Here is a 57,671-nt window from a genome sequence, read left to right on the forward strand (position 1 = left end):
ACTGCTCGCTTTCGCCGCTGTCATCGATTGGATGCAGCCGCTCAAGAGGTTTTAAAACACTGCCTAGCAAAAAGATGGCGAAACGCCAAGCTGGAAGGCCGGTGGCCAGCCTCGTGGATAATTCGCCCCCTGCGTCTTCAGCCATTTGGAAGATGACTTTTCACGTCTTCCACCGCCTGGGCCAGGGTGACGGTGCGCCCCAGGTTGAAAAGGCTGTGCACGTGGTCCGCCACTGACTGGGTGAGCACCGCCGGCGAGTTCCGATTCGCCAGAACGGTCGCCATGCAGGCGTGCAGATCAGGACGCGCCTCCGCCGTGAGATACGGAAATCGTTCCTTCGTGGAGAAGATCAGATGGATGTGGAGGTTGGCGAGGGATTGGGGCATGGCTTCGGGAGCTTCAGGAGTTAGGCCGCCCTTTCAAGGCTCCGAGCTTTTTCACGCTGTTCAAGGTCAACCCGCAGCAAGCTTCTTGAGCACCGGCAGGCTGAACGCCCATACGATGCCGTTATCTCCCGACACCTCAACGCACGGGCCTCCCACATCCAGCGCTGTCCTCGTCAACCCCAGATGTGCGCCCCCTGCATCTTTCAGCAGGCGACCAGCCACGACAACGAGTCAGAGGCGCGACTTGCGTGCGCTATGTCACGCGCTTCCTGGCCTCGAATCACGCAGAGCGCAAGCAGCCGGGTTTACAGCTTGGTAGTCGCATAGAACAATCCACAGCGGGCATTGAGCCAATGCCAACCGAACAAAAAATAAAAGCACCGTAACAAGCTCCTTGGAGCAGAGGCCCAGTGAGCATGCGTCCTTACCCTCCGAACGTGTCAGCACAAGGTCCTTCCACCATCCCGTGCTCGTTCCCAGCAACCGCTCAGGGAGGCTTGAAGGATTTTTCACCAACCTCCGGCACACGAACTGGGTTAGGCACGCGACTTGTCCGGCTAGGTCGCGTGTTCCATGATCTCCAGTCGCGCAGAGCGCAAGCTGTGAGGAAAGCATCAAATTCCCTCGGATTCGCCAAGGAGCGCTGAAAAGCTTGCCATTCCCGATGGGCTGCGAAAGACTCGCGCCCGCATGAGCCAGCCAGCCTCTCCCGAAATCAAGCACCTGCGCGATCTCTCGCCGCACCAATGGAAATCCGGCATCGCCGCGTGGCTGGGCTGGTTGTTCGACGGGCTGGACATGCACCTCTACACGCTGGTGTGGACGGTGTTCGTGGCGCAGCTCATGGATCTGCCGCAAGACGCTCCTGACGTGGGTGTGAAGGGCTCGATCATTCAGGCGGCCTTCCTGGTCGGCTGGGCGGTGGGTGGCGGCTTTTTCGGCCGCATTGGCGATCTCCTGGGCCGCAGCAAGGCGCTGATGCTCACCATCCTCACCTACGCGCTCTTCACCGGCCTGTCCTTCTTCGCCACGGAGTGGTGGCACCTGATGCTGTGCCGTTTCCTATCCGCCCTCGGCATTGGCGGCGAGTGGGCCGTGGGGGCGTCGCTGCTGTCTGAAACGTGGCCGAAAAAGTGGCGTCCGTGGATCGCGGCGGTGCTGCAAAGCGCCGTGAACTTCGGCGTACTGCTCGCGGTGCTAGCGCACTGGATTCTGTCCGGCCAGGAGCCGCGATATCTCTTCCTCGTCGGCATTCTACCCGCATTGATCACGGTATGGATCCGCAAGGCGGTGCCGGAAACCGACACCTGGGAGGAAGCGCGTGGCAAGCAGGCCGCGCCACGTGTCAGCGAGCTGTTCGGCCCGGCTGTGCGCAGCACGACCTGGCGTGTGCTGATCATCTGCGGCGTGTCTTTGACCGCGCACTGGGCCTTCCTCTTCTGGCAGGCGAAGGTGGTGAGACAACTGCCTGAGGTGATGGCGATGACGAAACAGGGCCAGGCCGAGGCCTCCGGCGCGGCGCTGATGTGGATCATGTTCGGCTCCATCATCGGGAACTTCATCGCCGGCGGTCTGGCGAAGCTCATGGGCTATCGCAATACCATCTTCTGGATGCTGCTGGCTTACTTCGCCATCATGTTCGCCACCTTCTACTGGACGTGGAGCTGGAATGCCACGCTGTGGCTGTTCGCTCTCATCGGTGCCTGCCAGGGTGTGTTCGGCCTGTTCACCATGTGCCTGCCGCCGCTGTTTCCCACGCTGCTGCGCACCACCGGCGCTGGATTCTGCTACAATTTCGGCCGCATCATCGCCGCCGCCGGCACGGTGTTCTTCGGCGTCTATCAGACCATCCCGGACGTGCGTGAAGCGATGCTCGCAGCCAGCTGCCTGTTTGTTCCGGCCGCCTTCATCTCCCTCATGCTGCCCTCCGAGCCGGAGCAGGCGGATGGTGAGGCCAGTCCGGTGGATTGAGCCGAGAAACGCGGTCGCCTGGGGGCGCTGATCAGCCCCCGGTTGCGTAGAACTTGTGGCTGCCGGAAAAGCCCTCCACGCCGCACTCACCGACGAAGTGAACTTCGTTCTCGGCCTTCATGCGGGTCACCGCCGCTTCGCTGAAGAGGACGTTTTGTTTGAGCGTGGCGGCCACTTTCTCGATGCGGAAGACGAAATTCACCTCCGGACCGTGCAGGTTCAGCTCGTTCATCGTCGGGACCGTGCCCAACGCGGCCGCGCCGAAATGCAGCACCAGCCGGAACGGCGGATTCGTCTTCAACTGCGCCTCGTACAGCCTCGCCACGGCCTGGCGCACCTGGATGGCGCTGTCCGGCGTGTGCTCCCAGTAGCAGAAGAAACCGTCACCCAGATATTTCGACATGTGGCCGCCGCAGTCGTCGATGATCTGCCGGCAGTTTTTGAACCAACTGCCCGTCATGCGCGGAAACTCCGCCGTCGGCAGCGTCTGCGCCAGTTTCGTGGACCCGATGATGTCGGCCACCATCAGCCAGCACTGCGCCTGATGAATCTGGATCATCGTCGAGGCCATGGCCTGCCGGCCCGCTGGGTGCATGGCGCTGAGGATTTCCGTGGCGAATTCGAGCTCATGCATCGCGATGCGGATCATGTCGCCATTGTGAAGGCGCACGGACTGCGAGATGCGGCGGCCGTTCACATAGGTGCCGTTCGCGCTGCCGAGATCCACCAGCCAGAACTCACGCTCTCCCTGGGCCTGGATGATGGCGTGTCGGCGGGAGACCTCGTGCCCGGCCAGGGGCAGGTTGTTGTCCGGTGAGCGTCCGATGCTGCACGTCCCGTTCAGGTCATGACGCTCCCCGTTGGGAAGGCGCAGCCAGGACTGGAGGAGGGCGTTGCTCATGTGCGTTCGGTCAGGAGGGGCAGTTTGGAGAGAGATGCACTCTGCGCCAACAGACGTTGTGAAGAAATCGCGTCTTGCCAGGTCCTCCCACGCTTTGGCAGCATGGGCACATGCCAGCACCAGATCCGCCGTCTTTTCACACCCTCTTCAATCAAGCGGAGGCAGGCCTGTGGTTCGTCATCGCAGCAGTTCTGGCCATGCGCCCTCCCATGCCGGCGCCGTGGCGCTGGCTGCTGCCGCTGGCGTTTGCCGTGTTCGGCGTTTCCGACCTCATCGAGTCCCGGACGGGTGCCTGGTGGGAGCCATGGTGGCTGTTTGTGATGAAAGCCGCCTGCGCGCTGGTGTTTCTGCTGGCATGGCAATCGCATCGACGGCAGAAGAGGCCGCATGGCTGAGTCCCCCTACAAATTCTGCACGAATTGCGGCTCCAACGAATGGATCAACCGGAGCGACCGCGAGTTTGTGTGCGCTTCCTGCGGCCACCGCCATTTCATCACGCCGATTCCGGCTGCCTGCGCTCTCGTTCTCGACTCCCAGGACCGCCTGCTCGTCATCCGCCGGGCTCATCAGCCAGGCTACGGCCAACTCGGCCTGCCCGGCGGCGTGATCGAACCTGATGAGACGGGCGAAATGGCCGCCTCACGTGAAACCCTCGAAGAAACCGGCCTCGACGTGCCGGCAGACTCCTTCACAGCCCTCGGCACCCTGACAAATCGATACCCTTTCCAAGGCTTCCCCTGGCCCACGATCGATCTGTTCTACCTGGCCCGCGTTCACGACTTCGGCAGCCTCAACCCCGATCCTGGCGAAGTGATGGAAACCTTGATCTGCCCGCTCGCTGAAGTCCCGCTGGACGATTTCGCCTTCGAATCGAACGCCGAGGCCGTCAGACGGCTGCAGGCGCGTCAAACCAGCGCCCGTGTTCTTTGATGAGAACTATCGTTTGCCCTTACTCGTCCGGACTGTTGCAGCACTGAGGCAACTATCGTCGGAGTCGCCGTGGATTATGGCCTATCTCGCTCAATCCTGCGGCGATCAAACTCCAAGTTCATTCGCTTTCTGACGGCACGAGACCAGACAGGACGGTGTGACGTCGGAGGGCCGGCGTGGAAATGAACGGTCAAGTCTCCACACGTGAAGCACATCAGATAGTCGGTGGTGAGCCCATCTCGAACCAGGCGCACACCATGTCGTGGCATGAAGTCACACATCTTCTGAGGTCGATCCACAAACGAGGTGCTCAATAACGAGGCCCAACTCGAAACCTCGTCAGGGTCGGAGACTCGGAAAGATCCCAGGACAGGGAAGTCGTGAAAGGTGGGCAAGCCAAGAAGATGAGCCGATCGGGACGGATAGTTCATGGCTACGTTTCGTGTCTCAACAGGCACCAGGGAATAGATCGTGATCTCGTCTGCGCCTTTGAACTCCCGGGCAGCGGGCGAGCTGCTCCCAACGATGACCTCCGGAAAAACAGCGGCACAGCCGATGAGCAGGCAGGCGGCGAGCGATGAGGCCAGTGTGCGCATGTGGGTTGGGCGGACGCTGGTTGGTTGACTCCCTGGGATCACGCCGCCACGGGCGCGTCAAACCAGCGGCCGTGTTCTTTGATGAGGTCGATCAGGCGCTCGACGGCTTCTTCTTCGGGAATGTTGAACTTCACCGCGGTCTTGCCGACGTAGAGATTGATCTTGTCCGGAGCGCCGCCGACGTAACCGAAGTCGGCATCGGCCATTTCGCCGGGGCCGTTGACGATGCAGCCCATGACGGCGATGCGCACGCCCTTGAGATGGCCGGTGGCGGCACGAATTTTCTGCGTGGTGGTTTGCAGGTTGAACAACGTGCGGCCGCAGCTCGGGCAGGCGACGTAGTCGGTCTTGAAAATGCGCACGCCAGCGGCCTGCAGGATGTTGTAGCTGATGCGCAGCGACTGCCCGGGTGCTTCCTCACCGTTCACGATGACGGCGTCGCCGATGCCATCGCACAGGAGTGAGCCAATGTTCGTCGCGGCGACGAGCAGGTTCTCCGTGAAGTCGTCGCTGCCGGCGGCTTGCAGCGTGTCCTTGAGCAAAATCGGGTGACGCGGCTGCAACTTGGCAGCGAGGAGGCGATACGCAGCGATGACGGGCAGTTTGAGGCCGTCTTTGATCGTGACGAGCTTCGCATCGGTGCCAGCATTGATGCTGTTGATCGCGTCGCCGTCACGCGGGTCGATTTCGGTCACGCCGCTGTCCTCGATGACGATCTCCGGCTTGTAGTCGCCAAGCTTGTCCATTTTGTGGGCCACCGCGTCCCACTTCTTGCGTGAGGTGAAGACGGGCACGGTTTCGTGGCCGCCGACTTTGACGCCGTTGACCGCCAGCACCTGAGATTCGCGACGCACAAAGTCGAAGGGATCGTAGCTGACCGGCGGCGCGTTTTCGATGCGCTCGAACTGCGCCGGCACGCCCTCGTTGTAGGGCTTCACCAATTGCTGGGCGACGGGGATCTCGAAGATCGCGTCTTCGGTCAATGAAACGCGCACCGTGTCGCCGATGCCGTCGGCGAGCAGTGATCCGATGCCGATGGCGCTCTTGATGCGGCCGTCTTCACCGTCGCCGGCTTCGGTGACGCCGAGGTGGATGGGATAATTCCAAAGCAATGACGAATGACGAATGACGAATGACGAAGGCAGCCCGAAGCGCGGATCACATTCGTCATTCGTCATTCGGATTTCGTCATTTCCTTCCCGTTTCCATTGCGCCAGCAGTTCCGCCTTGGAGCACGCGTCCAAATGCGCCACCAGAAGTCGATAGGCCTCGATCATGACCTTCGGATTGCTGGCCTTCATCGAGAAGAGGAAGTTGTGATAGCCCTGTGCACGGGCGATGCGGGCGAATTCGAGGGCGCTCTCCACCATGCCGAGCGGGGTGTCACCCCAGCGGTTCATGATGCGGTCGCTGAGGGAGCCATGGTTGGTGCCGATGCGCATCGCCCGATTCAGGCGGATGCATTCCTTCACCAGCGGGACAAACTGCTCCTCCATGTAGGCCACCTCGGCGGCGTACTCCTCGTCGGTGTATTCTTTGACGGCGAACTTCTTCTTGTCGGCGTAGTTGCCGGGGTTCACACGCACTTTTTCCACCCACTTCACCGCTTCCATGGCCGCGTCCGGCTTGAAATGGATGTCAGCGACGAGCGGCACGTCACAACCAGCGTTGCGCAGGCCGTCGCGGATGTGCTGGAGGTTTTCGGCGATGATCCGCGTCTGCGCCGTGACGCGCACGATCTGGCAGCCCGCCTCGGCGAGGCCGAGCGCCTCTTTCACACACGCGTCCGCGTCACGCGTGTCGCTGGTCAGCATGCTCTGCACGACCACGGGCGCTCCGCCGCCGATCTGCACCTTTCCCACCATCACCGGGCGCGTTTCACGGCACTGGTAGTTGTAGAGATCGTGGCAGTAGCGGAGTTGGGAGATCATGGCGGGCCGTTAGAATGCCAAACCCGGCCAGATTGGCAATCAAAGCCCGCTTTTTCGGCATGATTCACCCTCATGCCCGAAATCGGACACGCGGAGTGGAACCGAAGGTCACGAGCGTTTCGCCACCGAATGACGTGAGTTCGGCTTCCGAGCCAGCGCAGGGGCCAGAACGGCGGAGAAATGGGCGGCCACGGCATCCCAGCGGAACTGCTGCGACCTTACGAGTTTCAGTCCGTCGTCTGCGATGCGGTGGCGCAGGGCACGGTCGCTGTAGAGGGGCTGCAAGGCGGCCACGAAGGGCTCGTGATCGACCAGGGCGGCAGTGGTGTTGATCTCTGGGTTCATCAGAGAACGAGAACACGGCACTTTGACCGCCGCCGTGGCCCATTCGGCCAGCGCTGAGGAGTCCGGGACGATCTGCGGAATGCCGCAGGCCATGCCTTCCATGGTGGTGAGGCCCCAGCCTTCGCCGAGCGTGGTGGAAACCTGCACGTCGAGGCTGTTGTAAATGAGATTGAGGTGATGCGTGCCCTGAAGCTCGCGGATGTCATCGCTGCCGGTGAGCAAGAGGCGGTCCGCAATGCCATGGAAGGCGGCGACGCGGCGCAGGTTCCAGCCGGTGTCTTTTTGGGCACAGTGCAGCAGCAGGAATGCGTTGCTGACGCGGTTGCGCCCCACCCAGTCGGCAAAGATCTCAATCGTGAGGTCGAGGCGCTTGCGGGGCTGGTTGCGGTTCAAATTGCCGACGATGAAGGCGTTTTTCGGCACATTGAGATCCAAAGCACGCCGTGCCTCATCGCGGTTCATCGGCTGGAACAGCCCGGTGTCGATGCCATGCGGAATGACGTGTTTCGCGCCTTTGAAACCGGCTTTCACCGCCTCACGATGACCGTAATCCGTGTACCACACGGCGGCGTGCATGCGGTTCAGCGCCTGCATGTCGGCCGGATCGAGGTTTCCGCCATCGACCGGCATGTAGCCTATCACGGGCACGCCTTTGGGCGCGATGCGTGCGAACTGCGCCACGTTCCACCAGTCGTTGTTGATGATGACGGCGGCAGGATCGAACTCGGCACAAAGGTGTGCGAAGCGGTTCATGCCCCACATGTCTCCGCCCTGCCAGGCAGGCATGACCTCATACGGCAACTTGTGCGCGGTGCCGTCGTAGTTGATGCCGGAGACGACGACATCCCAGTCATGCCGCAAATGATCGAGTACCGCATGCGTGACGGTGGCGAAGCCGGTGGGAACCAGCGCGTCGCCGATCCATAGCAAGCGTGGCTTCCTGCTGATGCGCTGTGACGGGGCAGCCATGAAACGGTGTCTGGCGAGTCCCTGGATGCGGTTGGTCGCCAGGTTCAAGATGGGGCCGCCGGGACCGCTGGCCACCACGGGCAGCCCGAGCGCGGCCGACTTCAACATGACAGCGCCTTTCCTGACGGCGGCTGGCCGCTTTGCCGCCTTGATCGACTTCTTGGTGACCGCCGCCTTCCGGGCTGCGGGCGCGGTCTTCCTGGCAGGTTTGCGCAAGGCTTTGACGGGCTTTTTCGCGGCGGCCTTTTTCATCGGAGGTTTCTTGGCCCTCACGATTCTGTTGATGGCCCTGCCCGGCGATTTCGCCCTTTTCGCCGGACGGGCCGCTTTCACGGATGTCTTTTTCGCCGCCACTTTTTTCTTCGCGCTGACGGCCTTCGTTTTGGCCGCCTTCTTCGCGACGGATTTTTTGGCCTTCGCGGGCTTGTGACGGGAGTTCACCGGACGACTGGATGCTTGGCGCTTTGGATTCCGTGTTTTCATGATGGTGTGGGTTGAAAGAAAGGCTCCGTCAGTCCTCGCGGATGTTGCAGTCTGGAAGGAGGAAGCGCAGTTCATCGACCACGGCGGGGTCCACCACCGTGCCTGGGCCGCCAATGCGCAGCAGCTTGAGCTGTTTGCAGGTGCCAAGCTGCGGGATGGCCTCGCGGGTGACGACGGGGCTTGCCGTCAGATCGATGTTGGTCAGCGAACTCATGGTCGAAAGGACGCTCAAAGCCTCCACGGGGACCTTCAACCCGCGCAGATTGAGATTGCCCACCGTCCCGACCTCTTTGAGCAAAGTCATGAGCTCGCGGAAGGCGGCCTCGTCTGTGATGGGCTGCCGGGCGGAGGCAAAGGACACGCGCCAGATGGTGAACCGCTCGGCCGGCAGGTGGTCCATGTCCCAGATGTCTGCGTTGCCGCCCATTTCGCGCTCGGCCTTGCTTTCCGTGACCACATTCAGGAAACCGCCATTCTCAAACACCCAGCGGGCGAGTTTCACCTGTTCCGCTGGCTCACCGGCCGGAAGGGGCGCTGGCGCACGCGGCGGGGAAGCATTCGCGGCACCGGAGGCGCGGGCATTGATCCATCCAGACTGCCACGCAACCACCAGCACCACGGCCAGCACAGCCACGACGCCAGCCAGCAACATGCCGCGGCGGCGACCCACATTCACCGCACCGGTGACGCAGATCGTGTCAGCATCGGTCGGAATGCGCTCCAAAGGCGTCCCTGGAGGAACGTCATCCGCCTTCCGCGGGCGGCGGAAGTTCTTCCAATCATCGCTGTTCTTCAGCAGCTTCTCCAGCACCTGCGTCATGTCGCTGACATGCTGGTAGCGCTTCTCCGGGTCATTCTGCATGGCGGTGCTGACGACCACATCGATGCGTTTGTCGGCCCCGGAGCGGATGGATGGCGGCTCCCACACGCCTTTGGGCACATGGCCGGTGAAAAGCTCGTAAATCATCACGCCCAGCGAGTAGATGTCGGCGCGATGGTCGATCTTTCCGTTCTGGTCGAGCGCCTCGGGCGCGATGTAGTCGGGAGTGCCCAGGGTGGTGCCGGTGGCGGTGTAATCGACCGACTGCGGGCCGACGACCTTGGCGAGGCCGAAGTCGGCCACCTTCACATTCCCGCGGTCGTCGATGAGAATGTTGGCCGGTTTGATGTCGCGGTGCACAATGCCGCGCTCGTGGGCGAACTGCAGTGCCTCGCAGACTTGCTTGATGATTTTGAGGAGCTGCCGCGCGTCCGGCGACTGCCGCTTGAGCAGCTGCTGGAGGTCCATGCCTGAGACGAACTCCATGGCATAGTACATCTGGCCGTCAGCCGTTTCGCCAAAGTCATGCACGGCGACGATGTTGGGATGATTCAGGGCGGCGAGGGCGTGAGCCTCCCGCTTGAAGCGCTCGGCGAAGCTCTCCTTGTTGCGGTTCACGTGCGGCAGCAGCTTCACGGCGACCACGCGGTTCAGGCTCTTCTGCACCGCCTTGTAAACGGCACCCATGCCGCCGCGGTCGATGAACTCGACGAATTTGAACCCTGGGATCAATGCGTCCAGCTCCTCCATTGAAGGAGGCATGAACGGCTCAAAGTGCACGGCGTCGCCGTCATTGTTTTGGACCGGTTGCATGGGGCGATTTAAGAGCGCCCAGCTGTGATTGGCAAGCAACCTCGGGCCTCAGGCGCAAAAAAACCTCTACAACAGCCTCTGAAAGAGCAACTACGGTGCCTCCGCAGCCTGATAAGCGGCGATCAACTGAGCGACACTGCGCTCCCAGTTCAGTTCCCGCGTCAATCGTTCGTGACCTGCGCGTCCCAGCTTTTCAAGACGGGCTTCGTCATCCAGGAGGCCGAGAATTGCATCCCCGAGCTTCGCCGGACTGTTCTCCATGACGTAAACCGCTCCCTCGCCAGCGGAGAACCGACCTTCCACCGTGCCGAACATGACGATCGGCCGCGCAAAGGCCATGTACTCCAGCACCTTGTTCATGGTGCAGTGATCGTTGTAGGCGTTGATGGGATCGCAGGCGACGCCGAGGTCGATGCTGCGCAGAGCGCGGCACAAAAACTCGTCGCTGACACGTCCGGGCATGCTGATGTGATCTTGAAGGCCGAGTTCATCCCGCAGCGCAAGCAACTCCGCATGCTCCGGGCCGGAGCCCATGAGCAGGAACTGCACGTCGTCGCGCTTTCGTGTTTTGACGATGTGATCGGCGGCGCGAACGAGGTAATCGACGCCGTCGGCATTTCCCATGACGCCGATGTAGCCGACGAGATGCCCTCTGCCGCGGCGGAGTGGTTCATCGGGCTCCACAGCGGTGTTCATGCGGCTGGGGGCGGTGCGCACCACGAACGCGCGGTCGTCCCGCAGCTTTCCGCGCTCCTTCACCGCGCGCAGCACGCTTTGATTGGTGGCGATGACCACATCCGCCAAAGCGAGCGTGCAGCGCTCGGCAAGGCGCACGGCCCAATACATGAGGCCGCGTTTGCCAAATTTCGCCTCGAACATCTCCGGCCAGAGGTCATGCACGTCGAAGATGACCTTCACGCCCGCAAAGAGCTTGAAGGGCAGCGCGACGAGAAAGAGCAGGTCCGGCGGGTTGCACAGATGAATCACGTCGAAGCCGCCACGCTTCCAGGCTTTGACCGCACACCAGAACTCGCCCCACAACGCGGACGCATACTCGGCCAGGAAGCCGAAGACGGACTTGGCCTCGCTGCTGATCCAGTGGCGGTAAATCTGAATGCCTTCGAGGACTTCCTCCGCCTGGGTGTAGCCGCGCATCTGTGGGCAGATGACCGTCACGTCATGCCCCGCATCACGCAAGGCGCAGGCTTCCTGCCAGACGCGTCTGTCGAAGGGAACGGGAAGATTCTCGACGAGGATGAGGACGCGCATGACGGATGAAGATCACGCGCCGGGAGCCGCCTTGGCTGCCCGTTGATCTTTGGGAAGCCACTTGATGTTCAGGCTCTTGCCGTCCTTCGCCGGAGCGCCGAAAAAGTCGCCTGTGTCCTTGAGCGTGACGAAAATGAGAAAGCCGAACAACGCGAGCGCACAAGCGGTCTGCACGTATTCGAGCAGGCGGCCTTGCGGCGGCTTGCGACGGATCGCCTCCGCGATGGCCATCGTGATGTGGCCGCCATCGAGCACCGGGAACGGCATCATGTTGAGGATGGCTAGGTTGATGTTGAAGACGACGCTGAACCACAGCACGAGACGCCAGCCGTCCGGATGCTGGAACAGCTTGTAGTAAAGGCGGCCCACACCGACGGGGCCGCTCATGTGCGCGGGACTGAGGTCGGACTTCGGGGACAGCAGCTTTGAAACGAGGTTCCCCATGTGGCGCACCGCGTCGCTGATCTGCTCCCAGGGTGTGACGACAATCGGTGTGCGCTTGCCTTCCACATCCCAGGCGATGCCGACCATGGGATACGCCTTTTTGTCTTCCGTGAATTCAGCCAGGTTGTTCTCGTCAGGAACTCGCGGTGTGACGGACAACTGGATCATTTTGCCTCCGCGCTCCACATCCAGCATGATCGCTTTGCCAAGGCTGGCCCTCACGTAGTCACCCAGGTCGCCTGTGCTGCGGAGCAGCTTGCCATCGGCGCGGATGATGAGGTCATTCGGCTTGATCCCGGCATCGTCAGCGGGGCTGTTTTTGTGCACCTCACCCACCATCGGCGTCATCTGGCCTTGCAGGCCGACATCGCGAAGCTCGGGGCGCTTGAAGATCGACTGCCACCAGGAGGCCTCCACCGGCTTGTCATCGGATTTGGGCCAGGCTTTCGGATCGACGTCGAATTTGAGGGTGCCCTGGCCAGGCCGCTCCACTTCAAAAGGGATGGTGTCACCTTCACTGGCCACCATGTTCCAGCGCACGCTGTCCACGAGGCCCTCGAAACGCTTCACAGGGTGCCCGTCCACGGCTTTCACGATGTCCCCTGGCTGGATGCCGGCCTTCGCCGCAGGACTGTCCTCCGCGACATAACCGACCGTGGTGGTCGTGTGCGCCTCGCTCTGCGGCTTCCCGACCTGCCAGACAGCCACGGCAAACACACACGCGAGCAGAAAGCTGAACAACGGCCCGGCGAAGGCGACGATGGCTTTGTCCAAGGGTGTGATCGGCGGCAGGGGCTCCTGATTCGTCTCGCCTTCCAGGCCGCCCATCGGTGCCATCTGCGGAAGGGCCACGAAACCGCCCGCCGGAATGCTGCCGAGGCCGTATTCCACGCCGTTGATGGTCTTTTTCCAGAGGGGCTTCCCGAACCAGATGTAGAACTTGTCGATCTTCAGCCCGCGCCAGCGTGCGGCGAGGAAATGGCCCCACTCATGGACGACAATCATGAGGTTGAACACGAGGATCACCTCCAGAATGAGGATGATGAAACGGAGCGCCTCACCAAAGGCGCCGAGAGATGAAAGCCATGCCATAAGAGGAGAAAAACGTCCCTGAAAGCGAGGCGGAATGCCCCGAAACGGGAACGGAAGGCCGGAAAGCTAACACCCCGGCATGACCGGTCAAATGATGCGGGCAAGTTTGTGCCGGAATGAAGCGCGCAGCGCCACAGAGGACAGATGTGAAATATTTGCCAACTCCCACCCTCGCACGTATCCAAACCGCCCGACCCATGACACTGACACGAGCTGCCGTCCTTTTGTTCCTACCCTGGATGATGATCTCCTGCCGCACCGCCAAGAGCGTGGTAGCTGCCGTGGAGGTGAAACCCACCTCGTTCCTGCCCCATGGCTCCGAATTGAAAGAGGACAGGAAACGCTCTCCCTTTCTCGGGAACTGGTGGAACCCGGACCAGCGCGTGCAAAAGGCCGCCGCCGAGGTGAAGCGCATCCACATCGCCCCCGTGGTCACCGAGCACCTGCGTCCGATGAAGCAGAAACTGACCAAGCTGGAGTTCAGCGAGGAACGGCGTGACAAGAAAATGGCCTTGCTTGCCGAGTATGCGCGGGAGAAGTTTATCAGCGCGTTCAAGCATGACAAGAAGTCGCGTTTCAGCGTGGCGGAGGAGCCGGGAAAGGATGCGATGACGCTGAAGCTCTCCATCTTCGAGTGGGAGCCCAACACCATGACCGGCCTCCTCGCACGTGAGGCGGTGGACCTTGTGACCCTGCCGATGGTGGGTGATTTGATCGCCAAACCGGCCCGCGGCGTCATCGCCATCGAAGGCATGCTTGTCGAGCCGAAGACAGGCAAGTCGTTCTTCGAATTCGCTGACAAGGAAGAGGCCAAGACCCTTTTCATCTTTTTTCCGCAGGAGGTGTTTCCCACAGGCCAGGCGAAATACGCCATCCGCGAATGGGCACGCCAGTTCGAAAAGCTGATGAGCACGCCTCCCGAAAAGAAAATCAGGGACAGCATGCCTTTCCAGATCATCGCGTTCTGAGCCCCTGAATGCGGCGTGATTCATAATAATCACAGCCACTCCATGCACGGGGAATTATTCCTGGGGTGAATGAATCTTTCGGCATTGCCAAAGTCGAACAATTGATGAGCTACTTCTGCTCGTCCTTCATTCACCCATCATGAAAACGAAATCTCTTCGACTTGCCGTGCTGGCGCTGGTCGGCGTGTCACTCACCCTGAGTTCATGCGCCTACCCGTACTACAACGGCTACTACGGTGCTGGCCCGAACCAACGTGCCGGCACAGTCTATGGTGCTGCTGGTGGTGCGCTCCTCGGCAGCCTGGTCAATCGACGTCATCCCGTGCAGGGGGCCGTCGTCGGCGGTGTGCTAGGTGGCCTCGTCGGCAGCGCCATTGGTGCTGATGGCGACCGCTATTATTACACGAACCGAGGCCCTTATTACGGACGCTCGTATTACTCGAACACGGGCTATCGTGCGCCGTATTCCCGCTCCTACTACAGCCATCCGTACTTCTCGAACCGCTACTACAGCAGCCCGTTCTATGGCCGCACGCCGTACTACAGCCGCTACAGCTACCGTCCTTGGGGCGGATCGTATGGCTTCGGCCAGCCTTACGGCTGGGGAACCGGCTTTGGCATCGGTTCGATGTGGTATTGACCCGACACTGTCACCAGACCTCGACACAAACCTGCGCTGGCAACGGCGCAGGTTTTTTTAATGCAGTTCGAAGATGCCTTCGATCTCAACGGCGATGTTCCCCGGCAGCGATCCCATGCCCACCGCACTCCGTGCGCCGATGCCGTTCTCCTCGCCCCAAACCTGCGCAAACAACTCGCTGCATCCATTGATGACCTTGGGGTGGTCGGGGAAATCCGGCGTGCTGTTCACCATGCCGAGCAATTTTACGACGCGTTTCACGCGGTCGAGGCTGCCGAGTTCGCTCTTCAGCGTCGCCAGCAGGGCCAGTCCGGTCTGTTTAGCGGCCGCTTTGCCCGCTTCGAGGTCCAAAGCATCGCCAACCCGCCCCAACAGATACTCACCGTCCCCCAAGTAGGGCCCGTGGCCGGAGACATACGCGATGTTGCCGACGATGACGACCGGCTTGTAAACACCGCCGCGTGGGGGTGCGGGCGGCAGTGTGAGTCCGAGGGCGGCGATTTGTTGTTCAGCAGTCATGGCGTTGAAGCGAAGATCAGGCGTCGTTGAAGAGCTGGCGGTTTTTCCAGAAATAGCTGAAGCCGGAAACCAGGGTCAGCAGCGTGGTGAAATAAATGATGACGTCCGCCACCCAGCCGGGCGCTGTGGCATAAAACGGCTTCGCGAAGCTGAACAAGGGTTCCACGCTGGCCTCTTTCACCAGGAACCAGCTCACGGTGAGAATCTGCCAGAACATCTTGTGCTTGCCCAGCCTCTCCGCCACCAGGATGGCCCCCTGCCCCGCCGCGATCAGACGGATGCCAGTCACGAAAAACTCACGCGCCAGCATCACCACCACGACCCAGGCCGGCAGGTCCCCCCGCTCCACCAGCAGGATGAAGGCGGCTGCGATCAGGATCTTGTCTGCCAGCGGGTCGAACAGCTTGCCAAAATTCGTCACGATGCCGCGTGCCCGGGCGATGCGGCCGTCGAAATAGTCCGTGATCGATGCCACACCGAACACCAGCGCCGCGATCGTGAGGTGATGCGCAACCGGCAGGTAAAAACACACGACAAACACCGCCGTCAGCACAAGACGGGCGACAGTGAGTTGGTTCGGCAGGTTCATGCGGGAGGAAAAAGTGTGCTCTGTCTAGCGATGGAATCCCCTCCCTGTCAATGCCCGTCCTGCGACGAATCCAGTCAACGCCTCGGCTGAAGCGGCGCCGCGTCGCCTCTCCGCACCGGAACCGCCGGATCAGCCTTCCTCGCTGGATGTTCGCGGCGCAGGCGTTCCATCCAGGCATCCGCAGCCTTTGGATCGCTCTCGCGCCACACCGAATGCACCCGATGCACCAGGCTGTTCATGTCATCATGCTCGCCCAGCTTCTCAGGACGGGCTTCGAGCCATTTCACCGCATCTTCCGGCGAAATGGAGGTCAGACGCCCGAGAACGGGACGAACCTCATAGTCAAAGGCCCACGCAACGTCCGGGTGACGTTGTCTCTCCGCGTTCTCTTGGCGTTCCAAATGATCGAGCACAGTACTGCCGCATTCGACTGTGGTGAAGTTTTCCCCCAGCACCTCAAGCGGGCCGCCTTGCCAGCCGACAGGCAGCGTCTGGATCGTGGTGAAGGCCTGCATGTCTCCCTGACGCAGCAGTCCGCGTGCGAGACTGTGCGTGATCATGTCCCCGTAGTAGATGGTCTTCCAGGAAACCCGCGAAAAGCTCGCGCTGCGATCCAGCGCGGCTTGGACGAGCACCTTGCTTTGAAGAAGTTCGCGCAGACGTGCAAGCACCGCGTCAGGATGAAGTTCCGCGGCTTCGCAAAAAATATGGATGAGCATGCCGTCGCGTTTCTCGACCGAAAACGGCGCGTTCATCGCGAAAGCCTCACAGGCGCGCCAGTCCTGCAGCACCCAGGCGCTGAGCAGATCCTCGGAAAACCAGTCCATCTCGTGATTTTGCAGGCGGGCGAGCAAAACAGGCCGAATTTCATCCGGTGAGGCCGATTTCATCCATTTCAACGCCTCCAGCCCTTCTCTCCGTTTCGATGGATCGACGGCTGTTCGCGCCAGTTCATGCAGACGGGCCAGTTCTCGGCTGTGATTGGCCTCCTCAACACTCACAACAATCGTTTTATTGCGAACAGGCGGCAGATCGAACGCGCGCAGCATGAATGAATTCCCCGCGTAATCACTCGGAGACCCGGTGATTTTTTCCAATCGTCCTCCCATCTCGCGCTGCTTCGCCACATTCGGGAAGACGGTGGGCAGGAAGTCGTCTTTCGACTGAAGGCGGATGTACTCCTTGGCCGCCGCCAGCACCACGGCCTCGCGCTCGGCCATCGGGCGTTTCGCCAGCCAGGCCGCAATCGTCTGTCGTGACTGCCGCAGGACGACATGGTCACCGAAATCATCATCCAGGAAGTTCACGAGCGCTGAAACACGATCCTGCGGCCGAGCCTGTTTTTCCATCCAGGCGAGCGCGGCGGGCAGTTCTTCGAGATCTTCGCCCGCCAGCGCCAGAGCGCAGAGATACATGGCATGAGCAGAGTCGGAACCCTCATCACGATGTTGCTGGGTGATGAACCAATCCGCCGCCTCAAGTGCGTCCTGCTCCTTCCAGACACGAAACAAGGCGCGCCGGGCATGCTCAATGTGCCAGTCACGCTCGCGGTTGCTCGGTCGCTTCGTTCCTGGCGGAAAGCGCTTCTCGATCCATGCACGCGTGCCCGGCAGATCGGCCAGCGCGGCGGATTCAACGAGTTCTTCGCAGAAGTCGGGAGATTTGATGTGGTTTTCCTCAATGACCGGCTTTTCATCGCCGCAGAACCGGTCCAGCAGCGCGATCTTCTGCTCCGCCGTCTTTGCCTCGCTCACACAGCCGTGAAAAACTGCCGTGGCCATGAGGTCGGGATGAGAAAGCGTGGGCAGCCGTTTCAAAGTCGCCAATCCGGTCGCGCGGAACCACGTCCCGCCGACCGCCTGCATGATATGCTGCACCAGCCATTTTCGCTCATGCTGATCCTCGCGCTTGGGCGCAAAGCTCTGCGCGGCGATGTAGGCGCGCGCGGGATCAGTGCGTGCGATCTCCGCCCACACCTCACGCGCACCTTCATTGAAAGCCTCCTCGTTGCCGGCGTTTTCCAGCAGTTTCAAGGCGCGGATGGTGTCGATCTGCGCCAGACAAGTCCAGGCCATCCTCGCGAAGACATTCCGCTGATAGAACTCATCACTCTGGTTCCAGAGCACCAGCACGGCCTCCAACGCGGCGGCGTCTGACTCCAAGATGGCGTCGAGCGCGGCTTCATGTGTGCGCAACCGGTCCTCAAAGCGAATCGCGGCCCGTGCCTCCTCCAGCTTGGTTAAAAACTCACGCGCAGGTAGCGCCCTCCCCTGCGCTCTGATGTCTGGAGCGCACATGCTGGCGACAAACAGGACTGCAAACCATCTCATGCCCGGAAGCATGACAGGCGGGCGGCGGGAAGTCGAGAACGATGCCGACCTCCTCCTTCGGGATTGGCCGTGACACCTGCCTGTGCTATGAGCATGCGATGGCATCGTTCCATTCGACTCCCGACGACCCCGCCCTCCTCCAGCTCTTCGGCGGCACCCTCGCGCTGCTCGTCATTGCATCCGTCATTGGATTTTTGCTGGCAAAACGGGCGACGGGCGACGCGGCAAAGATCACCATCGCCAACCTGAACGCGCGCATCAACGCCTGGTGGTTGATGGTGCTCGTGTTTGCGGGAGCGCTGGCGGCAGGACACCTGGGCACCACGATCCTGTTCGGTTTCATCTCGTTCATGGCGTTGCGTGAGTTCATCACGCTGACGCCGACCAAAACGGGGGACCACCGCACGCTGTTCTGGGTCTTCTTCATCATCACGCCGCTGCACTACTATTATCTGGCCACGCACTGGTATGGCATGTTCCTGATCCTCATCCCGGTCTATGCCTTCCTGTTTGTTCCGCTGCGGACGGTCTTGTCCGGAGATTGCGATCGCTTCCTGGAGCGCACAGCGAAGATCCAGTGGGGGCTCATGATCTGCGTGTATTGCATCAGCCATGCACCAGCGATCCTGTGGCTCGACCTGCCGGCGCTGCATGGGCAAAACGCCAAGCTGCTCTTCTGGTTCGTCGCCATCGTCGAACTCAGCGACGTCATGCAATACGTCTGGGGCAAGACCTGCGGCAGACGCAAGATCGCCCCGACCGTGAGTCCGGGCAAAACATGGGAGGGCTTCATCGGCGGCGGCCTCACCACGGTGGCTCTGGGAGCCGGATTGTGGTGGGCCACGCCTTTCTCACCGCTGGAGGCCGCCGCGATGGCCGCGCTCGTGGTGGCGATGGGCTTCGCCGGTGGCCTGGTGATGTCTGCCATCAAACGTGACCGTGGCGTGAAGGACTGGGGCGGCGCCATCGCCGGCCACGGCGGCTTCATGGACCGCATGGACTCCCTCAGCTTCGCCGCGCCGGTGTTTTTCCATGTCACTGGCTATTGCTTCCATTGATCACCGGCAAGCCACCGATGAAACAAACAGCCATCTTCCTCCTCTTGATCGGCGTGGTCTTGCGCCTGCGAGGCTGTGTGGTTCTCGGCGGCAGTGTCAGTGCGGCACGCCTGTCAGGGGAGAACACGCAGGATGTGACGATGCAGAAGCTCGGTCTCGTCGCGCAAGGCATGAGCGACGCCACGAGCTCTTTGACCCTGGGCTGGTGGTTCCTTGGGGCCGGAGTTGTGCTGCTTTTTGGATCAATGCTGTGGCCCAAGCTCGGTGGATCAAGAGGTGCCCTGAAAGCGCTGGAGTCCCGCCATGTCAGAACCTCCAGGCGACGGTGAACGGAAAGCCACGCTGTCTTCGGGACGTTTTCCGTGTCCCCCATGAACTGCCGCCTTTCACTCGCCTTGGCCGTCCTACCGCTCACTGCCTCCGCCGCGGGCAAGCTCGACTTCAATCGCGACATCCGGCCGATCCTCAGTGACAACTGCTTCGCCTGTCATGGCTTCGATGCGAAGAAGCGGAAGGCCGATCTGCGCCTCGATGTGCCGGAGGGCGCGTTCACGGCCATCGACGGCCAGTTTCCCGTGAAACCGGGCAGTCCGGAGCTCAGCACGATCATCCAACGCATCGTTTCGACCGATGAGGACGAGGTGATGCCGCCGCCGGACACGCACAAGAAGGTCAAACCGGAGCAGATCGAGATCCTGAAGCGCTGGATCAAGGAAGGCGCGGAATACAAGAAGCACTGGAGCTTTGAAACGCCGGTGAAGCCTGCAGTGCCAAAGACGACCGCGTCACAGCCGATCCGCAATCCGATTGATGCCTTCATCCAAGCTCGTCTGGCCGAGGAAGGGCTTTCGCCGGCCCCCGAAGCGTCCAAGGAGACGCTGATCCGCCGTGTGACGCTCGATCTGACCGGCCTGCCGCCGACTTTGGCCGAGATCGACACCTTCCTCGCCGACACGAGCCCGGACGCTTATGAAAAAGTCGTCGCCCGCCTGTTGAAGTCCGAGCGCTATGGCGAGCACATGGGCCGCCAGTGGCTGGATGCGGCCCGCTACGCCGACACCCATGGTCTCCACCTCGACAACGAGCGCAGCATGTGGCCGTATCGCGACTGGGTGGTGCGTGCGTTCAATCAGAACCTCTCCTTCGATCAGTTCACGCTCTGGCAGCTCGCGGGCGATCTCCTGCCGAATGCCACGGTGGACCAGCAAATCGCCTCCGGCTTCAATCGCTGCAACGTCACCACCAGCGAAGGCGGATCAATCAATGAGGAATTCATCTTCCGCTACGCCGTAGACCGCACAGAAACGACGATGGCGGTGTGGTTGGGCCTCACGGCGGGCTGCGCCGTGTGCCACGACCACAAGTTCGACCCGATCTCGCAGAAGGAGTTTTATTCGATGTATGCCTTCTTCAACAGCGCCGCCGACCCGGCGATGGACGGCAACATCCTGCTGACCCCACCGACGCTGCGACTCAGCACCGACGAGCAGAAGAAACAACTCACCGATTTCGAGCAGAAGATCGCCGCGACGCAGACGAAGATCCGTGAGTCGATCAAATCCCTGAACTACGTCGATCCTTCGACCGTGAATCCGCCGCCACCGGTTCAAACCAGCGAAGTGGTCTGGTTTGAAGATGCTTTCCCGCCAAAGGCGAACGTCGAATCGAGCGGCGGCCACCCGACGCAGATTGTGACCAAGGACAAAGGGCCCGTCTTCAGCGGCAACGCGGCTCTGACCCGAACCGCGACCGGCGTGTCGCAGGATTTCTTCTCCGCAGGCGGCAGCTTCACGATTCCACCGAACGGAAAGTTCAGTGTGCAGTGCTTCATCGACGCCAAGAACCCGCCGAAGGCCGTCATGCTGCAATTCCATACCGCAGGCTGGAACCACCGGGCCGTGTGGGGTGAAGAGGGTGCCATCCCCTTTGGCAAAGTGCGCACGCCGGAGCGTGTGCGCGTTGGGAATCTGCCGGAGGCCGGAAAATGGGTGAAACTCGAAGTCACGGCGGACAAACTCGGCCTCAAGCCCGGCGCGAAGGTCACCGGCTATGCCTTCACCCAGTTTGGCGGCACAGTGAGCTGGGACCACCTCGCCATGAGCTCACGCGTCGATCCAGCGAAGGATCCGCAGTGGTCGTGGGCGGTGTGGACGGAGAAAAGCCAGGGCCGGCGCATCGAAGGACTGCCGAACGACCTGCAGACGCTCGTCCGTGGGAAGAAAGCCGTCGAATGGCCGGAGAAGGAAGTCGCACGCCTGAAGGAGTGGTGGTTTGAAAATGAATACCAAGGCGCCCGCGAGGTAGTGGAAGGCGCCAGGGCAGAGAAACTGGCGCTCGAAGCCAAGAAGAAGGCGCTGGAGGATGTGATCCCCGCCACCTTCATCATGGCCGACCTTCCGCAGCCCCGGGACAGCTTCGTCATGGAGCGCGGCCAATACGACAAGCCGAAAGACAAGGTCACCCATGGCACGCCCGCCGTTTTCCCCGCCCTGCCGAAGCAGGACAAATACACGCGCATCGACCTCGCCAAGTGGCTTGTCAGCCCGCAGCACCCACTGACGGCCCGCGTGGAGGTCAACCGCCTCTGGCAGCAGTTCTTCGGCATCGGACTGGTGAAAACCAGCAACGACTTTGGCTCCCAGGGCGAGCCGCCGAGCCATCCGGCACTGCTCGACTGGCTCGCCGTGACCTTCCGCGAAGGCGGCTGGGACATGAAGTCCTTCGTCAAGATGCTCGTGACGTCGCATGCCTACCGGCAGAGTGCGCAGTTCTCATCCGCCGGTTCGCAGGACCCGGAAAACCGTCTCCTGGCCCACGGGCCGCGTTTCCGCCTCGATGCTGAGGTGGTTCGCGACCAGGCACTGTTCGTGAGCGGATTGCTCAGCCCAAAAATCGGTGGCAAAGGCGTGAAGCCCTACCAGCCGGAGAACATCTGGGAACCGGTCGCTTTCGGGGGCAGCAACACGAAGAACTACATCCAGGATCACGGCGAATCGCTCTACCGCCGCAGCCTTTACACCTTCTGGAAGCGCACCGCCCCGCCGCCGAACATGACTTCGTTCGATGCGCCGAATCGTGAGAGCTACTGCCTGCGCCGTGAGCGTAGCAACACGCCGCTGCAAGCGCTCACGCTGATGAACGACGTGCAGTTCTTCGAAGCCGCGCGGAATTTCGCCCAGCGCGTGATGCAAACCAACACCGGCACCGACGCACGCATCACCGCGCTGTTCCGCAGCTCCACCGGCCGTTTCCCCTCAGCGCAGGAAGCCGAGATCATCCGCCAGTCCTTCGAAAAACACCTCGCTGCCTACACCGCGAAGCCTGAAGAGGCCAAAAAAGCCATCACCTACGGCGAATCGAAGCCTGACGACAAACTCAACCCCGCCGAACTCGCCGCGTGGACGATGGTGGCGAACCTCGTGATGAATCTGGATGAGGTGGTGACGAAGGGATAAGCTGATTATGAACACGGAGTCCCACCCTTCTTTTTGGAGGTGCTCCATATCGATTTGGACGCCGACAATACTGGCTCAGGGAACTTGGCCCCTTGGAGCATTTCTTTACCGGTCTGGTCACATCGAACTACGCACTCTTGGAGCAAAGATCGCATTCACACCGGATCAGGTCGTTGAAATGCGTTTCTGCCGGCGGCCTTTTCCCGTCATCAAAGCTTTGATCACGCATGCTGGAGGCCATGCTCTGGTTACGATTTGTGTTTTCCGGGGCGAGCGACTTCAAAAGGTAATTTCAGAGTGCGGTTTCAAAATCACCACGCGCAGTCTTTGGAATCTTGGAGGCGAAGACGCCAAAATCGTAAAAGCCTACGGTTTGCACACACCCGCGGCCTGAAACGAGGCCGCAAACTCCGTCTCCCGGTCCGCCGACGAAAAGCAGATCACCATCTCCGCGTCCACGCCGTCCAATGCACGCGCATTGTGCCACTGACCAGCCGGGATCGAGATCGTGTCGCCAGGCTGGAGCAGGAATTTTTCGTCACCGATGCTGTGTTCGAGCCGTCCAGACAGCAGGTGCAGGATTTCATCGCAGTTCGGATGACGATGACGCGGATTTGTCTGATCTGCGGGGATGGTCACGCGGCCGAAAGTCATCGTCGTGGAGTTTCCCAAGTCACGCGAGGCCAGCCATGTGAGTTTTCCCCACGGCTGGTCGATCAAAACGCCTTCGGCAAACGTGCGGACGGGTGATGGAGTCATGACATCGAGCAAGAACGGCCGAACCGTGCTGGTTTCGCTCCGCCTCACACGAATGTGTCGAACTTCCGCCAAGCAGGCCGTTTCAGATCTCTGCGCCTACTCCTTCGGCTGATACTTCGGATACCGCTTCTGAAGCTGCTGGAGCATTTTTTCCGCAGACGGCTGATCCCCAGCCTTCTGCAAGGCCTTGGCGGCCTTGTAGAGCGCATCGGGTGTCACGTCGGGGTCTTCGTAGAACTGGCTTGGCACGGCATATTTGGCCGCTGAGGCCTTCCATTTCTCCACGGCAGCCTCTTTCTGACCGTCGGCGGCGAGCTTGTCGCCTTGCGCGGAGAAGATGTCGCCTTCGAGGATGAGCAGCTCGGCCTGCAACTTGCCGTCTTTCACCACCTGCAGCGCCTGCTGCGCGACTTGGTCGGCCTGATCGAACTCCCCTTTGCCGAGCAGAGCTTTGCCCTTCGTGAGCTGGGCCCGGGCGCTGGACGCGGCGTCGGGGTTGGACTTGAGATAATTTTCGGTGGCCTGGATGCTGGCATCGAACTGGCGGTTCTCCAGCTGGGCCATGCCTAGGTAGTTCCACACCACCGGCTCGGTGTTTTCAGGATTCTGCGGCGTCACTGCCAGTTCGAGGAAGCGTGCGGCGCGTTTGAAGTCGCTGTTGCTGTAAAGCTTGAGGCCGAGCCACTTCAGGATGTTGGGCGGCACCTGGCCATCGGGCTTTGCAGCCAGATAGCTGTCGATGGTCTTGGACAGATTGTCGGCATTCTGCTGCGCGTAGTCGCAGAGGATGATGATCTGGCTGGATTTCTCGAGGTAAGTCTTGTTGTCCAGCTCGATGGAGCGGCGCAGCGCGGGGACGGCCTTGTCGTAAATTTTCTGGTCGAAGTAGCCCCGGCCGATGCCGTAGTAGGCCTGCGCCGCGGCCGTGGTCGTGGGAAACTTTTTCAGCAGCGTCTCAAAGGCATTCACCGTCGCCTTCGGGTCCTTCTGTTCCATGGCGATGAAGCCCAGATGCAGCCAGGACATCTCGCACGCGTCGGACTTCGGAAACTCCTTGGTCACGAACTCGAAGTCGGCCTTCGCCTTCGGGAGATCGCGGGCGTCCCGGTTCGCGAGGCCGCGGCGGGCGTAGGCCTTCGGCAGGTATTCGTGCTGCGGATACTCATTGATGAAGCGGGTGAAGGTGCCCACCGCCTCCTGATGCCGGCCGGCCTCGGCCTGCGCCCAGCCCATGTTGAAGAGCGTGCCTGGACGCAGTTTCTCCGGCAGTTTTTCAATGACGACTTCGTTGTAGCTGAGCGCTGCCTGCTGAAACTCGCTCCTGTTGAAGTAAAAGTCGGCGCGGATCAGGCGGGCAAGCGACAGAAACTCGTGAGTGGCGTGGTTCTGCGCGTGACGGTTGATGAACGCGGTGGCGAAATCACCCAGATCGCGGTCGTTGAGCAGGTAGAAACAGTACAGCTTCCAGTAGCCCGCCTCGAAGGCCTCCTCGGTGTCGGCGTGATACTGCTCGATCAGCAAATACACCTCCACGGCGCGGGCGTAGCTCTTGCGCATGCGATACGCATGACCGACGAGCAGCAGCATCTTCGCGCGTGAGGCGCCCGGAGGCAGGACCTCGGAGTTCTTGTTGTAGTAATCGATGACGCCGTCGTAGTCGCCCTTGGCGTAGGTGCCCTGAATGATGCCGACGAGGGCGATGCCGCGGTTCTGCTCACTGGTCTCCGGCATGCGCAGCGCCTTCTCAAACATCGCGATCGACTCTTCCGGTTTCTTCAGCTCAGCGAAGAGCACCGCGGCACGGATGGACGCCTCGGCCACGATGGCGCGGTCGGCGCTGGTTTTGACCAGTTCGTCAAAGATGGGCAGCGCCTCCGCCTTGTTGTCCTGGCCGAGATAGAGGCTGCCGAGCGTGAGCAGGGCGGTCTCGCGGTAGGGATTGTCGGTTTTGACGGCGATCACGCTGTTCAGCGCGGCGATCTGCTTGTCCTTCTCCCCCGCCATCTCATAGGCGCGGCTCTTGTTGTAAGCGGAGGCCAGTTTGACCTGCGAACTCTTGTGTTTCGTCTCGCTGAAGGCGAAATGCTTCGCTGCTTCGGCGAACTTCGACTCATTGAAACGCATCGCACCGAGACGGTAGGCCGCGGAGGGAGCGCCTTCACTGGCCGGATAGCGGTTCACGACTTCCTCGTAGTAGCCAGCGGCCTGCTTGAGCTGGTTCTGCTTCATGTAGCACTCGCCGATGCGGAAGAGTGCGTCCGGCACCTGCCTGCCTGCCGGGTATTGTTGCAGATACTTGGCGTAGCTCTGCGCCGCCATGCCCCACTCCTGACGGTCGTAGGCCAGGGTGGCGAAGTCAAACATGTCATCGTCCGGGCCCTTCGTGCGGGGCGGTGCCGGCCGGTCCTTCGGATCATCGAGCACGGGCATGGCCTTCGGCGGCTGGGAAGGATTCACCGGAATCGCCTTCGGCACGGGCGCGTCGTCCTCGACACGCAGGGCGCGTTTGGGAGCCTCCTGGGCCACGACAGGGAACGTGGCGAGAAAACAAAGGGAAGAAACAAATCGGCGCATGCGGGGTCGTGAGACGGTTGGAGGCTCGGAGAAAATCATCTCACTTCGGTGCGACCGGCTGGTCGGCATCCGGTTTGCGTGTGGCGAAGGCAATGTTCCAGATCCCGGCCTTCTGGCAGGTGTCGAGAACCTTGATCACGTGCGCGTAATCCGTGATCTCATCGCCACGCAGGATCACGGCCTGGTCCTTGTAGAGGGCGACGATGTTCTTCAGCTTCACCAGCAACTCGTCAGTGGTGAACTTCTGCCCGTTCACGATCACCTCGCCGTCTTTTTTGATGTTGATGATGATCTCGCCGACGTTGCGGGACTCCTTCTCCTTCCCCTCCTCGGCGGCGGGAACGCTGACATCCATCACCTGTTCCTCCTTCGCATACTGGAAGGTCACGGCGAAGAAAATGACGAGCAGGAACAGCACATCGACCAGCGGCGCAAGCTGCATGGGCGTGGGCTCGATGGAGTGCTGTTTGCGGAAGTTCATCGCGGCGTCGGGTTGGGAGTTCCGGTCAGTTTCCGGCCACAGCGCGTGCGGCGCGTTTGTATTGCACCGCCAGCAGGGCCATGAGATGAGTCGTCGCGGCTTCCATCTCGGAGATGAGGCGGTTCACCTTGCCGCGGAAGATCGCGTAGAAGATGAGCGCCGGAATGCCGATCACGAGGCCGGAAGCTGTGCACAGCAGCGCTTCGGACACGCCTTGGGCCAGACCGAGCTGGTTCGAGCCCCCGACCCCCTTGCCGGAAATCTCATGGAAGGTCGTGATCATGCCCAGCGTCGTGCCGAGCAGGCCGAGCATGGGAGCCACCGCACCGACGTCGCCGAGATAGGCGATCCGTGCCAGCAGCAAACTCGACTGACGGTTGCCTTCCGCCTCGGTCACTTCCTTCACCTCCTCGAAGCTCGCGGTCGGATTGCGCGTGGCGAAGTCCAGCGTCTTGGCCGTGATGCGGGCGATGCATTCGTTGCGGCGGTTGCACACGGCCAACAGGCCGAGGTAATCCTGCTTGCGGATCAAGGCATCGGCCGAGTTCATGAACGCATCGCTCACCACCGTGCCCTGGCGGACCGTGAAGGTGAACAGCACGATCATGAAGAACGCCACCATCGACAGGCCGATCAACGGATAAGCCATCACGCCCGTGCGACGCACGAAACCATCGAAAGTCAGCGCATCGGCATACGGATTTTCCTCCAGGGCTGCCGCAGTGGTGACAGTCGGCGCGGGCGCGGGCTGCTGGGCGTGGGCGGTGACATTCATCGTCACAAAGACAGCCGCCAGCACGGCCAGGGCGAGGAGGATTTTTCGATGCATGAGGGCGCGACTTTAAACGTGAGGGCCAGCCTTGCAAGCGGGCAAGGGCCGGCTTTCCGACGTCATCAAGCCAGCAATTCCCGCACCACGCCGCACTCGTTCACGCCGGTCAGGCGGAAATCGAGGCCCGCGTAACGATAAGTGAACTTTTCGTGATCGAATCCCAGCAGTTGCAGGATCGTGGCGTGCAAATCATGGACGTGGACCGGCTTTTCCGTGGCCTGGAAGCCGAATTCGTCCGTCGCGCCGTGCGTGTATCCGCCACGCACACCACCGCCGGCCATCCACATCGTGAAACCGTAGTGATTGTGGTCGCGACCGTGCTGTTTGCCCGCGTTTGAGCCGGGTGTCGGCAGTTCCACGGCAGGTGTGCGGCCGAATTCGCCGCCCCAGATCATGAGGGTCTCGTCCCACAGGCCACGCTGCTTCAAATCGCTCATGAACGCGGCCATGGCCCCGTCAGTCTGCTGGCCGAGCTTCCGGTGCTCGAGAATTTCGTCGTGATTGTCCCACGGCTGGCCTGCGCCGGTCCAGAGCTGGATGAAACGCACGCCACGCTCCAGCAGACGCCGGGCGATGAGGCACTGGCGGCCGAAGGCGTGATCGCCATACATCTTCCGCACGGATTCAGGCTCCTTCATGATGTCAAAGGCGTCCGTGGCCTCCATCTGCATGCGGTAGGCCAGTTCGTAGCTTTGCACACGGGCCTCAAGCTGCTGGTCGCGATCCTGCTGCACCAGATGACGCTGGTTCAGCTCCTGGAGCAGGTCGAGCTGGCGGCGCTGCTGTTTCAAATCAAGCGAGCCGTTCTGGATGAACTCCACCAGCTTCTCGACGCGGGTGTCCTCGGTGTTGATGTAGGCGCCCTGATAGGCGCTGGGCAGGAAGGAGGACTGCCAGTTCTTCGTGCGCCGCGTGGGCATGCCGCCCGGACACATCGCGATGTAACCCGGCAGGTTCTGATTTTCGCTGCCCAGGCCGTAGGTGACCCATGAACCGAGTGTCGGCCGGTTCAGACGGCCTTCACCGCTGTTCATCAAACCGAGCGAGGGCTCATGATTCGGCACGTCTGCGTGCATGGAGCGGATCACGCAAAGGTCGTCGGCGAATTCGCCGACCTTATCGAAGATCTCGCTCACCTCGAGGCCGCACTGGCCCCGTTTGCGGAACTGGAAGGGCGATTTGAAGCCCGCGCCGGTCGGCCGCTCGGTTTTGAGCACGTTCGGCAGCGGTTTGCCGTCGTATTTGTCCAGCATCGGCTTCGGGTCGAAGGTGTCCACCTGCGACGGGCCGCCGTTCATGAAGAAATGCACCACGCGCTTCGCTTTCGGCTCATGGTGCGGCTTTTTCAGCGCCATCGGGTCCATCGTCGCCGCGCCAGCCTGCCCGTTCATGAGCGAGCCGAGCGCCATCGAGCCAAAACCCATGCCGACGCGTTGCAGCATCTGGCGACGCGTGAGGAACGCATGCTCCAGATCCGGAGCATGATGTGAATGGAAAGAGTTCATTGGGGGGTGATAAAACTACGGTTCTCCGGCCATTTTGCTTTCGCACGAATACCTGCGCAGGAAAGCGCAAAATCGGAACGGAAGCCGCTGATGGAATAAACGGCGGGAAGGCGTATCAAAGCCGCCCCCCAATCCCCCAAACATGCCCCTGAACACTCGCCACCTCGCCTTGGCTGGATTTGTCGTTGCCGCGTCCAGCCTCTCCGCCGCACCTGATTGGAAACAGGTGGAGTCCATGCTCGCCGCCAAATGCTACGAGTGCCACAACGCGGACAAAATGAAGGGCGACATCGATTTGAAGCAGTTCGCCGCGAATCCGGATGTGCCGGTGAATTTCAAGCTGTGGTCCGATGTGAAGGACACCATCGACAATGGCGACATGCCGCCGCGAAAGGCCAAGCAGCTCACCTCCGAGGAAAAAGCCGGCATCACCGGCTGGGTGCAGCACAACCTCGACGTGCTCGCGGAGGCTAAATCCGGCGACCCGGGCCCGGTGACGATGCGCCGCCTCACGAACGCGGAGTATGACAACACCCTCCGCGACCTCACCGGCCGCGACTACGCGCTGGCGAAAGAATTCCAAACCGACGGCGGCGGTGGCGAAGGCTTCACCAACACGGGCGACGTGCTCTTCATGAGCCCGGCGGCCATCGACAAGTATTTCGGTGCCGCGCGGAAACTCGCCGACCACGCCACGATCATGCCGGGCACGGGCATCGTGTTTCATCCGCAGCGCATCGGCCTGCGTGGACCAGAGCAGGTGAAGGCACAGGCGCAGCAGGGTCTCTACGTGTGGTATCAGCAGAAGGCCGCGCTACACCTGCCAAAGGACTTCGATCCGATGCGCGAGGGTGATTACATGCTCGCCTGCTGGAAGCACAAGAATGCCAAAACACCGCTCGACCAGCTCGCGAAGGACATGAAGCTCAGCATTCACTTCCTGAGCAACTGGTGGAACCTCGTGAACTCCACCGAGCCGAAAAGCCGCTACCTCGACCTCGTGCGCGTGCCTTGGCGTGAGCTGCCCGCCGATGAAAAAACCGCGCACGAGCGCATCAAGGCCATCGAGGCCGATCTGCTGAGCTGGAACAACCCGAAGAAGCCCGGCAGCGGCGTGCAGCGCCAGCAGCAGGACAGTGACGGCATTCGTCCCTATGTGATGCAGGGCCCGGTGAATGGCAAAACGCAGGTCCACCTGTGCTTTGGCGACACGGGCGACGGCAACAAAGGCGACATCGCCCTCGTGACTCAAATCGACTACCACATCGGCAAGCAGAAGCTCAATTACCTGACCTGGCTCGACAAGGCGCTCGCAGAAAAGCGTCAGCAAGTCGCTGCGAACCCGCCACCACCAAATCTCGACGCCATCAAGGCCCGCCTCGCCGAATTGGAAAAGACGCGGGCGCTTTACGGCAAGCATCCGCAGCCCGGTCGCAGCATCGAGCCAAACGTCCTCGCCTTTGCCGCGCCGCAGGTCGTGACGCTGCCTTTGCCGGAAGGCGCGAACTGGCTCCTGGCTCACGCACGCCTCGACATGCAAAATCCCGAGGTCGATGAGGCCACCATCCAATGGACCATGACCACGGGAACGCCGCGCGACGTGACGAAGATCATCCCCGGCGTGCTCACCATCTGGAAACGCAGCACGAAAAAGTCCGGCGAGACGATGAACGACTTCAACAAGATGAAAACCGCCTTCCCGGACATGTTCGAGCGCCGGCTGGAGGAGGTCGCGAACAATCTCTACCGCGGCGGCAAGCCGAACATCACCGTGTATTACTTCAGCGATGATCAGCTCGGCCAGCTCCTCGGCCAGCAGGACAAGGACACGCTGGCCGCCATGAAGAAGGACTGGGGCTACAACGCCACTCCGAACCTCAACAAGCAGCAGCAGCAGGAATACGACGGCGCGTTGCTCTGGCACCTGCATGAGTTCGCGAAGAAGGCCTGGCGTCGGCCCCTCGCCGAGGACGAGACAAAAAAACTCGATGCGCTCTACTTCGCCAGCCGCGCGAAGGAGCTCGACCGCGAGTCCGCCGCGCGTGAGGTGCTCGTGCGCGTGCTCGTCTCGCCAAATTTCCTCTTCAAGGCCGAGACGCTGCCACCCATCGCCGACGCGAAGACCACCGAAGTTCCGCTCAATGCTCACGAGCTCGCCTCACGCCTCAGTTACTTCCTCTGGGCCTCGTTGCCGGACTGGCAGCTCCGCAAAGCCGCCGATGATGGCAGCTTGCTGAAGCCCGAAGTGCTCGCCGAGCACACAAAGCGCATGTTGCGCGATCCAAAGGCCACCGCGCTCGCGAAGGAATACGCGGGGCAATGGTTGAAGTTCAACGGCTTCGACGAGAAGAGCACTGTCGATGAGAAGAAGTTCCCGCAGTTCACGCCCGAACTGCGTGCCGACATGCAACGCGAGGCCGTGGAGTTCTTCGCGCATCTCGTGCGGGATGATCGCAGCGTCTCCGACATCATCAGCGGCGACTACACCTTCCTCAACGAACGCCTCGCGAAGCACTATGGCATCCCCGACGTCACCGGCGGCGACTTTCGCGAGGTCAAAGGCATCGCGCAGCATCATCGCGGCGGATTGCTCGGCATGGCCGCCATTTTGACCAAGACCTCCCGCCCGAACCGCACCAGCCCCGTCGTGCGCGGTGACTATCTTTATCAAGTCGTGCTCGGCATCGCCTCACCACCACCACCGCCGAACGTGCCGGAGCTCAAAGAAACCAGCAAGCCCTCCAGCCTGCGCGAGGCCCTCATGCAGCACCGCACGGACTCTGCCTGCGCCGTCTGCCATGAGCGCATCGACCCGCTCGGCTTCGCGTTGGAGAGCTTTGACCCCATCGGCCGCTTCCGCGCCACCGACGACACCGGCGGCAAGATCGACGACACCGGCGAAATGACCGACGGCAGCAAGTTCACCGGCTTCACCGGCCTGCGCGATTACCTGAAGAAGAACGAAAGCCAGTTCCTCACCCAGCTCACCCGCAAGCTCCTCGGCTACGCCCTCGGCCGCCAGACCCTGCCCAGCGATAAAAAACTCCTCCAGCAGATGCAGGCCTCGCTCAAAGCCCAAAACGGCCACTTCTCCGCCGCCGTGCTCGAAATCGTGAAGAGCCGCCAGTTCCTGAATCGACGCGCGGAGCCGCAGGTGGCGGGGAATCCGTGACGGTTGGGTTGGGTGTTAGTAGTCACTCGATTGCGATCACCTGAACCGGCGGATCATGTTCATTTGGGAACAAGATGCGCGAAGGGTCACTTCCCGATCTTGTACAGCGCCTTGTCCGTGCGGATGAACAGGGCGCTGCCGTCGGCGATGGGGCTGGCCATGATCGGGCCGTCGAGGGTGTTCTGGGCGAGGATTTTGAATTCTTTCGCGGCAGGAACGATCGTCACCACGCCTTCACGGCTGCAGAAGTAAAGTTTGCCATCTGCCAGGATCGGTGAGGCGCTGAATTTGCCGCCCAGTCGTTCGCGGTAGAGCGCCTCGCCCGTTTTCGTGTCCACGCAGCTCACGATGCCGCCGTCATCAATGTAGAACAGCAGGCCGTCGTGCAGCACGGGCGAGCACATCTTCGGGGCGTTCTTGTTGTTTCTCCACGTGACCTCAGGCGTCTTCACACCGGCATGTTTGAGTGCGATGACGGCTGATTTGCCGAAAGCGGTGCTGAAATAGATCTGTTGGTCGTCGGCGACGGGTACGGTGGACATGGAGAAGCCGAGCTCGCCATAATGGATCTTCCACAGCTCCTGGCCGGTCTGCGGATGGTAGCCGTAGATGTTGTTGGCGGCGGAGCTGACGACCTGTGGCTGGCCGTTGATGGTGACGATGAGCGGCGTGCCATACGCCTTCCTTTGCTGTGGACGCGGGTCCATTTCGCCGCTGCGTGGTGTTTTCCACGCGAGCTTGCCGGTGTTCTTGTCGAAGGCGGCGATGAATTGCTGATCGCTGCCGTCGAAGTGGGCGATCAAACGGTCGCCGGACAGCACGGCGGTGGAACCAGGGCCGTTTTCGTGCATGACTTGCAGTTCCGCGTTCTTCCAGAGCAGCTTCAGCGTCTTGGTGTCGAGCGCCACGGTGCCAAACGAGCCGAAATGGGCATAGAGACGGCCTTCCTCGATCAGGGGCGTCGGGGAGGCATAGCTGTTGAGCTGGTGCGCCCACTGCGGGTCTTTGACGTTCAGCATTTCGATGTCGTGCAGCAGCTTCCCACTGTTTCCATCCACACAGAGAGCATGCAGGCTCACCGAGGAGAGAACGACGAGCGGCTGGTCGCCAGTGTTCGATTCAAGGCGGCGCTGGGTCTCCTCCGGTGTCGCCGCCTTTTCGATGGCCGTGGTCATCCAGATCTGGCCGCCCCACATCACCGGTGTGGAGTGGCCGCGGCCGGGGAGCGGCGTCTTCCACGCCACATTGCTCGTCTCGCTCCACGTGTCCGGCAGTCCGGAAGCGCTCGCATGGCCTTGCGCCGATGGCCCGCGCCATTCGGGCCAGTTGGCAGCACAGCAGATGGAGACGGAAAACAGCAGCGGGAGGGCGGAACGATGGATCATGGGCGGGAAAAAAACGTGGCAGGGCGTCCCGAACTCTCTTTCACTTGCCGCCGCCATGCGCATTCCGTTTTTCCTGCTTCTTCTCACCACGGCGCTTGTCGCACAGACACCGGCTCGGGAGGAATTCATCGAGGTGCGTCCCGGCACGCTGCCCGTCATCCTCACCGTCCCGCATGGCGGCATGCTGAAGCCTGACAACGTGCTGGCCCGGCGTTACGGCGTCACCGGCATGGACGCCAACACGATTCCGCTCTCTGAAATGATCATGGAGGAGATGGAGGCCCGCTTCGGCGGCAGACCTCACGCCATCATCTCCCGGCTGCATCGGACGAAGCTGGACCCCAACCGCGAGATCAAGGAGGCGGCCCAGGGCGATCCCACGGCGGAGGCGGCGTGGCACCGGTTTCATGACGGCGCACGAAAAGCCTGCGAAGCCGTGATGAAAAGGCACGGCATGGGCCTGCTCCTCGACATTCACGGCCATCGCCACATCGATCAGCGCGTGGAGCTGGGCTATCTTGTCAAAGCCGAGCAATTGAAGGCCAGCGACGCCGAATTGAACGCCGACGCGGCGCTGATCGCCTCCACCAGCATCCGCGATCTGGACAAACGTTCGCCGCAAACCTTCGCCCAATTGCTGCGGGGGCCACAGAGCCTGGGCGGGCTGCTGGAGCGTCACGGCGCCCGCTGCCTGCCGAGTCCGTCCAAGGCTTATCCTGGCCTCATGGCCGGCTACTTCAGCGGCGTCTATGATGTGGCCGCGCACGGCTCGCGCAACGGCGGCACGGTGAGCGCGATCCAGATCGAATGCCCCTGGAACAACGTGCGTGACCGCCCGGACAACCAGCGTCTCTTCGCCAGGGCGCTGGTGGAATCACTCGGTGTTTACTTCGAGGTCCACTTCGGCAAACGACTCCGCTGATGACGGCCCCGCCGCCGCTGCGTCTCAGACCCGCCCGAGGGCCTCGCGAACTTGTGCCGGGGTGGTGACGGCCAGTCCGGTTGGGACGCGTTCATCCCGCGTTCCACGGCGATGCAGCCAGCCGAAGAATGCGGTGCTGCCCAGCAGCCCGGCATTGAAAGGCAGGCTGAGCGGCAGCAGGCCCACGCGCAGCAGCGCCTCCGTCAAAGGCGTGTGCAGCGCCGCCAGCACAAAGGTGACCAGCACGGTCCAGGCGAGCGTTCTCATGTTCAGCCGCAGATAGTGACCACCGAGCGCCAGGAACAGCACGATCACGTTCATGGAAAACGCCGGATCGCCAAACACCGGGAGCCAGGATGATCCGGCCATGCACATCCCGACGGCCGCCAGGGCGATCAAGGCGCTCGTCCGCGAATGCCAGAGCACGCCGATGAAGAACCACAGCCAGCACAGCAACATGCGCGATGAGGTGAACTGCGCCGCCTGGCTCAGATGCTCATTCAGAAAGCCGCTCCAGGCCGTGGCCACCCGCTTCGCCTGCCCTTCCGGCAGAGTTCCAGCCAGGCCGGTGAAGGCGTCGGAAAAAAACGGGGCGCACAGCACCGCGGCGGTGAAGTGCCGCCGGGCTTCCCCAGGCTTGTTCTCGTTCATCGCACACCAGCCGAGGCCGTCCCACGAGTCGGCAAAGAAGGAGTCCAGTCCGACCGCCCGCTGAAAAGCGAGTCGCGCGTCTTCATAGCGTCCCTGGCGGAAGCGGCTCCAGCCCAGGCCGTCATAGGCGTCCGCCACGCCCCGCTTGAGGGAGAGAACTCGCGAAAAAGCCGTCTGCGCGCCCATTTGATCCCCCCGGCGGTACAAACTCCAGCCCAGGCCGGCGCAGCGATACGCCTCCGCCATGTCGGTGCTCAGTTCGGTGTTGAGGAAGTGCTTCTCCGCCTTTTCGAAGCGGTTCGTCACCAGCGCACGCCAGCCGCGTGTCAGCTCCGCGTCATGCACGCCGAAAAAGATCAATGCGAGCAACGCGGCCCACGTGGCGGCGATGTAGGGCAGGCTGAACAGCACATACGGCGATCTCTTCTCATGCATGCGCTCCACCACCGGCACGAAGAAGAACGCCATCGCCAGACAGCCGAGCGCCGTGGCGGCCACCTGCGCCCAGAACGGCACCTGCGGGAAAAAATGCCACAGTCCGCCGAGCAGCACTCCATTCACACTCACCAGGCCGCTTTTCAGCACGGTTTCGTCCCGTGCACGCCAGCGGGCAGCGGCCGACATCAGCAACGCCCCGCCCAGGCTCATCAGCGCCGACTCGACCGACAGGCAGAACAGTCCGATCAGCACGCACACACCCGTCACGCGGCTGCTGGCCGCCACGATCTGGCCGAAGCCACGCAGAGACTGGTCAAACACCGCCGCTGCCGCATGACGAATCACGAACGACAGGCCGCGGCCTTCATCATTCGTCGTGCTGCTTTCGTCGGGGTTCGCCATCATGGTGCCGGAGGAGTTTACGGCCCCGCCTGTGGCACTCTATGACGGGCGATGCCGCGCGGCAATGGCAGGAACACGGCATCGGTCACCGTGGCGGCGGACCGTGCGAGATGGCAAAGCCGTCTCTCACCAGATAGCCGTCCGGATTGATCTGCATCAGCCTTTCAAACAGCGGCGCGGCCAGCCTCACCTGCCCCTGGGCGATGCGTGCCCAGCCCAGCCAGCTCATGGCGGTGGGGTCTTCCGGGTGCAGATGATGCGCACGGTCGAAGTAAGTCTCGGCTTTGCGGTGGTCGCCCTGATTGAAAAGCAGCTCCCCGGCGATCATCAGCAGTTTGAAATGGTATTGGTCGATGTTCAGGCCGTTGCGTGCCGCCGCCAGCGCCTCCTTCGGCTTTTGCATCTCGAGGGCGGTGTAAACGAGGCCGAGATGCGGCGTGACAGCACGCGGCTCCTGTTTCGCGGCGGTGACGTAGAACTGCACGGCCTTCTCGAAATCCTTCGCCAGGTAGGACAGCCATCCGCCGCGGACCGCCGCCAGATAGGTCTCTCCTCCCGCGCTTTTGAATTCGAGCGTCTTCTTCAAAGCGGCGGCATAGTCCTGGTTTGACTCGTCAGCGAGCGACTGCTGCCAGAGCTCGGCGGCTTTTTGTGGATCGGCGCCACGGACAAAGGCCGCGGCGAACAAGAGGAGGGCAATGGTCGTTTTCATGGAGGGCGAGAGGTGAAAAGGGAAGACGTTCAGGCTCGTTCGCCGCCGGGCAGCGTGGCCTCGAATTCCGTCTGGGTGAAGGTGAGCGTGCGGGTTTCGAAGCGCGCGACGAGGTGGGTGAGGCCGCGAATCGGCTCCAGCGTCAGTTCGATCTCACGGGGGAGATGCGCGGGCGCTCCTGGCAGCGAAGCCGTCAGTTGCAGGCGGTGATGCGTCGGATGCAGCGCATGACGCACGACGACCCGCTGCATCTTGTGCCCCAGATAGGGTCGCAGGGCGTCCGCCCATGCCCGGCCGTGCTGCTTTGCGGGCAAAGCGACACAATCCTCCCAAATCATGCCGCTTTGATAAGCGAAGGGCACGGTGGGCATGGCGAACGAAAGGAGCCGCAGCAGCTCGGAAGCGCCTTCAAGGCGGCTTTCAGTGATCTGCAAGGCGTGGAGGCCGAGAACGCCGGTGAACCGGCCTCCGCCTGAGGACCACAGGTATTGACCGGTCTCGCTCAACCTCGTGGTCAGGCGTTCCTGCGTTGTCTGACCTTCGGAACAGCTCACCCGGAAACTCGCGATCCCCGGCGCAAAATGAGCCAGCGTGCCCAGCACGGTGGTGGAGATCGTCGCCGAGGCGATGCGGGCTCCAACTTTGGGCACGCTGGCAAAGTGCCAGCGCAGTGTGTCGTCGTTGCGGCTGAAGATGTTCGTGAGGCAGAAGGGCGTCGTCGGAGCGCCGGTGTCGGTGGTGGTCTGCGTGTGCAGGTGGATGTGCGGCACAGGCGAGCGCCCGGTGTTGCCGCAGTAACCGAGGAGATCGCTGGCGATGACGTGCTGGCCGGGTTTCACATGGATGCCGTTCTTGGTGAAGTGCGCGAGCTTCACGATGCCGCCGTGATCGAGGCGGAGGATGAGGTGGTTGCCCCAGTTCTGCGCGAAGTTGCAGCCGCCGGGCGCGTTGTCGGGCACGTTGTCGATGACGCGGAGGACTTCGCCGCTGCCAGGAGCGCGCACTTCGAGACCTTGCGTGTAGTAGCGGCTCAAATCGTCGTCGCAGCCGGGCGGGCAGGCGTTTCCAGCGGCGTCGAGCACTTCAAAGTCGAGCGCGTGTTTCCAATCGCCGCGATGCGAGAGCTTGTCGTCGAAGCCTTGCGTGACGGTGACCTCGCGCGAGGTGGGCAGCAGCACATGCGTGTCGTGGCGATGCGGGAAGCGGGCATTCGCGAGCGCGATGCTGGCCGCGGCGGCCTCGGGGTTTTCAAAAGTGCCGACGGTGGGCAGCAGCGAGCCCGATTTCTCGCGCAGGCGCATGGCGCAGAGGAAACTCCAGATCGTGAGCAGATACGGCAGCGGCAGGTATTCCCAGCCGGAGCCACGCAGGAAGTGCTGCACCGCGGCGACGTTCAACGCGGCCACCGCACCGCCACCGAAGGCCAGCGCGAGGCTGCTCCATGATGGCACGAAGTAAACAGCCCCGAGCGCCATGCCGGCGAGCAGGTAGTTGTGACCCGCGAACCAGCCGAACCACTGCAAGCCACAGGCTTCGAGCATTTTCACGACAAGAATGCCACCCGCGTAACCCGCGATGGCATTGACGATGGCCACGCGTGACCACACGAGCAATGCGACGAGCACCGCGACACCGGCCCAGACATTCGGCATGAACAAAATGGTGCCAAGGCTGCGCAGGAAGGCATTCACGACGAAAGGCAGCGCGGGATCGGCCGGCAGCGCATACGGCAGCGCGGCGGAAGCGGCTGCGGCGAGCGGGAAGAAGGTCAGCAACGTGCCGAACACGACGACGAAGGCGACGCTGAGCGGCGGCAGGCCTGCTTTGAGCGGAAACCAGTGCCACAACGCGGCGGAGAGCAGCAGCGAATACACCGTGGCGATGCCGAGCATGCCGTAGATGGCCGCAGGCGGCAGCGTGGTGTTCCGCGTGATCCACGCGACGGCGAGAGCGCTGAGGAGCACATTGTAGAGCAGCGTGCCGTCTTTGCGCATCGCGGTGGGTAGATGCATGATTTTCGCGAGGAAACCGCCGAGCAGCGTGGCGGACATCGCGAAGAGAAAGTAGCGCGGCACGAGCAGCAGTGAGGCACAGAGCAGTGCGCCGGTTTTCCAGCTTCCGCAGAGGAAGATGGAACTGGCGGCGCGTGAGGTGTCGAGCAGCGGTGAGAGAAAGTGGGACAGGTTTTTAACCTGTCTTTTCACGAACGTCGTGAAGGCTTCGAAGGCGCTGGGACGCACAGGTTGGAAACCTGTGCCACTTTCTGGCGTGGCTTCGAGAAGGTCCATCATGGGGAGGGAGGATGATGGTGGGTTCATGGTGGTGTTTTAGAGGTTCACTTGGGTCGCTTCGGTCCTTTTTGTCTCTTGGAATGGCGCGGAAGGATCGAGGACGAGTTCGAGTAGGAGGACGAGGACGATTCAATTCCGCGGCGAAGCCAGCAGATGATCCGGAATGCGTTCCAGCCGCTGCACGTAATCGAGGTCCTCGCGTTCGCGGATGACATCGACACGGCCGTCGAGGCCGATCATGACCACAGCGGGACGGTAGGTGATGAACTGCATGCTCTGCGTGATGTTGTAGGCACCGACGGGATGCATGACGAGATGATCGCCAGTGGTCATGGCGGGCAGGGAGACTTGCTCGCGGATGACGTCGATGTTCATGCAGAGGCAGCCGTAGAGCTTCACGGGTTGCGCGGCGGCCTCGCGGAGGGCTTTGGCGGGCTTCACGTTGAAGCGATACCAGTTGCCGCTGTAGAGCAGGTTGATGCCGGCATCGACGACATACGCGGTGCCAGGTGTTTCGTGGACGTAGGCGGGGCCTTTGTTGGCTTTGCCCGCGAGCGTGATAGGGCCGCTGGCGGAGGTTTGCTTCACGGCGACGACGCTGGTGATGAGATAACCGGCTTCATCGACAAGAGCGCGACCGCTTTCGAGGTAGAGACGCGGACGGCGGTCGCGCGGGAGCGAGTTCAGCACGCCGGTGATGGCCTCGGCATACCTCTCGATGGGCTGCACGAACTGCTCGGCGCTTTGATACGAGTAATGCAGCGTGCTGAGCGAGGGGAAGCCGCCGCCGAGGTTCAGGTAGCGCAACTGCCAGCCATACGTCTCGCGGCAGCGCTCCATGAGCGTGACGAGTTTTTCAGCGGCGACCTTGTAGGCGTTCGGTTCGAGAATGTAGGTGCCGATGTGCGTGTGCAGGCCTTGCAGGCGGAGGCGGCCCTTGCTTTCGGCGATGCGGCGGATGACCCGCCAGGCCTCGCCGTTTTCGACGCCGAAGCCGAACTTGCTCCACACGGGCTGGATGCCGGCATCGAGCCAGCAACGGATGGCGAGGTCGATGCTGCGATTCTGCTCTTTCGCGATGCTGTCGAGCAGCAGCAACTCGTCCCAGTTATCGACTTGGATCATCGCGCCTTCAGCGACGGCGAGTTCGAGGCCTTCGCGGCTTTTGTGCGGTCCGTTGAAGATGATGTCGCGTCCGGCGATGCCGTTGCGGCGTGCCTTTTCATACTCGAACTCGCTCACGACCTCCGCGATGCTGCCCTCGCTGTGAAACACACGGCAGATGGCGTTGAGGTAGTTCGTTTTGTAGCTCCACGCGAAGCGCGTGTTCGGATACCGGCTCTCGAAGGCCTCGCGAGCACGGCGGATTTTCTCCCGCAGCGTGCGTTCGGAGAAAACAAACAGCGGCGAGCCAAAACGAGCCGCGAGATCTGCGACGGCGACGCCATCAATGCGCTCGCAGACGTTGTGATTGAGGCCGTGCGCGTTGCGATTGCGATTCACCGCGCTGTTCGCGCCGTGGAGGTGGCGGGTGATTGTTGGCGGAGTGTATGGGAGGAGAGCGTTCATGGGAAGCGAAGGGCTAAGGGCGTAGAGCGAAGAGTCAGAAATCAGGCGACGTGCGAAGCGGAAGAGCGGGTTTGGGGCTCTCTGCCCTTCGCTCTTGGCTCTTCGCTTTGTCGGATGAGCTGCCCGGTGGTGGTCAAAGCCGCCAAGTCTCGGATATCACCCGTCATGTCGATGGCGTGGCGGATGAAGAACTTGCCGGGCGTGGCGTGGCGCAGCGGTTCGCGGGGTTGCCAGCCAAGGGCGAGCTCGACGGCGGCGGCGGGGAGATTGCAATTCAGCGTCGAGGGGAAGTCGCACCAGGCGGGGAAGCGTGGATTGATCTCGATGAGGCAGTATTCGGCCTTCGGGCCGTCGGGTTTGACGAATTCGAGTTCAAACGGGCCGTTCCAGCGCAGCTCGGCGATGAGCGATTGCGCGACGGCGTCGAGCTGCGGATCACGCACGACCATGCCGCCGAAGCCTTTGCCATTTGAGGTGCGCAGCATCTTGCGGATGGCGCAGGAGCCGAGGATGTGCCCGCGGCCGTCACCGATGCCGATGACGTTGTATTCCTCGCCCTCGATGCGCTCTTGAACGAGCACCGGAGCGCCCCAGGTCTCCAGCATGTGCCAGTAGGCCGATTCACGCGCTGCCGGCGTGCTGGTGAGCTGCGCCTCGTAGTAGCGGCCTTTGACGAACACACTGCCGCCAAAGCCCGCCGCAGCCTGATGCAGGCTGCTCACATCATTCACCGCGACGGTTTGCGGCGTGCGGCAATGCGTGCGCTCGCAGAGGTCCGGCAGCTTCGATTTGTCGCGAGCTTCAAAAGCCTTCCACGACGGCAAACAGGCCGAAATCCCACGCTCGCGCAGTTTTTCGGGCGATTCGACCAGCGGGGCCATTTCGGCGTCGAGGCAAGGAATGAGCACATCGAAGCGCTCAACCTCGCGAATGGCATCGAGGCGATCCCAGAAGGCTTCGAGGCCCGCCGAAGGATACGGCAGCGTGAACGCGGCATCCGGCGCGTCTTCCTCGCTGTAGAGCCCGCTTTCCAGGGTGTCGTAGCAAAGGCCGATGATGCGCAGCTCGGGATACACGCGGCGCAGGCTGCGGATGACCGCGGAACCGGGCTGGGGATTTTCACCGCGATGAAGACCGGTGACGGCGATGGTGGGGGAGGAGTTCATGTTCCAAGTTTCAGGTTTCAAGTTCTCAGTCTTGGAGGCCGAGGGTGGTGAGTTCGGCGAGGAAGGACTCCAGATCGCGCTCGGCGGTGCGGCGTGGCACGTCGAAAGTGCTCGTGAGGCGGTCGAGGATCTGCACGGTGCTCATTTTGGCCGCGAGGCATTGCATCACGACGAGAGCTGTCGGGCTGGCGGTGAAGAACTCGCCGCTGGTGGCATCGAAGCCGAAGCCGTCCGCCTGCCAGGTCGTGGTGCGGAATGAAAAAGAAGTGTCTTCGGCAGAAACGGCAGCGCTTTGGGGCTGACCGCTTTGCTGGCGTTGCAGGATGGGTGGAGAGGCGAGGTTCATGGCGGTGGTTGATTGGATCACACCGACATAGAAGCCCGGCCGGTTAACAGCACCGTGGGGGCGAGGATGAATTCCCGTTTATTTTCACCGGTTCACCTTCCTGCGACGCAGAGTGCCTCCCGCGGTGCAGATCACAACGGGGAACGGCAGGATGTCGCCCATGCACGCTTGCATCTCCGCCATCGCGGGCGGAGATGCTCAAACCGCTTCTTCCTGCGCACGGAACGTCCTACTTTTTCAATGGCGGAAGGTCGTGGCGGATCAGCAGCTCGCTGGCGCGTTGCCGTTGCTCATGCCAGACGTTGCTGGGATCGGCGGGATTCTTCCACGGGTCCGGCAGTGGTGCCGGTTCCCGGAGGAACTCGATGGAGGCTGCGGCGGGATTGAAGCGCCTGGAGGGAGGCACCGGTTGCGCGGGTTCGGAGTTCGATTCCGCAACGGGCTTGTCAGGGATCTTCTGGCCGGTCTGTGTCCGCTGACCGACCCTCCACGCCTGGGAAAGTGCCAGCAGGATGGCCGCGATCACCACCCCCCTGGTCAAGTGTGAGGATGTCGTTTTCATGCAGGAAGTGAATTCCTATTTCTGGCAGCCGCAAGCACCTCTTTTCGGCCTGCGACGGCGGAGGAAGGCAGAGTTGACGTGCCGACTCCCCCCGCTTAGCCATCGCGCCCATGAGCACCGAAGCGAAGCACGGGATTTCATTGGTGACCGCCACGGCGGTCGTGGTGGCCAACATGATCGGCACGGGTGTCTTCACCTCGCTGGGCTTTCAGGTGGGAGATCTGCCCTCGGGCTTCACCATTTTGATGCTCTGGCTCGTGGGCGGTGTGTGCGCCTTCTGTGGCGCGATGTGTTATGGCGAACTGGCGGCCGCGTTGCCCCGCTCGGGCGGCGAGTATCACTTTCTCTCGAAGATTTTTCATCCGGCGCTCGGCTTTCTCTCCGGCTGGCTCTCAGTGACGGTCGGCTTCGCCGCGCCCATCGCGCTCGCGGCCATGGCCTTCGGCAAATACTTCTCCACGATCTTTCCGCATGCTCCGGCGACGACGTGGTCGCTGGTGATGGTGTGGATCATCACGCTGGTGCATGTCGGAGGGGTGAAGACAGCCGCCCGGTTCCAAAACCTGGCCACCTGGCTGAAGGTCACGCTCATCTGCGTGTTCATCGGCTCCGCATGGATCATGGCGCAGGGTGTGCCGGTGCGTTTCACTCCGGATGCGACGGACTTCGGCTTGATCACGAGCAAACCCTTCGCCGTGAGTCTGGTCTATGTGATGTACTCGTATGCCGGCTGGAATGCGGCGGCCTACATCGTCGGCGACATCCGCGAGCCGCAGAAGAATGTGCCGAAGGCCATCGCCATGGGCACAGTGCTCGTCACGGGCCTTTACCTGGCGCTTAACGCCTCCTTCCTGCATGCGGCACCGGCTGACGCTCTGGCGGGAAAGCTGGATGTGGGCCACGTGGCGGCGGAGCACATCTTCGGTGTCACAGGAGGAAAGATCATGTCCGGCCTGATCTGCCTGGGCCTCGCCTCGAGCATCAGCGCGATGACATGGCTGGGGCCGCGCGTGCTGCACACGATGGGCGAGGACATGCGCATCCTGAAGCCGCTCTCCGCCTGCGATGAGCATGGCGTGCCCGTGACCGGGCTGTTCGTGCAGCTTTCCATCGTGATCACGCTGCTGCTCACGGCCAGCTTCAACACGGTGCTCACGGCCGTGCAGTTCAGCATCCAGCTGGCCTCGTTTGCCACGGTGGTGGGTCTGATCGTGCTGCGCCGGAAGCAACCGGAGCTGCCCCGGCCCTACCGCTGCTGGGGTTATCCGGTCACACCGCTGTTGTTCCTGGCCATCAGCCTGTGGATGATGGTGTTTCTCATGCTCGACCCCGTTTCGCGAGAAGCGTCTCTCTACGGCCTCGGCCTGATCGCCCTGGGTTTGATCGTGTTCTTCATTTCACCGCGTACAGATCGCACCGCATGAACAAAGCCGCCGTTTTCCTGCTCGCCTTCGCCTCATCGGCGCTCGCCCTCGATCCCACGCCGAACGATCAGGCGCGATTCCTCGCCGGTTTGCCGCAGGAGGGCTCGCCGCTGGCCGCGCTGGCATCGAGTGGCGACTTTCGCTCGCATGCAAAGGAACTGGACGCCGCGTGGGCGGACGCGGAGCAGCGGCAGTTTCGTTCCATTCGTGAATGGGCACCGCTGGGGCTGCCCGAAGCCATGAACAGCACGCAGCCGCTGCTCTACGTCTTCAGCGGCCCCGACATCCTGCACGCCTACACATTCTTTCCGAACGCCTCCACCTACGTGCTGGCCGCAGTCGAGCCGGTGGGCCTTCCGCCGGATGTGACGAAGCTCAGCGAAGGCGAGCTTGGCGCCTCGCTGCGCAATTTGCGCACGACACTCAATGCCTCGCTGAGCTTCAGCTTCTTCATCACCGCGGACATGAAGAAGGACCTCAAGGCGACGAAACTCACCGGCACGCTGCCCGTGCTCTACGTCTTCCTGGCTCGTTGCGGCTGCTTCATTCAAAGCGTGGAGAACGTGTGGCTCGATGCCGAGGGGAAGGTCATCACCGACCAGGAGACCAAAACGCCGGGTGCTCGCATCACCTTCACTGGCACGAGAGGCCAGACGCAGACGCTCTACTACTTCGCCGCGAACATCGCGAGCTGGGCGCTTAAGCAGGACCCGTCCTTCCTGCGCTTTTGCGACACGCTGGGCCAGGTGAACGGCTTCACGAAGTCCGCCTCCTATCTCATGCACCTGCCGGAGTTCAGCACGATCCGCGATTACCTGCTGACCCATTGCTACACCATCACGCAGGACGATTCCGGCATTCCCTGGCGTGATTTTCCTCGCGACATGTGGGACGTGAAGGCCTTCGGCTGGTATCCCGGCCCCATTCCGCTCTTCAAGCAGCACTATCAGCCCGACCTCGCCGACTACTACCAGAGCAACGAGGTGCCCATGATCCCCTTCGGCATCGGCTACCAATGGCGGCCGAAGCAGAGCACGCTGATCTACGGCGTGTCGAAGATGGTCGTGCGGAAGGCGCTGCCGGTGGTGGAGTGAAAGGACGTTGTGGATTTCCACCTGATTCGCCCGATGAGCACGGCCGCCCTGACTCAAGCATTGCTTGGACTGCCCACGGCAGTGCGAGTTGCGCTGGTGGACAAACTATACGCCAGCGTTCCTGAAGATTGGCAGCGGGAGGTGGATGAAGCCTGGCTGAAGGAAGCTGAGCGCCGCTCAGCAGAGATGGATGCCGATCCCTCCATAGTCCTGTCGTATGAGGAACTCATGACAAGGCTGGAGATCAACCGCCGCAAGGCATGAGAAAACTGCGCTTCCAAAGCGGGAGATGATCTCTTCGTCAAGTTCACCGGCTCCGTGACACAAATTGCGGTTCATCTGGAATGTTGACGCGGAAAGGAGCGGCCTGAAAGGCCGGAGGATTCAGCCCGGCGGCGCCAGCCCTGGGACTGCGTGATGCAATCAACAAACGGGCAGGGGTGCGCTCTGAAAGAGCGCAGGAGATGATCCGCAGCCGCTCCTGCGCTCCTTCAGAGCGCAAGCTTCTTGATGAGGGCATTGGCCAACTGTCCCAGGGCTGTGCTCGCCGAGACTCGCCAGCCCTGGGCTTGGTTCCTTCGCGCCGTCGGCGCGTTGGACGCAGCATGCTGCCAGGAGAAACGGCAGCCGAATTTTGGGCTGGGACGGTAATCTCAAGCTCCGACAACTCAGGGCTTTGCAAACAACAGCCGCAGCATCTGCGCATCGTCCGGCTTCTTGTCCTGGGCCAGGCGCACGATGACGAGCTTCATCGATGGCACGATGTAGAGCCGCTGGCCGTAGGAGCCGATGCAGGCGATGAGATCGGCGGGCGCGGAACGGCACAGGCAGGCGTTGCGCCAGGATTGCTGATGCCATTTCTTGTCGAGCATGTCCTCCACATCGACTTCACGGGCGGATTTGCCTTCAGCGGCGTGGTTGTTCCAAAAACCGAAGCCGTAGGCATGGTTCGCGTCGCTCGTCTTGAGCGAGGCGATGATGTCCTCGTGTTTGAGCAGCCAGGAGCCGAGTTCCGACCACTGGCGGGCCGTCTGCATGAATCCGGCGGCGAGAAGCGGCACGCCTTTCGAATCCGGCAGGTAACGTTGGGAGCCGAGGCCGAGCGGCGAGAGCACCTTGCGCTCCAGGTAGCTGGTGGGCGTTTGTTTCTTCTCGCGCAGCTTCCGGGCGAGCACCTCATGATACACCTGCATGGCTGCCGGTCCGTAGATGAAGGATTTTCCGGTCGTGCCGACGAGCGAGGCCTTCAGCGCCGAAGCGGTGCGGTCTTTGTACTCGTTCTCATGCAGGCCAAAGAGCGGTTCCATGCCGCTGCTGAAGTCGAGAAGCTGCCGCAGCGTGATCTTGCGGCGGCGTTTGTCGTCCTGCCACTCCGTGATCATGTCGCTGACCGGTTCATCGAGTTTCAAAAGGCCGTCTTTCTCCGCCGCGAAGGCCGTGAGGCACCAGAAGGCCTTCGTGCCGCTGTAAATCCGGTGCGGCTCCCGTTTGGCGTGCCCGTTGGTGTAGGACTCGTGGAGGATCCTGCCGTTCTGCTTGATCAGGAGCGCGTGGCCGCCATGCGCCGCGGAAAAAGCCGCCGCTGCCTGGATGCGTTCCGCAGGCAGCGTGCCGGCGTCCGGCGAAGCCTTGAAAAACAACAGAAGAGCCAGAAACGGAGTCATGCTGGAGCATAACGCATACGGACGCCCGGGCATCTTCGGTCTTGTCGTCTTTGGCTTGCCCGCCATCATCCGCCGCATGCGTATCCTCCTCGTCGAAGACCAGGCCAAACTGCTCTCCTTTGCCAAAAAAGGCCTCGAAGAGCAGGGCATCCAGGTGGACGCCGTCAGCGATGGTGACGAGGCCTGGGAAATGGCCACCACCGTGCCGTATGACGCGCTCGTGCTCGACATCATGGTGCCGGGGCGCGACGGCCTGAGCATCCTGCGGGGACTGCGTGAAAAGCGGAACAGCGTTCCCGTCATCCTCCTCACCGCTCGCTCGACCCTGCCGGAGAAGATCGAGGGGCTGAACCTCGGCGCGGATGACTACATGACGAAGCCGTTCTTTGTCGAGGAACTGGCGGCACGTCTGCGCACGGTCGTCCGCCGCAAGGCTGGCGACTCAAGCCACCTGCTGAAGGTGGAGGACCTGTGCATGAACCTCCTTGAACGCAAAGTCAGCCGGGGCGGCAGCGAGATTGAGCTGAGCTCACGCGAATTCGAGCTGCTGGAGCATCTGATGCGCAGCCCGGGCCGTGTTTTCGGCCGCATGCAGATTTACGAGCACGTCTGGGGCTACAACATGGACCCGGAGACGAACTTGGTGGAGGTGTACATCCAACGCCTGCGCTCGAAGATCGACAAGGATCACGACAAGAAGCTCATCCGCACCGTGCGCGGCGTGGGCTATGCGCTCGGCGGCGGCTGAGATCAGCGCATCGGCATGAAGAGCGGCCCCATCGGAGCGGCGGCGGGGCGCTGATCGCGCAGATTGTCCGGGGTCTCGCCGGAGTTCGCCTCGGCCTGCGTTTCCTGCGGTGTCTTCGGCGGTCCGCCCTGGCAGCCTGCCAGCAGGGCGATGATGACGATGGAGGAGCCGGTGAGCAGTGTTTTCATGGTGGAGCGTGGTTCTTGGTTTGGCGTGGGCACAGAGTCACTTCGGCAGCCGGGCGTTCAAATCATCGACGTATTTGCGGTCTTCCTCGCTGAGCTGGTCGAGCGGCACTTCAAAGGGTTTCTGGTTCACGAGCAGGCGCACCTTGCCGTCACGGATGAGCGTGGGTTTCGCGGGCAGCTTCGCCGGAGGGGCCTTTTCCACTGCTTCGCGTGCGGCGGCAGGATTGGCGGCATCGATTTCGACCACGGAATCCTCGAAGGTGATGATGGAGCCCACCACCGACCGGCCATCCTTGTTCTTCCACTGCCGGGCGTCACCCAGGATGAAGTGGGACGTGAGCTTCGCCTTCGTGGTCGCGGGCGGTTGCGGCACGTTGTTGATGCTCACGCCCGTGTTGCCGCCGGTGCCGTTGATCGTGCGTGTCTCAAACTTCTTCCCCGTCGTCGGACTGACGACCTGCGCCGCCAGCGGCAGGGCCAGGGCGAAGACGAGCAGGATCGTTTTCATGCCGTGAGGCTACCACATCCCCTTCCCCGCCTGCAATGACTCATTACACCCCCAGGGCGGCGTAGTCGATGGTCGTGAGGCGTCGTTCCTTGGAATCCATGCGCGGAATGCAGGCCAGCAGGGCCTTGGTGTAGGCGTGCTGCGGATTGCGCAGGATCTCATCCACCGGCCCGGTTTCGACGATCTCGCCCCGGAACATGACCGCCACGCGGTCCGCCACGCTGCGGATGATGCCGAGATTGTGCGTGATGAGGATGATGCTCATGTCGAGATCGCGCCGGAGTTGCGCCAGCAGGTCCATGATCTGCTTCTGGATCGTCACATCGAGCGCCGTGGTCGGCTCGTCGGCGATCAGCAGCTTCGGCTGGCAGCACAGCGCCATGGCGATCATCACCCGCTGCTGCATGCCGCCGCTGAGCTCATGGGGATAGGCACGCAGCCGCTTGCGCGAATCGACGATGCCCACCTTGTCGAGCCACTTCACGATTTCGTCATCGCGGTCCGCTTTGGCGACATCCGGACGATGCAAAGCGAGCGCTTCCGCGATCTGCGTGCGAATGGTGAGCACGGGATTGAGCGAAGTCGTCGGCTCCTGGAAGATGTAGGCGATCTCCTTCCCCCGGATGCGGCGCAACTGGCTCTCGCTCATCTTCAGAATGTCGTGCCCGTTCAGGCTCATCTCCGTCGCGGCGATACTGGCGGGCGGTTCCGGAAGCAGCCGGGCGAAAGACAAGGCGGTGGCGCTCTTGCCACTGCCGCTTTCACCCACCAGCGCGATGGATTCGCCCGGTTTCAGCTCCAGATCGATGCCCCTCACCGCTTTCGTGGCCGCAGCACCGTGGCGACCGAACTCGATCTGAAGATCGCGGATGCGCAGCAGCGGAACATCTGGAGTGGGAGGGGTGGCGTCGGACATGCGGCTCAAAGAGGACGTGGTTGGAGGATGCGGCTGATTTGCAGCAAACACAAGGCGGCAAGCGCCGTGCTGCCGCCGGCCTCCAGGATCGCGGACGGATCAGCCAGCGTGCGCGCGGCGTCCTCCATGCTGTCCACGACCTGGGGACGGCACCACCCGGCCAGCGCATCACCCAGCCCGTGCAGCAAAGCAGGCCGCAAGGCGCAGGCCAGCACCATCCAGAACAGTGCCTGGGCCGCGACCGCACAAATCCATGCCGCCAGCATGCGCATCTGCACCGGAGCGACGTGTTGCCGCCAGACACTGCGTTCGGAAGCACCCAGCACCCGGGACGCCTCGACGGGCAATCGTGCCGCGATGTCATTCCACGCCCGCAACCACGCTGCGGCACCCGCGATCAACACAGCCAGCCACAAGGCAATCCAGGACAGGCCCGACATGACCGGCAGCGTCATCACTCCGAAGGCCCACAGGAACCACGGCTGCCACGAAAGCGCCGCAACGTAACCGCTTTTGCCAGTCAGCCCGCCTGGGATCGCGGAAATCGCCAGGCAGAGCAGCGCCATCATCGCCCCACCGCTGGCAATCCCGAGCGCGAGGCCTTCCACCCCGCCGGAGCGGATGTTTTCCGCCATCCAGCCGCCCCAGCCCATGAAGCGCAGCACATCTTCCACCACGATGAGATAAACCGGTGCCACCAGGCACAGCCACTGCACGCGCACGCGCATCACCGGCAGGAGCTGCCTCAAATGATGACGCCAGAGCCGCGAATCCGCCGGGACACCACGCGCACGCAGGGAGAAATCGAGATCGGTCGTCAATGATGCGTCCGTGACCACGGCGTGAATCATTTCGCCGGTCAGCGGGACGGCCAGGACGAGCACCGGCGCCAGAAACTCCCACAACGCACGGGCCAGCGCCGTGTGCCATTGCATCGCCCCCTCAGGCAGTTGCGCCGGCAGCAGCGTCTCCACCGGCCAGCCCGCGCTCCCCGTCCACCATCCGACAAAACCCCAGGCCACCACCACCACGGGCAGGCAGGACAGAGCCAGACCCAAAATCGCGACCACAGGCCCGGCCAGCCGATGCATGCGGCGGGCCAGAAGGCCGAGCGTGAGTCCGAGCGTCAAGGCCAGCGTCAAAGCGGCCGCCAGGACCGCGAGGCTCGAAGCGCAACGCACCCACAGTCCGGGCGGGGCCACCTCCGGCCATGCTTCCGGCATTGTCCCGTGAACGAGCAGCAACACGCAGGCCGCGATGACGCCGCCGAGCAGCAAACGCAGAGGAAGCCAGCGTGGGGATGAAATGAAAGGCCGCGTGTTCATCGCTCTTCAGTGTCACGCAGCCGGAATTCGATCCCGGGCAGGTTGGGGCGGGGCTTGGGCAGCGTCAGCGCCCGCAGCGTCCACGATGACTCCGCCTCCGCCGCGGCATGATCGGGCAGGGATCCGGCCGTGGCAGCCTCATCGTGCGTGGTGACGAGGGTGAGTCGTGGATGCATCGGCAGCAGGCGGTCCTCCAGCTCGCGTACACGCTCTGGCACCCGTGCGAGGTCGAATTCGCCCGCCAGTGCCTCCAGTTGCAGATCGATCCGCGGGTCCGAGATGCCGCAGAAGTTGGTCCCGCCGGGTTTCGCCTGAGACGAATGCCACCAGGGCAGTTGATCCCACGAGACCTCGAAGCGCTGATCCAGCAGCACCGCGTCGAATCGATGCTCACCCAGCCGTTGGGCCAGTTGCCGGGGATCGGGAGCCGTCTCGATGCTCACCTGCGCCCCGAGCTGCCGCCATTGCGCCACCAGACGCTCCGCAGTCAGCTTGTGCAGTTCATCCACCGAGGGCACCAGCAGGGTGAAACGAAACTCCTCATCCGCCCGGCGGGCGATCCCGCTCACATCCCGCGGCCAGCCTTCATCCGCCAGGATCTGGCGGGCCTGCTCCAGATCGAATCGCGGCCTGGGCGCGTTCGTGCTGAACCACAGGCCGGGGGCGAACAGGCTCGCGTCCGCAGCCCCCAGCCGTCCGGGCGCATGGCGGATCAAATCGGCCACATCAGTGGCAAGACCGAGCGCCTCGCGGAAACGCACGTTCTTGAGCAACGCATGCCGGGTGTTCCACAGCACCACCAACTGCTGGCGCGGCGGCGTGACGCGCACTTGGTTGAAATGCCCGCGATCCGCCGCCGAAGCAGGCCACACGAGGTCCACCGTCTTCGTCCGGATGCCGATCTGCGTCATCAGCGGCGAAGCGGCGAAGTTGAACAGGAAACGCGGCGCTGAGGCGTCACTGCGCACCGGCACCAGAATGAGCGAACGCGCGTCCCGCCCCACCACGCGATGACTTCCCGCGCCCGGAGGCGGATCGCGGGTGAAATCGGCCTCTCCCGCCTCCGGATGATCCCTCCACCACGCGGCAGGCAGCACCGGCAGCCCCGCCAGCGCTCCGAGTGCCGGGCCGTAGCGCTTCCGGAAGCTCACATGCAGCCGCGTGCCGTTGTTTTGGGATTCGAGGGATTGCAGGTGACGCAGCGCCTCACGCACCGGCAGCGGCCAGTCATTCCGCCGCAAAAATTCGAGAGTGGCCCGCGCATCATCGGCCGTCACCGCCTTCCCATCGTGCCAGGTGCGCCCGGAGCGGATGTCCAGGTCCAGCACCGGCTCCACCAGCGCCCGCACCTCCCCCAGCAGGTGCAGCGTGCAGGACGCGCCGCCTTCCGCTTCCAGATCGCGCTTCAGATCATCGAGCAGCCGTTGGGATGCGCCGGGGATCACGACTTCGCAGGCATGCTCGCCATCGAACCACACACGTCCCACCTGCCCCGCCAGCGGCGAGGACGCGGTGAAGCGATCCCATCCCGCACGCAGTGGCGCCGGGGATTCCACACGCCAGATCGCCGCAGGCTGCGGCCGGGCGTCTGCGATGACCTCCATCGCCTCCTGGATGCCCGTCGTCGCCGTGTCGTGAAAACTCAGGAGCAGGACACGTCCGGCGACGCGGGCGGAGTCCAGCTTCCATTCCGCCCAGCGGTTGTTCCCGCCGATCTGCGCCTGGAGCTTCGCCAGGGCCAGTTTCGCGCCGTTTTCATCGGCAAACCAGCAGGTCACATCCTGCGACCAGCGCCAGAACTCAGCCAGCGCCGGCTGCAGGCTGCCTTCACGATCCACACGGACGAGCGGCTCATGCACCAGCTCGATGATTTCCCGCTCCACCTCCGAGGCGGGCAGGTAGGGATGCAATGCCGGCGCGTTCTGCGGCAGCATGACGACAATGCCGCCGGTTTTTCGCCCGCGGCTGCGTTTCGACTCCACCGCCGACCACCACGCCAGCGCCCCGACGAGCAGCGGGAAGCCAAAGATGAGCGTGCGGGCCAAAATCATGCGCCCGTGATGCTAGAGCGTGCCCGGGACGCGGGCAAGACATCGCTAAATGCCGCTCATCATGCCGTCGTCGGTCACCTCGATGCGTTCGGCGGCCGGAACCTTCGGCAGCGCGGGCATGCGCATCATGGTGCCGGTCAGCGCCACGAGGAATCCCGCGCCGTTGGCGATCTCGAAGTCGCGCACGGTGATTTCAAAGCCGCTCGGACGGCCGCGTTTCTTCGCATCGTCTGAAAGCGAGTCCTGCGTCTTCGCCATGCAGAGCGGCAGTTTATCGAACCCACTGCGGGCAAACAACGCCAGCCGGGCCTGCGCTTCGCCGGTGAGCTGCACCCCGTCCGCGCCATAGATGCCGGTGGCCACCGCCGTGAGCTTCGCTTCGACGCTTTCGTCGGTTTGATACAGGAACGGCAGCGGTTTCGACTCCTGCGGCAACGCCGCGAGCACTTTCTCCGCCAGTTGCACGGCTCCATCGCCACCGTGGGCGAAGACATCCGCCGTGGCGCTCGGAACGCCGCGTGCGGCGCAGAACGCATGCACCAGGGCGATCTCCGCTTCGTCATCGGTGTGAAACTTGTTCAGGGCCACGATCACCGGCCGGTCGAATTTCGCCGCGCTGTCGAGATGCGCCGCCAGATTCTCCAGACCGCGGCTCAGCGCGGCCGGATCAGGCTGCGTCAGCGTGTCCAGCGCCGCGCCGCCGTGCATTTTCAGCGCACGCACGGTCGCCACGATCACGATGGCCGCCGGTGCCAGGCCGCTCTGACGGCACTTGATGTGCATGAACTTCTCCCCGCCGAGATCGAAGGCGAATCCGGCCTCCGTGACGGCGAAATCGGCATGCGCCAAAGCCATCCGCGTGGCCAGCACGGAGTTACAACCGTGCGCGATGTTGGCAAACGGACCGCCATGCAGGAAGGCGGGCACGCCTTCGACGCTTTGCACCAGATTCGGCATCAAGGCCTCCCGCAGCAGCGCCAGCATCGCGCCGGTCACATTGAACCGCTTCGCGAACACCGGCTCGCCCTCCGGCGTGAAGCCGACCACGATGCGCTCCAGTCGTTTGCGCAGGTCCGGCAGCGATTCGGAGAGGCACAGGATCGCCATGATCTCGGACGCGGCGGTGATGTCGAATCCGGAGGCGCGTTCCGTCGGTTTTCCTACGCTGGTGCGGATGCTGCGCAGCGCACGGTCGTTCATGTCCATCACACGCTTCCACAGCACACGTTCCGGAGGCAGTGGCGCCGAGCCGAGGTGGAGCTGGTTGTCGATCACTGCGGAGAGCAGGTTGTGCGCGCAGGTGATGGCGTGGAAGTCGCCGGTAAAGTGCAGATTGATCGCATGCGCGGGACGCACGCTGCTTTTGCCACCGCCGGTCGCGCCGCCTTTGCGGCCAAACACAGGTCCCATCGACGGCTGACGCAGCGCCAGGGCCACATTCTGCCCCACCTTCTTCAATCCCTGTGCCAGACCGATGGAGACGGTCGTTTTGCCCTCGCCCGCCGGTGTCGGCGTGATGGCGGAGACAAGGATCAGCTTCCCACGCTGTGGCTTCGATTGCAGCGCCTTCAGGCTGACCTTTGCCATTTCACGGCCGTGGAAGAACAAATGATCCGGCTGGATGCCGAGGCTGTCGGCAATGGGAGAAATATCTGCATGCATGGGGAGAGAAGCGCGCACGATGGCAAGCCATGGCATGAAGCAAGGTCTTTTCCAAAACTCCGACGAAGCTTGCCTGCGAAGGCGGCGTTCCTGTAAGCTCCAACGATCATGTCCAGCCGCCGCTCCTTCCTCAAACACGCCAGCTTCGCCCCCTTCAGCCTGTGGATTCCGCAGGCATTCGCCGGAACTGCCGCGAGTACCAGTCTCCCACGGAGCACACCCATGGCGCAGGGTGTTTCACCGGAAGGCATCCTCGATTTCCTCGACGCGGTGGAGCAGCAGAAGTTCGAACTTCACAGCCTCATGATGCTGCGGCATGGCAAAGTCATCGCCGAGGGCTGGTGGGAGCCGTACGGGCCGGAGTTCGTGCACACGATGTACTCGATGAGCAAGAGCTTCACCTCGACCGCGGTCGGATTCGCCGTCGCCGAAGGGAAGATGAGCGTCGAGGACAAGGTCATCTCGTTTTTCCCGGACGACCTTCCTGCAACCGTGAGCGACAACCTCGCCGCGATGCGTGTGCAGGACCTGCTCACGATGTCCACCGGCAATGAGAAGGAGCCGACGCAGACCTGCGTGAAGGAGGAGAACTGGGTGCGCACCTTTCTGGCGCAAAACATCACGCACAAGCCCGGCACACAATTCATGTACAACAGCGTGGCCACCTACATGTGCTCCGCCATCGTGCAGAAGGTCACTGGAAAGACGGTGCTGGAGTATCTCACGCCGCGTTTGTTTGAGCCGCTCGCCATTTCTGGCATGAAGTGGGAAACCTGCCCGCGTGGCATCAACACCGGCGGCTGGGGCCTGAGCATCCAGACGGAAGGGCTCGCGAAGTTCGGCCAGCTCCTGCTGCAAAAAGGAAAGTGGAACGGCAAGCAACTGCTGCCCGCGAAGTGGATCGAGGAGGCGACGCGCTTCCACATCCAGCAGCCGGGTGGCGACAAACCAGATCGTCCCAAGGCGAACAACGACTGGCTGCAAGGCTACGGCTACCAGTTCTGGCGCTGCCAGGGCACTGCCTTCCGTGGCGATGGCGCCTTCGGCCAGTTCACCATTGTTTTGCCGGATCAGGACGCGGTGATCGTGATGACGAGCGAGAACAAAAACATGCAGGGCCAGCTCGACCTCGTGTGGAAGCACCTGCTGCCTGCCTTTGGCGAGACGCCGCCGGCACCCAAGTTCGGTGGCACCGACTTCACCCCAGCCAACCCCGGTGATGCGATCCTGGAGCTCCAGCAACGCCTGAAAGGCCTGAAGTTGCCTCTGCCTGCCGGATCCAAGACCTCCCCGCTGGCAAAAAACCGCCGCTACAAGCTGGCTGCGAACGATCTGGGCCTCGCCGAGGCCGGTTTCGAATTCGCGGGTGACACCTGCACGTTCATCGCTGAAGACCGTCGCATCGTTTGCGCCCTGTCCGGCTGGAACCGCACTCAAACGGCCTTTCCCGGCACACCTCCGCGTCTGATCTCTGGAGGCAAGCCCAAGGAGCCCTTCACCTCGAAGATCGCCGCCCACGCCACCTGGAAGGACGATCAAACCCTGCTGCTCACCTGGCGTCACTACGAGACACCGCACAGCGACACACTGACCTGCAAATTCGAGGGCGACAACGTCACGATCACCTTCCTCAACAGCATCACCGCGATGAACCCGAAAGCCAAGGACCCCCGTGCCCCGCTGAAAGGGCAGGTCAGTTGAGTTTCACACTCATCACCCACGCGGGTCCCTTGCCGCAGTCGTAGGTTTTGAGCGGCGTCAGCGCCCCTGTTTCAGCATCACGCCGGAAGACGATGAGCCTGTGCGATCCTTCACCGGCGGACACGACGAAGCCATCGCCGGGAACGAGGCAGAAGGAGCGTGGTGTCTTCTCCGTCGATGTCTGGCCGTGGGCGGTGAGCGTGCCGTTTTCCGCGTTCACGGAGAAAACGGCGAGGCTGTCGTGGCCGCGGTTTGAGGCATAGACGAAGCGCCCATCGGCACTGACGTGGATATCGGCGCAGGAGCCTTTGTCACGCCAGTCCTCCGGCACAGTAGGCACGCTCTGACGGGCTTGCAGCGTTCCCTTCCCCGCATCGTAATCGCACAACGTCACGCTCTTGCCCTGCTCGTTGACGAAGTAGGCCCACTTGCCGTTTGGATGAAACTGCATGTGCCGCGGGCCCTCGCCCGCGCCGCCGGGCAGATGCGGTGGCGTGTTGCGCGTGAGCGTGCCGGCCTGCGCATCAAAGCGGAGCTGCTCCACCTTGTTCAGCTCGCCCACATGCGGAACGAAGGCGAAGCGGTTCGCCGGATCGGTCTGGATGCAATGCGCCTTCTTGCCGGTTTCGAGCGTCACGACCGGCAGACCGGTCACGCGGCCGTTTTGGATCGCGGACAATCCGACGACACCTTCGCTGTATGACGCGGCGAGCAACCAGCGGCCCGTTTTATCAGCGAAAACGTAGGCCGCATTGAAACCGGCATCCGCGAAGGTCGCGTTCGACAGCGCTCCGGTCTTCGCATCGATATCGAGCGTGGCAAATTGCTTCGCTGATCGCACCGAGGCATACAAATGCCGTTGATCTGGGCTCAGCGTGAGGCTGCCCGGTGCTCCCGGGAGAGCGATTTCGCCCTGGCGGGTCAGTTCCCCCGTCGATTCATCGAGCGACCACACTGCGATGCGTTTTTCAATGCTTTCGGAGACGTAAACAACGGCCTGTCCGGCGAATGCCGAAGTGGTGAGACAGAGAAGTGCGAGGAGGCTTTTCATGGAGGTTCTTCTATTCGCCGAGCACACCAATCTCCGCCGCGCTGGCGAGTTCGCCTTCGGGGCGGTGCTCGGAGAGGATGCGGAGGAGGACGTAGCGGCCGGTGGTGGGGGCGCAGTCGAGGGTTTGCGGTGTTTTGATCTTTTTGAGCGTCGATTTGACGGCGGGGGAACCGAAGGCGTCGGCGCTGTTGCTGATGGCGAATTCCACATCCTTCGCCGCGCCGTTCCAGCCGCCGTCCTGGCGTCCGAGATAGACGAATCCGCGAATGCGATGCGGTGAGCCGAGATCAATTACAAGCTCGTGCGGGGGTGGCGCGGTGCCGCCGCTGAACTTCGAGTGCCAGAGCGTGTCGGGATCGCCGTCGATGGCGTTGGCGGCGTATTTGCCATTGCCGGTGTTCTCGCTGCTGGCGCGGACGATTTTCCAATCCTTGTTCGGCAGCAGGCCATCGACGGGCATCGCCCCGGCTTTCTTGGCGCCTTTTTTCTTCACGCCGCCGGGTGAGGCTTCGAGCGTGGTGTCGTCTTGCTTGCCAAACTTCGCGCGGCGATCTCGCTCGTGGCGGTCAGTGCGGGTGAAGGTGCCTTCGCGGATGGGTTCGTGGGCTTTTTCGGCGAGTGCGATGAGTTTGGCGAGCACGTCGGGCTTCGCGGCGGCGAGGTCTTTGGACTCGGCGGGATCCGCGGCGAGGTCGTAGAGTTCCCACTTGGCGTTTTGCTTTGTGCGAACGGCACGCCAGGTGCCCTGGCGGATGGCGGTCCAGCCATTGATCTCCCAATAGAGATACGCGTGCTGCTTTTGCTCCGCGTTTTTGCCGAGCAGCGTGGGCAGGATGGAAATGCCGTCGATGTCCACCGGCGCGGTGGCTCCGGTGGCTTCAGCGACGGTTGGCATCACGTCCGGGAAGTAGCCGAGATGCTCACTGACGCTGCCGGGGGCGATCTTGCCGGGCCAGCGGGCGATGAAGGGGATGCGCACGCCGCCTTCGTAGAGCGTGCCTTTGTTGCCGCGATACTCGATGCCGGTGTCCGGGTGTTTGTTTCCGCTGTGAACGCCACGCGG

General features: G+C 62.4%; 47 protein-coding genes (1 of these 47 running past the window's edge). 15 read left to right on the forward strand and 32 right to left on the reverse strand.

Annotated elements, in window-relative coordinates; genetic code table 11:
• Positions 1-137: 137 nt before the first annotated feature.
• A complete protein-coding gene (locus IAE77_RS30475) occupies positions 138-386 on the reverse strand; it encodes a transposase (protein ID WP_294235392.1) in 249 nt (82 codons plus the stop codon).
• Between the two features lie 690 nt (positions 387-1,076).
• On the opposite strand from IAE77_RS30475, the gene IAE77_RS30480 reads away from it, so the two are divergent.
• Positions 1,077-2,357 carry an MFS transporter gene (locus tag IAE77_RS30480; RefSeq protein ID WP_294235394.1) on the forward strand — a complete coding sequence of 427 codons (1,281 nt, stop codon included), beginning with the start codon at positions 1,077-1,079 and terminating at the stop codon, positions 2,355-2,357.
• Positions 2,358-2,388: 31 nt separating this feature from the next.
• Here the strand turns inward: IAE77_RS30480 and IAE77_RS30485 are convergent, their stop codons facing one another.
• The gene (locus tag IAE77_RS30485) at positions 2,389-3,258 is read right to left on the reverse strand and encodes an adenylate/guanylate cyclase domain-containing protein (protein ID WP_294235396.1); all 870 of its coding nucleotides are present in this window, start codon (positions 3,256-3,258) and stop codon (positions 2,389-2,391) included.
• A 110-nt stretch (positions 3,259-3,368) separates the two neighbouring features.
• Between IAE77_RS30485 and IAE77_RS30490 the strand changes: the two genes are divergently transcribed.
• Both IAE77_RS30490 and IAE77_RS30495 read left to right on the forward strand, forming a co-directional pair.
• Positions 3,369-3,653 carry a hypothetical protein gene (locus IAE77_RS30490; RefSeq protein ID WP_294235398.1) on the forward strand — a complete coding sequence of 95 codons (285 nt, stop codon included), beginning with the start codon at positions 3,369-3,371 and terminating at the stop codon, positions 3,651-3,653.
• On the forward strand, positions 3,646-4,188 hold the full coding sequence (locus IAE77_RS30495; RefSeq protein WP_294235399.1) for an NUDIX domain-containing protein: 543 nt from the start codon (positions 3,646-3,648) through the stop codon (positions 4,186-4,188). The genes IAE77_RS30490 and IAE77_RS30495 overlap by 8 nt, the downstream gene beginning before the upstream one ends.
• 634 nt (positions 4,189-4,822) lie before the next feature.
• Here IAE77_RS30495 and ispG read toward each other — a convergent pair.
• The 5 genes from ispG to rseP form a co-directional block, all read right to left on the reverse strand.
• A complete protein-coding gene (gene ispG / locus IAE77_RS30500; RefSeq protein WP_294235401.1) occupies positions 4,823-6,715 on the reverse strand; it encodes a (E)-4-hydroxy-3-methylbut-2-enyl-diphosphate synthase in 1,893 nt (630 codons plus the stop codon).
• A gap of 108 nt (positions 6,716-6,823) precedes the next feature.
• Positions 6,824-8,512 carry a glycosyltransferase family 4 protein gene (locus tag IAE77_RS30505; protein WP_294235403.1) on the reverse strand — a complete coding sequence of 563 codons (1,689 nt, stop codon included), beginning with the start codon at positions 8,510-8,512 and terminating at the stop codon, positions 6,824-6,826.
• Positions 8,513-8,540: 28 nt separating this feature from the next.
• Positions 8,541-10,145 (reverse strand): serine/threonine-protein kinase, encoded by a 1,605-nt coding sequence (locus tag IAE77_RS30510; protein WP_294235405.1) that lies wholly within the window; start codon positions 10,143-10,145, stop codon positions 8,541-8,543.
• 90 nt (positions 10,146-10,235) lie between these two features.
• Positions 10,236-11,414, reverse strand: coding sequence for a glycosyltransferase family 4 protein (locus IAE77_RS30515; RefSeq protein WP_294235407.1), 1,179 nt, complete (start codon positions 11,412-11,414; stop codon positions 10,236-10,238).
• Positions 11,415-11,426: 12 nt separating this feature from the next.
• The gene (rseP, locus tag IAE77_RS30520; protein ID WP_294235409.1) at positions 11,427-12,950 is read right to left on the reverse strand and encodes an RIP metalloprotease RseP; all 1,524 of its coding nucleotides are present in this window, start codon (positions 12,948-12,950) and stop codon (positions 11,427-11,429) included.
• A 197-nt stretch (positions 12,951-13,147) separates the two neighbouring features.
• On the opposite strand from rseP, the gene IAE77_RS30525 reads away from it, so the two are divergent.
• Together IAE77_RS30525 and IAE77_RS30530 are read left to right on the forward strand one after the other, a co-directional pair.
• Complete coding sequence (locus IAE77_RS30525) at positions 13,148-13,918, forward strand: DUF3313 family protein (RefSeq protein ID WP_294235411.1); 771 nt, start codon at positions 13,148-13,150, stop codon at positions 13,916-13,918.
• Positions 13,919-14,057: 139 nt separating this feature from the next.
• Positions 14,058-14,558 carry a YMGG-like glycine zipper-containing protein gene (locus IAE77_RS30530; protein ID WP_294235414.1) on the forward strand — a complete coding sequence of 167 codons (501 nt, stop codon included), beginning with the start codon at positions 14,058-14,060 and terminating at the stop codon, positions 14,556-14,558.
• A gap of 57 nt (positions 14,559-14,615) precedes the next feature.
• Here the strand turns inward: IAE77_RS30530 and IAE77_RS30535 are convergent, their stop codons facing one another.
• The 3 genes from IAE77_RS30535 to IAE77_RS30545 all read right to left on the reverse strand — a co-directional run bounded on the left by IAE77_RS30535 (position 14,616) and on the right by IAE77_RS30545 (position 17,996).
• A complete protein-coding gene (locus IAE77_RS30535) occupies positions 14,616-15,077 on the reverse strand; it encodes a RidA family protein (RefSeq protein WP_294235416.1) in 462 nt (153 codons plus the stop codon).
• Positions 15,078-15,093: 16 nt separating this feature from the next.
• A complete protein-coding gene (pgsA, locus tag IAE77_RS30540) occupies positions 15,094-15,666 on the reverse strand; it encodes a CDP-diacylglycerol--glycerol-3-phosphate 3-phosphatidyltransferase (RefSeq protein ID WP_294235418.1) in 573 nt (190 codons plus the stop codon).
• Positions 15,667-15,740: 74 nt separating this feature from the next.
• On the reverse strand, positions 15,741-17,996 hold the full coding sequence (locus IAE77_RS30545; protein WP_294235420.1) for a hypothetical protein: 2,256 nt from the start codon (positions 17,994-17,996) through the stop codon (positions 15,741-15,743).
• Between the two features lie 98 nt (positions 17,997-18,094).
• Here IAE77_RS30545 and IAE77_RS30550 point away from each other — a divergent pair, with 98 nt between their 5' ends.
• The 3 genes from IAE77_RS30550 to IAE77_RS30560 are packed head-to-tail and all read left to right on the forward strand — an operon-like array spanning position 18,095 to position 22,509.
• The gene (locus tag IAE77_RS30550) at positions 18,095-19,054 is read left to right on the forward strand and encodes a phosphatidate cytidylyltransferase (protein ID WP_345781032.1); all 960 of its coding nucleotides are present in this window, start codon (positions 18,095-18,097) and stop codon (positions 19,052-19,054) included.
• Positions 19,055-19,071: 17 nt separating this feature from the next.
• Positions 19,072-19,383 carry a hypothetical protein gene (locus tag IAE77_RS30555; RefSeq protein ID WP_294235424.1) on the forward strand — a complete coding sequence of 104 codons (312 nt, stop codon included), beginning with the start codon at positions 19,072-19,074 and terminating at the stop codon, positions 19,381-19,383.
• 42 nt (positions 19,384-19,425) lie between these two features.
• A complete protein-coding gene (locus IAE77_RS30560; RefSeq protein WP_294235427.1) occupies positions 19,426-22,509 on the forward strand; it encodes a PSD1 and planctomycete cytochrome C domain-containing protein in 3,084 nt (1,027 codons plus the stop codon).
• A gap of 366 nt (positions 22,510-22,875) precedes the next feature.
• Here IAE77_RS30560 and IAE77_RS30565 read toward each other — a convergent pair whose 3' ends face one another.
• From IAE77_RS30565 to IAE77_RS30585, 5 genes are all read right to left on the reverse strand, one after another.
• Complete coding sequence (locus tag IAE77_RS30565) at positions 22,876-23,268, reverse strand: cupin domain-containing protein (protein ID WP_294235429.1); 393 nt, start codon at positions 23,266-23,268, stop codon at positions 22,876-22,878.
• A gap of 96 nt (positions 23,269-23,364) precedes the next feature.
• Positions 23,365-25,842: a tetratricopeptide repeat protein gene (locus IAE77_RS30570; protein ID WP_294235431.1), complete on the reverse strand. Its 2,478-nt coding sequence runs from the start codon at positions 25,840-25,842 to the stop codon at positions 23,365-23,367.
• A gap of 40 nt (positions 25,843-25,882) precedes the next feature.
• A complete protein-coding gene (locus IAE77_RS30575) occupies positions 25,883-26,323 on the reverse strand; it encodes a biopolymer transporter ExbD (RefSeq protein ID WP_294235433.1) in 441 nt (146 codons plus the stop codon).
• A 25-nt stretch (positions 26,324-26,348) separates the two neighbouring features.
• Positions 26,349-27,152 (reverse strand): MotA/TolQ/ExbB proton channel family protein, encoded by an 804-nt coding sequence (locus tag IAE77_RS30580; protein WP_294235435.1) that lies wholly within the window; start codon positions 27,150-27,152, stop codon positions 26,349-26,351.
• Between the two features lie 65 nt (positions 27,153-27,217).
• Positions 27,218-28,660 (reverse strand): DUF1501 domain-containing protein, encoded by a 1,443-nt coding sequence (locus IAE77_RS30585; RefSeq protein WP_294235437.1) that lies wholly within the window; start codon positions 28,658-28,660, stop codon positions 27,218-27,220.
• Positions 28,661-28,802: 142 nt separating this feature from the next.
• Here IAE77_RS30585 and IAE77_RS30590 point away from each other — a divergent pair, with 142 nt between their 5' ends.
• The gene (locus IAE77_RS30590) at positions 28,803-31,832 is read left to right on the forward strand and encodes a DUF1592 domain-containing protein (protein WP_294235439.1); all 3,030 of its coding nucleotides are present in this window, start codon (positions 28,803-28,805) and stop codon (positions 31,830-31,832) included.
• Positions 31,833-31,918: 86 nt separating this feature from the next.
• Here IAE77_RS30590 and IAE77_RS30595 read toward each other — a convergent pair whose 3' ends face one another.
• Entirely contained in the window at positions 31,919-33,217 is a 1,299-nt protein-coding gene (locus IAE77_RS30595) for a PQQ-binding-like beta-propeller repeat protein (protein ID WP_294235440.1), read from the reverse strand.
• Between the two features lie 55 nt (positions 33,218-33,272).
• Between IAE77_RS30595 and IAE77_RS30600 the strand changes: the two genes are divergently transcribed.
• A complete protein-coding gene (locus tag IAE77_RS30600; RefSeq protein WP_294235441.1) occupies positions 33,273-34,139 on the forward strand; it encodes a hypothetical protein in 867 nt (288 codons plus the stop codon).
• Between the two features lie 24 nt (positions 34,140-34,163).
• On the opposite strand, the gene IAE77_RS30605 is transcribed toward IAE77_RS30600, so the two are convergent.
• The 7 genes from IAE77_RS30605 to IAE77_RS30635 form a co-directional block, all read right to left on the reverse strand.
• Entirely contained in the window at positions 34,164-35,633 is a 1,470-nt protein-coding gene (locus IAE77_RS30605; RefSeq protein ID WP_294235442.1) for an urea transporter, read from the reverse strand.
• An 82-nt stretch (positions 35,634-35,715) separates the two neighbouring features.
• The gene (locus tag IAE77_RS30610) at positions 35,716-36,342 is read right to left on the reverse strand and encodes a tetratricopeptide repeat protein (protein WP_294235443.1); all 627 of its coding nucleotides are present in this window, start codon (positions 36,340-36,342) and stop codon (positions 35,716-35,718) included.
• Between the two features lie 29 nt (positions 36,343-36,371).
• Positions 36,372-38,660, reverse strand: coding sequence for an urea transporter (locus IAE77_RS30615; protein WP_294235444.1), 2,289 nt, complete (start codon positions 38,658-38,660; stop codon positions 36,372-36,374).
• Positions 38,661-38,762: 102 nt separating this feature from the next.
• Complete coding sequence (locus tag IAE77_RS30620) at positions 38,763-40,202, reverse strand: alanine racemase (RefSeq protein ID WP_294235446.1); 1,440 nt, start codon at positions 40,200-40,202, stop codon at positions 38,763-38,765.
• A 41-nt stretch (positions 40,203-40,243) separates the two neighbouring features.
• Entirely contained in the window at positions 40,244-41,368 is a 1,125-nt protein-coding gene (locus IAE77_RS30625) for an ATP-grasp domain-containing protein (RefSeq protein ID WP_294235448.1), read from the reverse strand.
• 25 nt (positions 41,369-41,393) lie between these two features.
• The gene (locus IAE77_RS30630; protein WP_294235450.1) at positions 41,394-41,714 is read right to left on the reverse strand and encodes a PqqD family protein; all 321 of its coding nucleotides are present in this window, start codon (positions 41,712-41,714) and stop codon (positions 41,394-41,396) included.
• 229 nt (positions 41,715-41,943) lie between these two features.
• A complete protein-coding gene (locus IAE77_RS30635) occupies positions 41,944-42,276 on the reverse strand; it encodes a hypothetical protein (protein ID WP_294235451.1) in 333 nt (110 codons plus the stop codon).
• A 110-nt stretch (positions 42,277-42,386) separates the two neighbouring features.
• Between IAE77_RS30635 and IAE77_RS30640 the strand changes: the two genes are divergently transcribed.
• From IAE77_RS30640 to IAE77_RS30650, 3 genes are read left to right on the forward strand one after another with little or no spacing between them, the layout of a single operon-like run.
• The gene (locus IAE77_RS30640; protein WP_294235453.1) at positions 42,387-43,700 is read left to right on the forward strand and encodes an amino acid permease; all 1,314 of its coding nucleotides are present in this window, start codon (positions 42,387-42,389) and stop codon (positions 43,698-43,700) included.
• Positions 43,697-44,794 (forward strand): hypothetical protein, encoded by a 1,098-nt coding sequence (locus IAE77_RS30645; RefSeq protein ID WP_294235455.1) that lies wholly within the window; start codon positions 43,697-43,699, stop codon positions 44,792-44,794. The genes IAE77_RS30640 and IAE77_RS30645 overlap by 4 nt, the downstream gene beginning before the upstream one ends.
• 33 nt (positions 44,795-44,827) lie before the next feature.
• Positions 44,828-45,058: an addiction module protein gene (locus IAE77_RS30650; protein ID WP_294235457.1), complete on the forward strand. Its 231-nt coding sequence runs from the start codon at positions 44,828-44,830 to the stop codon at positions 45,056-45,058.
• Between the two features lie 404 nt (positions 45,059-45,462).
• On the opposite strand, the gene IAE77_RS30655 is transcribed toward IAE77_RS30650, so the two are convergent.
• A complete protein-coding gene (locus tag IAE77_RS30655) occupies positions 45,463-46,458 on the reverse strand; it encodes a serine hydrolase domain-containing protein (RefSeq protein ID WP_294235459.1) in 996 nt (331 codons plus the stop codon).
• Here IAE77_RS30655 and IAE77_RS30660 point away from each other — a divergent pair.
• Positions 46,457-47,206, forward strand: a complete 750-nt coding sequence (locus IAE77_RS30660; RefSeq protein ID WP_294235462.1) for a response regulator transcription factor — start codon at positions 46,457-46,459, stop codon at positions 47,204-47,206. The genes IAE77_RS30655 and IAE77_RS30660 overlap by 2 nt on opposite strands.
• Positions 47,207-47,208: 2 nt before the next feature.
• On the opposite strand, the gene IAE77_RS30665 is transcribed toward IAE77_RS30660, so the two are convergent.
• The 6 genes from IAE77_RS30665 to IAE77_RS30690 are packed head-to-tail and all read right to left on the reverse strand — an operon-like array spanning position 47,209 to position 53,856.
• Positions 47,209-47,394: a hypothetical protein gene (locus tag IAE77_RS30665; RefSeq protein ID WP_294235464.1), complete on the reverse strand. Its 186-nt coding sequence runs from the start codon at positions 47,392-47,394 to the stop codon at positions 47,209-47,211.
• Positions 47,395-47,431: 37 nt separating this feature from the next.
• Positions 47,432-47,902: a hypothetical protein gene (locus tag IAE77_RS30670; RefSeq protein WP_294235474.1), complete on the reverse strand. Its 471-nt coding sequence runs from the start codon at positions 47,900-47,902 to the stop codon at positions 47,432-47,434.
• Positions 47,903-47,945: 43 nt separating this feature from the next.
• Positions 47,946-48,818, reverse strand: a complete 873-nt coding sequence (locus IAE77_RS30675) for an ABC transporter ATP-binding protein (RefSeq protein ID WP_294235477.1) — start codon at positions 48,816-48,818, stop codon at positions 47,946-47,948.
• A 5-nt stretch (positions 48,819-48,823) separates the two neighbouring features.
• On the reverse strand, positions 48,824-50,143 hold the full coding sequence (locus tag IAE77_RS30680; RefSeq protein WP_294235478.1) for a hypothetical protein: 1,320 nt from the start codon (positions 50,141-50,143) through the stop codon (positions 48,824-48,826).
• The gene (locus IAE77_RS30685; RefSeq protein WP_294235480.1) at positions 50,140-52,194 is read right to left on the reverse strand and encodes an ABC transporter substrate-binding protein; all 2,055 of its coding nucleotides are present in this window, start codon (positions 52,192-52,194) and stop codon (positions 50,140-50,142) included. The genes IAE77_RS30680 and IAE77_RS30685 overlap by 4 nt, the downstream gene beginning before the upstream one ends.
• 45 nt (positions 52,195-52,239) lie before the next feature.
• Complete coding sequence (locus tag IAE77_RS30690) at positions 52,240-53,856, reverse strand: formate--tetrahydrofolate ligase (protein WP_294235482.1); 1,617 nt, start codon at positions 53,854-53,856, stop codon at positions 52,240-52,242.
• Positions 53,857-53,964: 108 nt separating this feature from the next.
• Between IAE77_RS30690 and IAE77_RS30695 the strand changes: the two genes are divergently transcribed.
• The gene (locus IAE77_RS30695) at positions 53,965-55,557 is read left to right on the forward strand and encodes a serine hydrolase (RefSeq protein ID WP_294235484.1); all 1,593 of its coding nucleotides are present in this window, start codon (positions 53,965-53,967) and stop codon (positions 55,555-55,557) included.
• On the opposite strand, the gene IAE77_RS30700 is transcribed toward IAE77_RS30695, so the two are convergent.
• Positions 55,550-56,608, reverse strand: a complete 1,059-nt coding sequence (locus IAE77_RS30700; protein WP_294235486.1) for a lactonase family protein — start codon at positions 56,606-56,608, stop codon at positions 55,550-55,552. The two genes, IAE77_RS30695 and IAE77_RS30700, sit on opposite strands and share 8 nt — an antisense overlap.
• Positions 56,609-56,618: 10 nt before the next feature.
• On the reverse strand, positions 56,619-57,671 hold the 3' portion of the coding sequence (locus IAE77_RS30705; protein WP_294235488.1) for a sulfatase-like hydrolase/transferase. The gene runs 846 nt beyond the window's last position; 1,053 of the gene's 1,899 nt are visible here — the last part of the coding sequence; its start codon lies beyond the right edge, outside the window; it ends in the stop codon at positions 56,619-56,621.

The sequence above is a fragment of the Prosthecobacter sp. genome (assembly GCF_014879935.1).
Classification (GTDB): Bacteria; Verrucomicrobiota; Verrucomicrobiia; order Verrucomicrobiales; family Verrucomicrobiaceae; genus Prosthecobacter.

Coding starts and splice junctions, on each gene's coding strand:
- IAE77_RS30530 (WP_294235414.1), top strand. CDS start 14,058: ATGAAAACGAAATCTCTTCGACTTGCCGTGCTGGCGCTGGTCGGCGTG.
- IAE77_RS30660 (WP_294235462.1), top strand. CDS start 46,457: ATGCTGGAGCATAACGCATACGGACGCCCGGGCATCTTCGGTCTTGTC.
- IAE77_RS30555 (WP_294235424.1), top strand. CDS start 19,072: ATGAAACAAACAGCCATCTTCCTCCTCTTGATCGGCGTGGTCTTGCGC.
- IAE77_RS30545 (WP_294235420.1), bottom strand. CDS start 17,996: ATGAGATGGTTTGCAGTCCTGTTTGTCGCCAGCATGTGCGCTCCAGAC.
- IAE77_RS30625 (WP_294235448.1), bottom strand. CDS start 41,368: ATGAACTCCTCCCCCACCATCGCCGTCACCGGTCTTCATCGCGGTGAA.
- IAE77_RS30650 (WP_294235457.1), top strand. CDS start 44,828: ATGAGCACGGCCGCCCTGACTCAAGCATTGCTTGGACTGCCCACGGCA.
- IAE77_RS30680 (WP_294235478.1), bottom strand. CDS start 50,143: ATGAACACGCGGCCTTTCATTTCATCCCCACGCTGGCTTCCTCTGCGT.
- IAE77_RS30615 (WP_294235444.1), bottom strand. CDS start 38,660: ATGAACCCACCATCATCCTCCCTCCCCATGATGGACCTTCTCGAAGCC.
- IAE77_RS30525 (WP_294235411.1), top strand. CDS start 13,148: ATGACACTGACACGAGCTGCCGTCCTTTTGTTCCTACCCTGGATGATG.
- IAE77_RS30495 (WP_294235399.1), top strand. CDS start 3,646: ATGGCTGAGTCCCCCTACAAATTCTGCACGAATTGCGGCTCCAACGAA.
- pgsA (WP_294235418.1), bottom strand. CDS start 15,666: ATGAACCTGCCGAACCAACTCACTGTCGCCCGTCTTGTGCTGACGGCG.
- IAE77_RS30675 (WP_294235477.1), bottom strand. CDS start 48,818: ATGTCCGACGCCACCCCTCCCACTCCAGATGTTCCGCTGCTGCGCATC.
- IAE77_RS30575 (WP_294235433.1), bottom strand. CDS start 26,323: ATGAACTTCCGCAAACAGCACTCCATCGAGCCCACGCCCATGCAGCTT.
- rseP (WP_294235409.1), bottom strand. CDS start 12,950: ATGGCATGGCTTTCATCTCTCGGCGCCTTTGGTGAGGCGCTCCGTTTC.
- IAE77_RS30635 (WP_294235451.1), bottom strand. CDS start 42,276: ATGAAAACGACATCCTCACACTTGACCAGGGGGGTGGTGATCGCGGCC.
- IAE77_RS30695 (WP_294235484.1), top strand. CDS start 53,965: ATGTCCAGCCGCCGCTCCTTCCTCAAACACGCCAGCTTCGCCCCCTTC.
- IAE77_RS30570 (WP_294235431.1), bottom strand. CDS start 25,842: ATGCGCCGATTTGTTTCTTCCCTTTGTTTTCTCGCCACGTTCCCTGTC.
- IAE77_RS30590 (WP_294235439.1), top strand. CDS start 28,803: ATGCCCCTGAACACTCGCCACCTCGCCTTGGCTGGATTTGTCGTTGCC.
- IAE77_RS30505 (WP_294235403.1), bottom strand. CDS start 8,512: ATGAAAACACGGAATCCAAAGCGCCAAGCATCCAGTCGTCCGGTGAAC.
- IAE77_RS30600 (WP_294235441.1), top strand. CDS start 33,273: ATGCGCATTCCGTTTTTCCTGCTTCTTCTCACCACGGCGCTTGTCGCA.
- IAE77_RS30515 (WP_294235407.1), bottom strand. CDS start 11,414: ATGCGCGTCCTCATCCTCGTCGAGAATCTTCCCGTTCCCTTCGACAGA.
- IAE77_RS30620 (WP_294235446.1), bottom strand. CDS start 40,202: ATGAACGCTCTCCTCCCATACACTCCGCCAACAATCACCCGCCACCTC.
- IAE77_RS30655 (WP_294235459.1), bottom strand. CDS start 46,458: ATGACTCCGTTTCTGGCTCTTCTGTTGTTTTTCAAGGCTTCGCCGGAC.
- IAE77_RS30485 (WP_294235396.1), bottom strand. CDS start 3,258: ATGAGCAACGCCCTCCTCCAGTCCTGGCTGCGCCTTCCCAACGGGGAG.
- IAE77_RS30595 (WP_294235440.1), bottom strand. CDS start 33,217: ATGATCCATCGTTCCGCCCTCCCGCTGCTGTTTTCCGTCTCCATCTGC.
- IAE77_RS30475 (WP_294235392.1), bottom strand. CDS start 386: ATGCCCCAATCCCTCGCCAACCTCCACATCCATCTGATCTTCTCCACG.
- IAE77_RS30550 (WP_345781032.1), top strand. CDS start 18,095: ATGGCATCGTTCCATTCGACTCCCGACGACCCCGCCCTCCTCCAGCTC.
- IAE77_RS30565 (WP_294235429.1), bottom strand. CDS start 23,268: ATGACTCCATCACCCGTCCGCACGTTTGCCGAAGGCGTTTTGATCGAC.
- IAE77_RS30480 (WP_294235394.1), top strand. CDS start 1,077: ATGAGCCAGCCAGCCTCTCCCGAAATCAAGCACCTGCGCGATCTCTCG.
- IAE77_RS30645 (WP_294235455.1), top strand. CDS start 43,697: ATGAACAAAGCCGCCGTTTTCCTGCTCGCCTTCGCCTCATCGGCGCTC.
- IAE77_RS30610 (WP_294235443.1), bottom strand. CDS start 36,342: ATGAAAACGACCATTGCCCTCCTCTTGTTCGCCGCGGCCTTTGTCCGT.
- IAE77_RS30690 (WP_294235482.1), bottom strand. CDS start 53,856: ATGCATGCAGATATTTCTCCCATTGCCGACAGCCTCGGCATCCAGCCG.
- IAE77_RS30665 (WP_294235464.1), bottom strand. CDS start 47,394: ATGAAAACACTGCTCACCGGCTCCTCCATCGTCATCATCGCCCTGCTG.
- IAE77_RS30670 (WP_294235474.1), bottom strand. CDS start 47,902: ATGAAAACGATCCTGCTCGTCTTCGCCCTGGCCCTGCCGCTGGCGGCG.
- IAE77_RS30630 (WP_294235450.1), bottom strand. CDS start 41,714: ATGAACCTCGCCTCTCCACCCATCCTGCAACGCCAGCAAAGCGGTCAG.
- IAE77_RS30585 (WP_294235437.1), bottom strand. CDS start 28,660: ATGAACTCTTTCCATTCACATCATGCTCCGGATCTGGAGCATGCGTTC.
- IAE77_RS30685 (WP_294235480.1), bottom strand. CDS start 52,194: ATGATTTTGGCCCGCACGCTCATCTTTGGCTTCCCGCTGCTCGTCGGG.
- IAE77_RS30490 (WP_294235398.1), top strand. CDS start 3,369: ATGCCAGCACCAGATCCGCCGTCTTTTCACACCCTCTTCAATCAAGCG.
- IAE77_RS30560 (WP_294235427.1), top strand. CDS start 19,426: ATGAACTGCCGCCTTTCACTCGCCTTGGCCGTCCTACCGCTCACTGCC.
- IAE77_RS30640 (WP_294235453.1), top strand. CDS start 42,387: ATGAGCACCGAAGCGAAGCACGGGATTTCATTGGTGACCGCCACGGCG.
- IAE77_RS30510 (WP_294235405.1), bottom strand. CDS start 10,145: ATGCAACCGGTCCAAAACAATGACGGCGACGCCGTGCACTTTGAGCCG.
- IAE77_RS30580 (WP_294235435.1), bottom strand. CDS start 27,152: ATGCATCGAAAAATCCTCCTCGCCCTGGCCGTGCTGGCGGCTGTCTTT.
- IAE77_RS30605 (WP_294235442.1), bottom strand. CDS start 35,633: ATGATGGCGAACCCCGACGAAAGCAGCACGACGAATGATGAAGGCCGC.
- IAE77_RS30700 (WP_294235486.1), bottom strand. CDS start 56,608: ATGAAAAGCCTCCTCGCACTTCTCTGTCTCACCACTTCGGCATTCGCC.
- IAE77_RS30535 (WP_294235416.1), bottom strand. CDS start 15,077: ATGACTGCTGAACAACAAATCGCCGCCCTCGGACTCACACTGCCGCCC.
- ispG (WP_294235401.1), bottom strand. CDS start 6,715: ATGATCTCCCAACTCCGCTACTGCCACGATCTCTACAACTACCAGTGC.